This window comes from Pseudomonas sp. M47T1 (assembly GCF_000263855.1).
GTDB lineage: Bacteria > Pseudomonadota > Gammaproteobacteria > Pseudomonadales > Pseudomonadaceae > Aquipseudomonas.
Genome location: NZ_AJWX01000011.1, coordinates 114,502 through 166,970, shown reverse-complemented (window position 1 = coordinate 166,970; position 52,469 = coordinate 114,502). Strand labels below are relative to the sequence as shown.

Below are 52,469 nucleotides of genomic sequence, written 5' to 3'. Positions count from 1 at the left end.
GGGTGGGGTTGAGGCGCTTGAGCTCGTCGTCATAGTCATTCCAGCCTATGGCTAAGCCATCACAGAAATCGTTTCCGCCACGCTGTCTGCGCCCCGGCAGCACCACCCGCGCCTGGGCGGGCGGATGGCGGTAGAGCGGGATCCATTCGATATAGTCTTCTCGCGGCCAGATATAGCGCATGCCGTTGTCGTAGAATTTGCCAAGACGAATTCTTTTCAGGTCGTCGCTTTCCATCTGAACTAACTGACCTAGAAGTTCACCGCCTTCTCGCTTGTACATCCACGCCACCGGCTCAGGCGGATGCACCGGGCAAGGCCACCGCAGCGATCCGTCGCCGGAGGGGCAGGTGCACACTGGCTCAACGCTATGGCACGGCTCGCACTGGCCGCCGTCCTTGGTGCAGGTGTTTGGCTGGGCGCGGGCATTCCACTCTTTTGTTGCGGCTTCTTCCGATGAGAAGTGAGCCCTGGCTCCCCACAACTGGATTCCGCAACTACAGCTTATGTGGATTGCTGATCCTTCATGGTTCGATAGGCGCGGGATTGATCCGCAGCTGCACGGCTTCAGTTGTTCGCTCACGATCCCACCTCCGGGCTGTCTTTGGTCAGTTGATCCAGCGCCGCATCAAGCTCGGGGTATTCGGGGCGAGCTGGAGGGTACGCGTCCGCTGTCATCGCCTGGTCAATGGCCGCGCGCAGATTTTCGTTGTAGTTCTCGCCTATGACTCGCTCATGGGGTTTGTCCATCCAGCGGCCGATGATCTCGACGCCAGAGGTGTAATCGCCGGTATCAGCGAGGGCGCTGCTGTGGTGGCGCACGTCCCAGAAGTTGCCCTCCAGTGCATCTAGCCGCTGCTTGTCCCGCTCCAGCTCATCAATCCGCTGATCTGCCTCGTTCAGGCGCTGCTGGAGGGCGTCGCGCTCTCGGATTGCCTGCGTGTGCTTGCCGCGCCAGTGCAGCACCGCATCGAGGTCTTCCTTGGACTGCTTCAGGTTGGTCATCTATCTGTCCTCTGCGCCTGCCGCAGCAGGCTGTGATAGGGGTGGAGAACATTTGTACTCTTCGCGAGCTACTCGGCTTTCACTGAATTCCCGTGCGCGCCGGCGGCACATCCCGCTCCGACTCAATGAAGCCCGTGCTTTTCACGTCTCCGTCCATCGCATTGATGAACATCACCTCGACCTTCGCGGAGTCGACGAGCACCTTGCCGACTTCGGCAATGGCCTTGGCGCGGTCGATATCCATTGGCTTGTCCGGGTCCTGCAGAGCTTCGAGGGTGGCGAACAGGTGGTTACGCAGGTCTGTCATCTTGTTTTTCACTGGAGGCCTCGCTGATCGCTCGTTTGAGCTTGCTGAGTTGGCGGATGGTCGACTTGAGTTCTGGTGGGTACCGATGGATGGTATTGCGACGCATATTTTCGGCGCGGCTCACCAGTTCCAGATTGTCGAGTTCGATGTGCTTGGGGTTGCGGTCGCGGAACACCACCAGGTGGCCCGGCGGGATTTCTCCGTGTGCCTCCACCCAGATTAGGGAGTGAACCGATTTCCAGCGTCGGTGGGGCGGTCCGTCATCGCGGACCTTGCGCTGGCGGATGCCGTCTTCAGTGATCCGCTCGGTGCCGACTGGGACGTTGTTATGCGGCATCGTGCCTGGAGCGAACCGCGTTTCAACTGAGCGACCGCCGGAGTCGAAACTGATCCCCTTGTTCCAAGGCGAGTCACCTTTTTTAAATCGATTGCCGAGACCGGGATTGTTTTCTCGGCGTAGGCGGCAAGCGTGCTCGCTGGCCAAATAGGCATCACTTCGGGTTAGGCCCAGGGCGTGAGCCTTGTTGTAGATGGCATGGTCGGGACGCCTGAACGCAGCGATGAGCTGCGGCATCGGCGTGTCGGGGTAAAGCGCGCGTAGAAGCTCCACTTCATCGGCAGACCAGTGCCTCCGAGAGCGCGGCATCGAGGCATTCCCTATCCGGTGCCTGGCGCTTTGCAGTGCGTGCAGGGCAACTGGGTTCATGACGACTTTTCCTCTCCAGGGTGCACGAATCTGGTGACATCCTTGTCATCATCGGTGTTCTCGAGCAGCCGCGGCTCCAAACCGAGCTTTCGGCAGACTGCCCGCGCTGCGGCCTGTGCTCCCTCGGCGCTGCTGGCGGTCACTCCAAGGCCCATTGCTCGGGCATGGTACGAGCCGCTGCTGAGTCGGACGCTGATCGTTATGCTCATGGATACTCCAGGCAGCCGCCCGCCTGCCGATGGCTGGCCGAGGTGGCTATATAGGGAAGGGTGGGGTTATTTTTTTCTGGTAGGTTTTAGTTAGATCGCTATTCACCGTGTTGCCTCGCCTGAGGATCAGGTTGGCCAGCGCAGCGCGGTCTTTCTGGCTGTGGCTGGCCTGGCTAAGCAGGCCGAAGTAACTGTTTGCCGTCTCGCGCAGATCCTCGGCCGGGGCCGCAGTCGTACGCTTCATGGCCTGGGCCACGGATCTTTTGCGAGTGGTGCGCCGCCATGGCTTGATCACGTGCCCGACGAAGTCCACACCACGGTCGACGGGCTGCAGGATGGTCTTGGTCGGGTTCAGTTTGGCGCCCAGCTTCGGCAGGAAGGCCTCAATCTCTGCCAGCCAGACATTCAGCTGCTGCGGTGATTCGTGCAGCAGCACGAAGTCATCGACGTACCGGACGTAATGCTTCACGCCAAGGCGGTGCTTGCAGAACTGGTCCAGGGCGTCCAGGTAGACGTTGGCGAAGAACTGCGAGGACAGGTTGCCGATGGGCAGCCCGAGGTGCTCCGGCTGCGCGGCCAGGCGCTTGTGTTGCGGCACCCTGGCGAATAGGTGGCGTGGGCTGCGCACCTCGTAATCCCAGCGCGGATCGTGCATGAGGATCTGCTCGGCCAGGGCCAGCCACCACGGATCATCGATCTTGGCGGCAAGCTGCCGGCGTAGCACCTGCTTGTCGATAGCCACGAAGAAGTTAGCCAGGTCGCATTTCAGGTAGAAGACCGGCTTCGACCAGTTCTGGCTGGCGCTCCTGATCTTCGACTCAAGCCGGGTAGCGGCGTACAGCGTGCCGCGCCCCGGAATGCATGCGCAGCTGTCCGCTATGAAGCTGGCGTAGAAGCGCGGTGCCACATGGTTGTACAGCAGGTGGTGGACGATTCGGTCCCTGAAGTCCGCAGCCCAGACCTCTCGGGCTTTGGGCCGTGTAACCACGAAACAAATGGATCGGCCTGGCCGGTAAGTGCCGGCAGTCAGGTCGTCGTGCAGCCCGATCAGGTTCCGCTCCAGATTCGCTTCGAATGCCAGCGCGCTTTTGCTGTTGCGCTTGGAGCGTCGGCAGTCGTAGTAGGCCTGGACCAAATCGCTGAACGGATATGGGGTCGAATCTGCGGACGGGGCGGACGCGGAGCTCGTTGTTCTTGTCGTTGTTGTTCTGATTGCCATCATCGAAGTTCATGTTGAATGCGTTGTTGGCGGAGCGCTGCGACCTGTCGTGCTATCTACGTCGCCGCGCCGAAGGCCGAAGCCGATCAGCACGGAAACTGCGCGAGACCTACGCGGACGCTTTAGACCGGCGGTATCTCTGATGCGCATGGCGGTGGCCACTGGGCCAGCGGCACGACCAGATTCAAAGTCGCACAGACCAGAAAGCCTTGGCTTTCAGGTAGCGGGCGCGGCGGAGTATCGCTTCCAGGCGTTGGCCTGCTTGCCGACAGACGCGGTCAGCTCGATGGCCTTGGCGTGCTGCGGGATGCTGATGAAGCGTTTTTCTTTGAACAGCCTGAGCAGAAACTCAAGCACTTGGACGCGCTCGACCAGGGCTGACAGGTGAAGCACCTTGTCCCGTGCAGCATTGGCCCGCGCGATCAGCACCATGATCTCGATGCATTCGTCGCGCACCTTGGCACCGAGCCCAACCTTGAAGTCCCGAGGGATATTCCGGGTCAGGTCAGTTGCCAGGCTGAGCAGGTCAAAAGCGTCCTTGTGGATTCGCAAATCCGTATGCATTGCCATGCGGCGATATCTCCTTGAAGAGCGACCGGCCGCAAGCGGCCGGATCAAATAAACAAATTAATCAATAACTACGCTGCGGACGGGGCGGACGCGGAGCTCGTCGTACTTGACGTTGCGGAGCTGATAGCCAACATCGAAGTACATGGAGAATGCGAGGTAGGCGGAGCGCTGCGAACTCGACCAGTACCAGGTGTCGCGGAAGGCTTCGTTGCCGCCCTCCTTGAAGGCCTCAACGCTGGTCTGCGTCGGGGATTCCTTGGAGTACATCAGGCCGACCGGCTCGCTGTTCGGGTTGTCGCCGTCGCGGCCGTACGCCCAGTTGGCTTCGGTAGTGGGCTTCAGGTGACGGTACTGCAACTCCTGGGCATCGCGCGCCGGGATCGCCCAGTCGGTGAAGCCGCCGATATCCAGGGCCAGCACCTTCTGCGCCAGGTCGCTGCCAGAGGCGGCCATGGCTTCGGTGTTCGCGCGGCTGTCGGTGAAGCTGTCGGCGTCCTCGATCTTCGCGCCGTACTCGCCCCAGGCGCCGACCAGCTCGGCAGACGCCGGTGCGGTGACGATTGCGTAGCGCTTGCCATCCTGCAGCAGGATGCCGGTGAAGAAGCCGCCTTCAAAGGCCTCGCCAATGGCTGGGAGCTGAGCTTGTGGGGCTGCTTTCGCGGTTGCGGTCATGTGCTTTTACCTTTTCGTGGGCAACAAAAAAGGCGCCGTTGCGCCTGCTTATGAATGAATGAAGGATTAAATAAACAATCTGCGGACGGGGCGGACGCGGAGCTCGTCGCCCTTGTCGTAGTAGTACTGAGAGCCAACATCGAAGTACATGCCGAATGCGCCGTAGGCGGAGCGCTGCGAAGATGACCAATACCAGGTGTCTTTGGCGAACACCTCAGGGCAGGTCAGCCAGTAGTGGTACAGCTCAGCGGCGGCTGGCAGGTAGAAGTCGGCATGACCTTCAGCTTGGTGTTCCTGTGCTGCGACTGCTGCCGGGTGACCACCTTCCTCGATCAGTGCCAGGGCGTTCGCCAAGCCATCGGTCTTGCTGGTCGCCTTCGACTCTTTCTCTCGACCGCCCCAGGCGTGCTTGCCGACGTCCTTGGCTGCAACGATCAGATAGTGAGCCGGCACATCGCCGCGAGCAGCCACCAGGCCGCCATTGATGCCGCCCTGGCCTGGCCATTCGGTGCCGACTGCAGGTACAGCGCTTGGCACTGGCGATACCGGTGCGGTGTTGGCCGGCGGCAGCACCTGGGCGAACACGCTGGCCATGGCCAGTTGGGCGAGAGCAGAAGCGGGCATCTTGATGGTGGATTGTCCATGCTTCAGGGTGATCATTTCGGGTTTCATTGGTCATCCTCGATTGAGTCTTGCGGTTCGCGGCTGATACGCATAGCCTCGCGCTGATAGGCGAGTTCCAGCTTGCGCTCCACAGCGGGTGAGATAGTTATTTTGTGGAGCGGAGGAGTCAGGAAGCGCGTTGCGCCGCCCCGGCCAAGTTCGTGAAGTCGGTGAATCATCAGGGTCATGGCTTCGGCCTGCTCCTCAACTTCCGCCCAGTCCATGAGCTCAAGCAGCGCCTGCTTTGTGCCTGGTCGAAGTGGAAGCCGCACAATCACCTCTTGCAAGCGACCCGCCTTTTCCTGCCGGCGCTCATCGCGCTGTTTCTGGGTCAGAGCCATCACTCCATCTCCTGCACCAGAATTTCAACCAGCCGCATCGGGTCTTGGCTCTGCACGATCATCAGCAGGGCCTGCAGGCCGCTGGCCAGGTACATCTCCAGCGCCGCGCCCTGGACCTTCACAGGGTCGCGGTGAATTTCGGCAGCCAGTGCGACTACCAGCACCACATGGAGAGCGTCGCGACGGCGCTGCGGCACCGTGGTGTTGAACGCCGCTCCCAATACTGAGCGCGGGAATGGCATTGTCAGCTTCGGCTGAATAGGAACTGGTGTGTTCATCGCTTGCTCCACTGGGTGGGATGTCGAGCCAGGCTTGCCGGCGGCGCTGGCGAACTCGGGCGTTTACGCGGCGCATCGGCGTGGCTTCTGCGATGGGAAGGGGATTTCGTACGTCGTGAGCAGCCGCGTCATCACGGTTCCGGATATCCCCATCTGCTTGGCGGCGGCATGACGGCTCAGGCCGACATCGCGCAGCGCCTTGAGGCGATCGCACATCTTGGCGTCAGCTTCGGGGTCGATGTAGGTACGCTCACCCCGGCCCAGGCGCGGGTCAGGCTGGAATGAAAAGCCTCCGGCCTTGGCGATCCTGTACAGCGTTGGCTGAGACAAACCGGAGGCGGCAACGGCCTGGGCGTAGGTCATGGTGGCGGCCATGCTTCGCACCAGGTCCTCCTGCGCCTGGCGAGCCTCTATTGAGGCCCTGTTTCGCGCATACTCGGCCTGGGCGCGGGCTTGGCGTTGCAGCTTCAGCTCGCTGGGTTGGCCGGGAATGGCCGGCGGGCGCGGCACATAGCCGCCGGCCGCTGACTCGTTGATCTGGCCGCCCCGGGCGAAGAACTCGGCCTTCGCCGCTTCGATCTCCGCCATCCGGGTGCTGTAGGTTTGGGGGCTGTGTTCGCTCATGCAGATTTCTCCAATGGCGTCAGTTCGGCTTTGCGTTTGTCCTTGGCCGCCACGACCTGGGCGACCAGGTGATCAAACCCAATGGCGATTGCCTTGGCGGCATTGAAGGCCGACTGTAGGCCGGCCATATCGGGCGCTGAGGCGATATCGGCGATCGCGTCAACCAACAACTCTTTGGCCCGGGCCTCAGGACTGACTCCCGAGTTGAGCCAGGCCAGCAGCTTTCGCCCGGTTTCTTCGGTGATGAGCTCGGGAGCGGTGAACAGCTTCGTCCGGTCCTTGCTCGCCAGCGCGGTGTGCGCGTCATGGGTGATATCCAGCACCACGGTGAATTCGTAGTCGGTGCCGTCGCGCTGCTCGGATTTCATACCAAGCTTCACGATCTTCTTACCCTCGCCCTGGACGGTTTCCGTCTTGCTGCGCATCGTGCAGATAACGTGCAGCGTGCTGGTGAGGATCTTGTTGGTGAGTTGCCGGTGCCGCGGCGTGGTCTCGTTCCAGGCCGCCCAGGTGTTGCCCCGGAATTTCTGGTGGGCCAGCGCCTCGTTGGCCTCCAGGCAGCCGCCGGGGCCAGTCCATTCGTGCGAGTAGCTGTCGATGATCAGCACGTTGTACCCGGCCGCCTCGGCAGCGGCGATCGCCTCAACGTAGCGCTCGGGCGAGAAGGGGGCCTGCAACTCCAGCACGTCAAAGTCGGCAATGTCGGAGTAGAGGGAGGCGCTGCCCTGCTCGGTGTCGATTACCGCGATCCGGCCGCCCAGGCCCTTGGCCATGAGCAGGGCGGAGAAGGTTTTGCCAGAGCCTGATGGGCCTGCAAGTGCCAGCCGTAGCTTGGCCTGCTTGCGTTCGGCTTTCTTGAACATGGAGGTGTCCTCAGTTCGGTTGGTTGTCCCATTCCCGCTCAATCTTGCGGGCTTCGTCTTCATACTCTTTGCGCTCGTCGCCGGTGAATTGCTCAGGCGAAAAGGCGCCGACCTGCATCCAGTCGAGCTGGGCGGCCAAGCGTGGCGTCGCGTTCATGGCGACCTCAGTAGGTAATTGCGATGGCGGGAATCTTGCGCTGGGCGATCAGGGTAACGGCCTGCTTTGCGCAGGCTTCTGGCATGCCGCCGGCGACGAACGCGTCCAGAGCCGCACGGTTGATGTTGCGGCGGTGGGCTTCGTCGCGCTCGCGGGCCTGCTGTTGGCGCACAAGCTCATCGGCGGCCGCTTGCTGGCGGCGCTGCTCGTCCAGGCGGGCTTGCTCGGCGGCGCGTTCTGCATTCTTCTCGGCTTCGATCCGGGCGATTTCCGCTGCCTGAATAGCTGCCAGTCTGTCTGCTTCCGCCTGGGCGGCTTGGCGTTCGGCCTGCTCAGCCTGTAGCTGCAGTTGCAGGCGCTGGTTCTCAGCTTCGCGTTGCTGTGCGGCGGCCTGGTCCAGCAGATCCTGCTCACGCTTGGCGGCGGCAGCACGTTCAGCCGCAGCGCGCTCATCTGCTTCACGCTGTGCACGTTCGGCGGCTTCACGGGCGATGGCGGCTTCGTGGTCGGCCTTGGCCCGGGCCTCTGCTTCGGCACGGAGCCGGGCCAGTTCGGCTTGCTCGGCCTCGTAGACCTGTCGCGCTTTCAGGTGGTTGCGCAGAGCCAGCAGGCATTGGTCTTTGACCTGGGCAGCTTCGGTCACGAATTCCTCCCAGGATTCGTCGATTACCCGCGCTTCCATTTCTTCGATGGCGGCCTGGATTTGCGCCGCATCCAACGGCCCAGCCTCCTCGACGGCATCCCTCATCGCCTGAATCGCATCAACGTGCCGATCTTTGCGTGCCGTTTCGGCAGCCTCCCACTCATCCAGAGGCTTGCGCACCTCTTTTTGCCAAGACTCAAGGAGATCCCAAACGCGCTTGCGCTCAGCATCGATCTTCTTTGGGATCTCCTTCTGTTGCGCTGAGATCTCCTTGCCCACAGCTTCCAGTGCTGTCTTCGATTTCGCGATCTGATGCGCCATCGATGCGTAGGCGTCGCGGCCCTTTTTGGTTTTCAGGTCGGGGAGCACCTTCTGAAACTCATCGACCTTCAGGCGCACCTGCAGCAGCCAGGGCTCAAGGCCCTTGACGGTGCTGAATACGGTGAGCGCTGTTTCCTTCGGAGGCACGGCGGCCAGTTCAGTTTGTGCGGACACGGCACTATCCTCGCGCTCCATGCTGGGCGCCTTGGTGGTTGATGAGGTCGGTGGGCAGACAATTTCCATCTGGAGCATTGCGGCGCGGATCCGGGCAGGCCGACCGGCCAAGTGGCGATCACGCGTGGCGGCGTACTGCTGGGCTATTTCCTCGTTCGCGGCTTCGTCGAACCAGTTATCGCCCTTCGCGCCACCAACATTCTCCATCCGCCGGTCCAGCTCCATGGCCTGGAGCGTGTCGGCGTACTGTCCAATCTGGGACATGGCGAGTCTCCAAGCCGCTGTGGCGGCTGGTGTGTGGCAGGCAGGGTTATATGACGCGGTATGCGTAGCAGAACCAGACGAGAGCGATCATGGCGCGACTCCAGGTTGGTCGAGGCCCAGGAAGCGAGCGTCTATGTGGCGTATGCGTTCGCAGTACTGCTTGAACTCAGCGCTGTCGATGGCCCTGAGTTCGTGACTGACGTTCGCGGCTGTGTAGGCGGCGTTGGAATACACCAGGTGCAGATCAGGCTTCGCCGCAGCGAGCGTTTTGATCGCGGTGTCGATCAGGCAGACGGCCTTGTCGTGCGTGTTCATTGCGACGACCTCAACACTCTGTCGTCCAGAACCTTCGCCAGCTCGCAGGCAGCCTGATGCGTGAAACGGAAGCCCTTAACCTTGCCGGTGGCGCTGTCGGTGACGTGGTACGCCTTGCCCACCGGGATGACCTTGTGACGGCAGGACACAACCGGGAACACGATGCCAGCCAGCTCATAGAACTCGGCGGTGGCCAGCCGGGTGCGTTCGCGCAGCACCGCGAGCACTTCGCGGCGGCTTTGGATGCTTGGGTGCATGATCGCCTCCAGGGCGTGGACCGCATTGGTCAGATACCAGGCGCAGGGTGACCAAACCCACCGTGAATGGTGGCCTGGCACCTGCCGATGCGGTCTAGAAAGGGAAGGGGGTGTTACGCTGAAAACAGCTCATGCTGCTGCGGCTCAGGAAGCAGGAAGGCAAGCAACTTTTCGCTGGGCCAGTCCGTCACGTCGATCCAGTCGGCGTGCATCGCCTTCCGGACGGCGGGATGCAGCCACCGGGCATCCTGCTTGTTGGGGCTGACACAGAAGCGAAAGCCCTGATCCTTCAGGCTCATGCTGCCTCCGGGTATTTCTCGCCGCAGAACATGCAGTAGCTGCCGATCATCGACATGTCCTGTTTTTTAAGGATGAAGCCGCCTTTCTTTTTTGGCGCCTCGTACTCAATGTGCAGGTTCAGCTTGTTCTTCATGCTGACCGAACCGCCAAGCAGCCAGGCGAAGCCTTGAAGCTCAACCGACAAGCCTTTGGAACCCTCAGGGAGCTGGGCGAGGATCTTTTCTTTTGCTGACTCTTCAACAGTTTTTGCACAGTTGCACATCGCTGAATCCTCGTTATCAGAACCCTCAAGACAGCACCCTTCGTCCCGCTGGTTGCCGTTGGGCGCGGGGAGGGAGCTGTCTGGAGGATTCGGGGAAGGGTTGATGCAGGGGGCCGGCTGGGCCGGTGTGTTCTCATCCGCATCGGTGAGCGCTTTCACGACGGTGGCTGCCGTCCAACAAGCGTTGTGCGAAAGGGCTCACCGATACGGCCTGGCGATGGGGAAGCCAGGGATCGGGCAGTTAACGGCAGGCTGCCGTGGCGCTAGTTGTACTTGCTGGCCTACCGCTTGGCCCGCGCTTTGATCTCTTCTTTACGCTGCTGGTGCACTTCCAGGTCGGCAAGCGCCTGGGCGATCTCTTCTGGGGTCATGATGGTTCTCCGGTTGTTTTCCGAAAGCGCCCGATACAGGCGCTGACGTGAAAATTTCTGGTCTTTCTGGCCGGTGTTACTCGCCACCTCCGGCTGGGCTGAACGCAATCTCCGTTCGTTTCCGACCCATGCGCATCGCCGCGGTTTCCCCACCTGGCCGGCGTCTCACATTTCGTGATCGATGATCTTCCGGCTGGCTTGCATGGTTTGGCGTCCTCCCATTTGGGGAGTCCGGCAGCTTCCAGAGGCTGCATGGACGACGGTTTAGCTTTCTCGCCACCGGGTTGGCCGGTACGTCGTTGGGTCACGTCAGGTTGTGTAAAGAGCGGTTCGAGCTGCTTTCGCGTTTCGATGGGTCAACATTAGGCAATCCTTCTTTTTGAGTCAATAGGCATGCCTAACTTTTTTCGATCGGGCACAAAAAAGCCCGCTCAGTGGCGGGCCGGTCTTCACGGCGGATTCGGTTATGGGGCGGTGTTAGCTTGCCCTACTGTGACGTCGTCGACGGCAATCACATCCGTTCTCAGGATGCGGCCTTTTTGCTCCGACGAGTAGTGGAATAGGCGGATAGGGCTGGAATCACGGAGCGAGTCGAATAAGCGGTTAACCTTTGCCTGATCGAATTTAGATAGATCGACTCGACCGGGAAATGTGTAATCTGATCCCGGTAGCCGTAAAGTCAAAGATAGATAATCCGGGTGCCGTTTCACCATGTCGATGTAAACATCCTCTCTGCGCTCCTTTCGACTCTTGGGCAGAGGCTCCTGCGTCCTGATCTTTTCTAGCTCGTCAGCGTTGAAGTGCTCGCCCTGAATGTCCATCGATGTGGCATCAGGAGCTCCAGCGACAATAGATCGGTAGCCTTCGGCGGCTCTATCCTTGATAGCGACGGCTTCCGGCGGCAAATTCTTGGACGCGAGCGCATCGGCTAACTTGCCAATAAGCATTGCTTGTGTGCTCGACTGCCGCTCAACGCTGGCGATTTTAGCCTTCTCTAAGTCTGCCTGATTCCAGCCAGAAAAGACCATGTAACCAGCTAAACAAAGCACAGCGACGATCAGCAGGGCAGTGACATTCCCTCCGCTCATCTTATTCATGGGGAGCGCCGAAATAATCTTGTTGAGTACGCCATCAAGCGGACCTTGCCCATTGGTGCTTCCCTTCGTGATCGCTAGGACTATCTCAAGATCTGCCTTGTCGGCAGCGCTTAGCTTACCGATAGACGACGAGCCGTAGCGAATCTCTGCATAAGTGCGAAGCAGTTGGTCCTGAAACTCAACGAGACCAGACATTAGCTTCGGTGTCAGGGTGCCATTGTAGCGGTCGCCGTCAACCTTGACGTCGAATTTTGGCCAGCCATGGAAAACTGGAAGGGAGTCGCCGAGCAACTCTATTCGGTCCAGAGCCGCCAAAAAGGACTCAGGGCCATCAACGACAACTACATCACTCATCGAATGCATTCCGTGCTTGGTTGTTAGAAGCTGCGCCCAGTCCACCAGTAGATGATCTGAGCCAGGATCTGGATATCGCCTTCACGACCCGCTGGAACGTCGATCTCTCGGTACTGGTCGTTGTCCGAAATGATCGTCAATCCGTCCAGGTTGCGCTGGATGCGCTTCACATGCAGCCGGCCGCCCATCTGGAAGAAGTAGATAGCATCCGACTCCACGGTGGTGATGCCGGAGTCCACAAGCAGGGCATCCCCGTTGCGGATCGTGGGCGCCATGCTGTCACCTTTGCCTGAGATCAACTTCAGGTTATCCGTGGACGTGTACACCAGGTTCTGTCGCACCCAGGCCGCGTCGAGGCTCATTTGCTCGACAACCATGTTCATTTCTGGGGGCTCCGTGCCAGGGCCCATAGAGCCAGCTATGTCGAATCGTTCTACTGCGACCAATGGGCGATAGCTTTTGATCTTCTGAGCAAGGGCGGATGGCAACCCTTCAACGTCAATGACATCCGCATCCTTTCTCATTGGGCCTTTGCCTGTGGCCAACCACATAGGGATCACTTTTAGCGCCTCAGCGGCGTTCAGAAGATTTTCCCCTTCGATGGTTTTGGTCTTCCCCGAGAGCCAGTCATTTACGGATGGCGGCTTGATGCCGCAGGCACGCGCAAGCGCAGCTTGAGTCGTTTTTGGCGGCCCCGCCATTGCGGCCCGCAAGCGTTCTTGAAGATTTCTCATTAGGGCAGCCTAACATTGCGCATCTAAGGTATTCCTATTGACCTGAACAAAAGGTATGCCTAATATTCGTGCTTATGCGAATAGCCGGAGAAATCAGGCATGAACCCCAGAGAAATCATCGACGCCCTTGGCGGAACCTTCCGCGTAGCAGAGCTGTGCGAGGTTCGCCCTCCATCTGTGAGCGACTGGAAAAAAAACGGCATTCCGCGAGCGCGAATGATGTTCCTGCGGATTGCTCGCCCAGAAGTTTTCAGGACGCTGGATGAAGTAGCCGAAAAAAATTCGGCTCCATCCTGCGAACCGGCCAAAAAATCTGCCGCTTAACCACTTCAACAGCCGCAAGGAGCAACACCCATGAGCGAAGAACCACGCCCCAACCACAAGCACGTCAACCAGACCAAGGTGCTGCTGGACGACGAATTTGAGCAATGGCTCCAGTGCGCCGCCCGGATTCACCGCTGCAAGAAGTCAGTCCTCGCCAGGGAAATCCTGAAGTCCTGGCTTCTTGAATCTGTCGTTGATTTTAAACGCGACAGCCACGTGGCCTGAAGCGATTCCGTAGGGACTCAGTAGGGACCGCGTAGGGACCGGAGGGCATATGCCAGATGAAACAAGCGGCATAGACCTTGAGGAGTTGCTGGATGGTGATGAGTTGGAGTTGCTGAAGGAGGAGGCGGCAAGGAGGGGGACGACCCCTGCTGAATTGGCCAAATCTGGAATCCAGCAGCAGATCACCAAGCGGACAAAGCCCAAGGCTATGACCGGTGTGATTCAAGCGTTCCGCAGAAAAGATTGAGTGCCGAATTTTAGGCACAAAAAAGCCGACGTACGAGGTCGGCGTTTTCGTTACAGCAAGTTCTGGAGAAACTATGACAAATATTGCTCACATTGACAAGTCCAGGGGGTTCACCCGGATGGACAATCAGCTGATGGATGGCCTCATGGCCATTGACCTGTCAGCGCGCGAGATGAAGATCGTCCTGTACGTGGCGAAAGCCACGTTGAACTTCAATGAGGGCGCCCAGCGTATCCCGGCCACGGCAATCGCCAAGGCCACCCACATTCATCCTGACACCGTTTCCAAGGCTATCTCCGGACTGTTGCGCCGTCGTGTTCTGTTCCGTGATGGCGGTGCGCGTGGCGACATAGGCCTGCGAGACCCGAAAGACTGGGTTTTTGTCGAAGATCCGAAACAGACCAAACCGTCTGAATCGGCTCAAATCGTCCGAATCGGCTCAGCCGCGAAACAGACCAAATCAGACGACTCCCTTCTTTATACCAAGAAAGAACCCCTAGTAACTCTACCTGCGGTAGAGATTACTTCCCCCCAGGCTGATCCGGTCCCTGACGAGCAGGCCAAGCCGGAGCGCAAGAAGCCATTCGGGAAGGCCCAGATGCTAGCCAACAACCCGAACGCGATCCCTGAGCAGATCCTTGTTGACTGGCTGGCGCTTCGCAAAACCAAGCGCGCCGCCGTCTCCGAGACCGTGTGGGATTCGCTGAACGCCGAACTGGTCAAGTGCCAAGCCGAGTTCGGCATCGACGTCCAAACCGCGATGAGCGAGGCACTGGCCGCAGGCTGGCAAGGGTTCAAGGCTGTTTGGATCGCCAATCGCCTCGCCGATCAGCCCCCCAAACCGGCAGCCCCGGCGCTCACCAGCCGCCACACGGGCTTTGCCGAGCGTGACTACACCTCAGGCCTGAAGCAACGGGAGGACGGCAGCTATGCGCTCTGAAAAAGTTGTTTCGATACCGGACAACCTCTCCAACATGCGTCTTCAGCCTGCCGAGTGTGAGAAACACGGGCAGTTCGAGCAGAAAGTGACCGTCATCCTGAACCGCGAGCTGAAGGGCGGGTGCCCAGAGTGTCTGCGCATGGCGAACGAGGAGCGCGAGGCTGTAGCGGAGGCGGGCAGAGCATACGAACTGCGCCTTTCCCTGGCCCGCAAGCTCGGGGATGCCCTGATCCCCAAGCGCTTCACCACGCGCACCCTGGAGAACTACCAGGCGGAGAACGAGGGCCAGCGCCGGGCCTTGGCCTTCTGCCGCCACTACGTGAAGGTCTTCGACGAGATTCTTAAGACCGGCCGCTGCATGGTAATGATCGGCAAGCCCGGTACCGGCAAAACCCATCTGGGCGTGGCCATGGCCAACGATTTGCTGCACAACACCTCGCGCACGGCCGTCTACCGCACCGTGGGGGCGATTCTCCAGGCCATCCGGGCCACGTATGACCGGTACAGCGAACGTAGCGAGGCCGAGATCCTAGCCAGCCTGATCAGCCCAGACCTGCTGGTGCTGGACGAGGTGGGCGTAAGCAAGGAGCAGCCGAGCGACTTCGAGCTGACCACGCTGTTCGCAATCATCAACGGCCGGTACGAGCAGGAGCGGCCCACGGTGGTGATTTCCAACCTGGCTGCCGACCAGCTATCCCCAGCCATGGGCGAGCGCTGCGTAGACCGCCTACGCGAGGGCGGAATGATCGTGGTCCCTTTCGAGTGGGAATCCCAGCGCGGCAAGGAGGGCTTCTGATGACTACGACAAAAAGCGTTGAGCCTGATTTCGCGGCTGAAAAGGTTGAGTTCGAAGCGTTCGCGGACGAGCAGATCCTGAGGCTGGAAAAATTACCCGGCGGTTTCTACGTTGACCCGACCACGCAGTTCGCCTGGCTGAGCTGGGCTCGGCGCGCATCTCTGGAAAGTGGCGAGAGCCACCCCTTAATCGCGGAGAACGAGTGTCGAGAGGATCAATTCAAGGAGTGGCAGACAAGCCACCACCGCAATTACTGCCTGGTAGCGGATGAGCGCGACCAGCTCAAGGCCGAGGTCGAGGAGCTGCGCAAGGATGCCGAGCGGTATCGGTGGCTGCGCGGTGACACGTCAGCCGGCAAAGTCGACTTCTGCATCATGCGCAAGCATTTGCGTGAAGATGCGCTAAGCGAGGTCCTGGCCCTGGCTGAGGCCGACCAGCAGATCGACGTCGCCATGAGCAGGGAGTCCGGCCATGAGTGAGTTCGATAAGCGCGTCCTTGCCTATTACCAGGCCCGTACCGGCGCCTGCGCTTATTACTGCGCCACCGCTCTCAAGGTCGAGCGCAGCGAGGTCAGCAAGTCCTTACAGCGCTTGAAACGGCAGGGGCATGTTGTCGCGGAAGGCACGTACTGGAAGGTAAGGCCATGACTGACAAGATCAGCGTGAACAGCTCCACCAAGCTCTCCGAGGCCATCACCCGCCTGACCGCCATGTACCGCGAGAAGAAGTTCGTGGTGGTCTCCCTGCGCCCGGGCAAGGACCGCACCCTGGACCAGAACGCCCTGTGGTTCGCGTTCTACAAGCGGATCTCGGAAATGACCCAGCTTGGCGACCCCAGCGAATGCCGGAAGTACTGCAAGTTGCACCATGGCGTGCAGATCCTGCTCAACGAGGACGAGGACTACCGGGCCGCCTGGCACCGCACCACCAAGCACCTGACCTACGGGGAGAAGCTGGACCTGATGGGCGACTGCCCGCTGCTGGGACCGGATGGATTCCCTGTCACCAGCCTGTTCAACCGCGCCCAGGGCGTGGCCTACACCGACCGCATCGTGGCTGACTTCACGGCCAAGGGCGTTTTCTTCGGCGACCTCCTCGGGGAGCAAGCAGCATGAGCAAACTCAACCGCTTCATCGAATTCCTGTGCCTGGCCTACACCTCGACCTGGACGCCTGCGGATCTGCGGCAGGGGGTGGAGCTGTGAGCGATATCAAATTATTGGCTTACTGGCTTATTGCAACTGGGGTCGCGATGAATGTCCTCATCGTTTGGACATTGGCGCGCCTGTGTGGCCGGCTGGTCTACACGGCGGTGGCTGCCGCATCCTTCACCCGTTTCTGCTGGGCCTGTGGGCGCGTGCACGGTTTCAAGGAGAACAAATTCCCGTCCTGGGTATACGCCCCTTGGGTTTGGTATGGCTTCTTCTCAGTTTCGCTGTGGGACAAGCCTGGGTCGATTAACCATCTGGGTGGGGCTGGCGTCTGGAAGGGCGTAGGGAATTGGACGGTGTTTCCAGTCAAGGAGGCCGAACCATGCCTCTGACCCGGAAGGAGCCGAAGCCAAAGACCTGCATCAACCAGGCGTGCGGGGCCTCATTCGTCCCGGACCCGCGCCGCCTGGGACAGAAGGTGTGCAGCCCGGCCTGTGGCCTGGCCACCAAGGACGTGAGCATGCCGAAGGCCCGCAAGGCCATCGCCGACCGTGAGCGCCGCGAGATCAAGGTGCGCAAGGAGAAGCTGAAGAGCAGGGCGGAGCACATGCGTGATGCCCAGCAGGCGTTCAACGAATGGGTGCGGCTGCGTGACGCCGACCTTCCGTGCATCAGCTGCGATTCGCTGCCCAGCGACCACGACCTGATCACCGGCAGCCGCTGGGACGCTGGCCACTACCGATCGGTGGGCGCCTGCCCGGAACTGCGCTTCGAGCCACTGAACGTGCACCGTCAGTGCGTTAAGTGCAACCGGAATCTGTCCGGGAATGCCGTGGAGTACCGGATTCGCCTGGTGCTGCGCATCGGTGCTGACCGGGTGGAATGGCTCGAGGGCCCTCATCAGGCCTGCAAGCACACAGTCGAAGAACTGAAAGCAATTACGGCCGGCCACCGGGCGAAGATCCGCGAGCTGAAGCGTATGGCGGCTTGACGCCAAGGAAATACAGGGGGAATTGAGCCATGCACCAAACGCCAGTTCAGCTATCGATCGACTTCACGGCCACCATCATCCGGATACCACGGACGCCGATTCGCAGCACAATTTGTGCGGGCGCAACGATGGTGACGCTGGAAGGAAGGGCAATGCCAGCAATGGAGTGGGCGAGTCTGCGGGGGCTGAAGTGGCAAACCGTGAAGATGCGCCGGCTGCGAGGGGATAACTGGGCGGACGCGCTGGCCCCAGATTTGAGGCGCAGCACGTTCATGTCAGGCTGGAAGCTGCACGGTTAACGCCAGACGTGCAGCACCTTGTCACCGTCGCCTTCATTCGCTGCCCGGCGCTTCAGTTCGCCGAGCAGTGCCTCCACCCGGGCAATGGCCTGGGCGTTCACTTCGCCGCCGATGATAGCGGTCTCCGATGGGCCGGACAGAGTGATCACCAACAGGGTGTCGGTGTCGCTTTTGTCCATGGCATCTGCTGCCAGGCCCATCACTTCCGTGACGCTGAAGTACTTCGAATCCCGCGTCGAACCGATTGCTTTGCTCATGGTGGTGCCCCTATTTCAGTGAGCCCTCAGCTCATGTGACTGGCCCCGCAGCCGCAAGGGTTGTGCGCCGAATTCAGTCACATAGCCTCGCCGACATGAAGCATTCCAGACGAAGGCCCGGAGCATGAACCACACCACCGCCACATCGCAGCGAGGATTGTGAATGGATTTCCTCCATCGCCTTCTCGAGAAAATCGACTGGGTAATAGCCGGGGTGCTCGGCAGCATCGTCGCCAGCTGGTGGCACAAAGACGACCTGAAAAGCTGGCGTGCATGGGCGATTTTTCTCATCACCGGCGTTTCGTCTGCCCTCTACTTGACCGGCATGGTCAGCGCCAAGCTTGGCGTCACTGATCCTAGCAATGTCGCAGGCGTCGGCTTTCTGCTGGGTACGTTTGGCGGGTCATTGATGGCCGCCATCAACCGCGCGATCAATGCTGCTGACCTGTGGGCCCTGATCCGCCAGAAGTTCGGAGGTGGTGCCCCATGACCCTAGAAACCTTGAGCACGACCTTCATCGCGATCATTTCCGCCTGGGCGGTCTGGTGTGCCCTCAGCAGCAAGGTGCGCGACGGGGTACTAGGCAAGCTGATCTATGCGGTGATCGCCATCGCGGGCTACGCCATTGTGACCCGCACCGAATCCTTGTTTTTCACCCCAAGCGTTGCGGGTGTCACCTTTCACGGGGGGCTGGCAATGGCCGGGCTGCGTCACTTCTTCATGGTCACCTGGTGGCAGCAGGTCAAACAGTGGCTGTGCCGCAAGATGAACTGCGAGCACTGCATGCACCAGCTGCGCCGCAGTACTGATCGGGAGCCGCGCCCATGACCCTGCCAGCTGCAGCCTCCAGAGGCGTGCGCAACTTCAACCCGACCAACATCGATTTCAACAAGCGCAACGACTGGGTAGGCCAGCTTGGCCTGGAGCCCAAGACGGCGTCGGTACCCAATCCCCGGTTCGCCCTGTTCGACTGCGCCGAGAACGGTATCCGCGCCGCCGGCAAATTGATCCTCAACTACAGGGGCAAGGATGGCATGCCCGGCATTGGTAAGCCTGGCATCGACACGGTGACCGAGGTCATTACCCGCTGGGCGCCGGCCGTGGATAACAACAACACCGCCGCCTATATCGCCGCGGTGGCTAAGCGCATGGGCGTCGGCGCCACTCAGGCGCTGAACCTGGCTGATCCCGCCGCGCTGATCGGGATTCTGACCGGCATCATCATCCACGAGAACGGCTACATGCCGTACAGCACAGCCATCGTTGCCGAGGGCGTTCGGAGGGCTCTGGCATGACCTTCGATCTGCCGTACGTGGGCAATGGCCCTGGCCAGTTCTCGTCTATCCCGCCGCTCCTGCCGTACAAAGTGGGGGAGTGGGTTCTGCTGGACGACCTGATCTACACGGACAAGACCGGCAGACAACACAACGCGCCGAAGTACTTCATCACTGACCTGGCATCCATCCCCTGGATTACCCAGCCCATCTTCAACTCGGTCGACACACGCATCGAGGGGGTAGGGCATGACTGGCTCTACTGCTTCAACCAACTGCCACGCGCCCAGTGCGACGCGCTGCTGCGCGAAATGCTGCTGGTGACGGGATGCGACAGCGCCCGGGCTGAACTGATTTACGCCGGCGTGCGCGTGGGCGGCTCAAGTCGCTATACCGCCTGCACTGGTGGCCCCAAGCGCGAGGACTTCGCCTGGGAGTACATGACCCCCTCAGAGGTGAAGATCTATGAGTCTGCTTACAAGCTGGCTGGCCTTCACGTCTGAGAATGGCCTTCCGGATCTCTACTGCCGCTTCAACGTCGATGCCTGGGGCACGCCTGTAGCGGTAACCGGTAAGGCCTGGCTCACCACTGGGGCCAGCGAGCTGCTGATCTCCCTGAACTGGGCCTTTTGATTTCCCAACCGCTGTACCTACTGGAGTAACACCATGAGCTTGATCGCCAAAATTACCGAAGTCATTGAAGTCCTGAACCAACTGAAGGCGCTGAAGGTTGCCCTGGGCTTCGCTGAAGACGCCTCTGTCACCGACATCATCGCCGAGATCAAAAGCGCTGGTGAGTCGCTGACCGCTGCCACTACCGCGACTGTGACCGACGGCACCGCAGCATCCTGAACGCCCCGCGCCTCCTTCTGGGGGCGCATCTTCCGGGCACTGATGGCGCTCAGGTTTCCATGAGAGTGCCATCAACCACCATCCCCCGACTCTCGCAGGTATCGACATGACCCAAGAGTACATTGGCACCAAGCAGATTACGGCCTGGCCGGCGCCGAAGGATGGCGCGGACGGGTACAGCGTCAAATATTCCGACGGCTACACATCGTGGAGCCCCAAGGCAGTGTTCGAAGCTGCATATCTCCCCTTGGGCAACATCAGCCATCTCCCGGCCCACCAGCAGCGCGTCATCGGCGAGAAGGCCCAGCTCGACGACAACTTGGCCAAGCTGCGCGCCTTCCTCATGGGGCGTGCGCAGGCGTTGGTGAAAGCCGATGAGTTTCAGCGCTTGACGCTACAGGCGGACGCTATGGGTATCTACTCGGGCGTGCTGGCTGAGCGCATCGCTGCTTTCGGTGAGCCGGCTTAATGAGCGACAAGAAGGCACCCGACTGGGAACGGGTAGAGCTCGACTACCGCGCCGGCATCATGACCCTGCGCGAGATGGGCGCCCTGCACGGAGTATCCGAAGGCGCCATCCGCAAGCGGGCCAAGCGCGATAGCTGGAGCCGAGACCTCAACGCCAAGATCAAGCAGCGCGCTGATGAGCTGGTACGCAAGGAAGAGGTACGCAAGGTGGTACGCACGGAGGAGCGCGTATCCGAAGTGCGTCAGGTGGAGATCGGCGCCGAGCTGCTGAAGGGCGTGAAGCAGGGCCAGCGCAACCGGATCACCCGTGCCACAGCGCTGACCGAGAAGCTGACTGAGGAACTGGAGGCGATCACGGATAACCGCGAGCTGTTCGAGCAACTGGGCGAACTGCTCCACAACCCCGACGACGCCCGACTCAGTGAGGCATACCACAAGGTCATCGGCCTACAGGGGCGCGTCAAGATGAGCAAGGAGCTCGCCGAGACCATGAAGACGCTCATGGCCATGGAGTGCCAGGCCTTCGGTCTGACTGATGACCCGAGCGAAGAAAGTTATGAAGACCGCCTGGCGCGGTTGATGGGGGCCGGGTAATCAACTGGCTGCAAGATTGGCGAGGCTCGCTGCGACTATAAAAGTCGGCTACAACCCGCTGGGAGGAAAACTGGCGCCGCAGGTTATGGCCTCCAACTTGCGATAGTCGACACTAAATTCGCACTCATTAATTCGAATGCTATGAGCGGATGGCGCGGCGATAATTGCCTCTGCTGGTACAAGGCTGTCCAAGATTACTCCGCCGCGCCCCCGCGCGTTTAATCCTCGTGCGAACGTTCTGGCTGTGTCAATTTTATCGGTCCAGGCGCTTCCAATCTTTCCGAGTTCGAAGCGATCTATACTCTCGCCGCGGTACAGTCTCAATGCTGGCCCGCTGTACCGAGGAAGCCATGTCCAAAGCATGTCAGTTAGCGCATCGTCGTCATCGACAAGCTCCCGGATGAGATGGTGAGACTCATGCCATTTGGTGTGAAAGCTTTCTGCAAGAGTTCTAATCTTTGGGCCGCAAGCGGTTAGTTCTTTGATTAGCTGTCGCCACTCAGCTCGGTGCCTCGCCACATCCGGTTCCATCAATAGCGAGCGGTACCCCTGGTTGCCAAATACGTAGCCGAGCAGAGGCGGATAACCTTCTGCGGTGAGGTCATCAACATTCCAATCGCATCTTTTGGAAAACATATTCTTCGTGCCCCCCCCTCTAAAGCTCTCTACTGCTAGGTTTTGTATTTGCTTGCCGCGCGCCACGAAACGCCAGCCTCGAAATCGTGGCGCTCATTACCGAATTGCTCAGACCAACTTGATCGAGTCGACCTCCCGGCCTGTCTGTGGGTCATCCATCCGCGACCGCGCAAATAGCCCCGTCGCAACCAGGTCGTCGACAACCGCCTGAACAGCCTGCTTCGTGTCGCAGTTGCGGGCGTAGCGCGAGCGGAGCAGATAATCCAGCGAGTGCGGCTTCACACCGTCCAGCTTGCTAGCAACAGCACCGATCACAATCTCGCCTTTGTCCAGCTCGCGGAACGCATCCACCAGCCGGCGGGCGTAGAAGCCAGCCTCGGCACCACCGTAGGGCAGGGGAATCCAGCCCGGGTTGCGGGTAGCGGCCTTCACGGTCTGCCCGAGAGCGGCCAGTGCGCCTTCCACCTGTTCGATCTTCGAATTGTGCTCGAAGTCTACGAGGCGGTTTGCTACCGGATGAGACACGCCCAGCTTACGAGCCAGGTCCGCTACTTTCAGGCCCTGGGCGCGCATAGCGTTCCACAGGGCGATCTTCGCAACGGTCACGGCAGGCAGGGCAATGGGGTGCTGATCTTCAGCCGGATCGGATGCTGCAGGTATCTCGCGACCCTGGTCAACGTAGATGGTCAGGGCGAGCGTAATTCCAGCCACGGCGTTTTTCAGCAACTCCTCAAGAGAGTCACCGGTGCTGTGAGCCTCTGGAATGTCCGTGCAGGACGACCAGTAGTGATCCGCCTCTTGATGCGCGGTGATCGGGTATTCGTACATAGGCGCTTCCTTTGTGTCATTGATGAGGGCCGACAGTCAGGGTTCCGGGGTGGAGCCTCAATCCTTGAGGCTCAGTTGGTTGATGATTGCTTTTCTCAGTCCTTCGCCCATCTCCTTGGCGCCGTGATCTGAGAAAACTGTTTGTTTGCCGTTCGGGGCAGTGACTTTGAAGTGGCTACCGCCACCCTTCGCCGCTTTGAACTTCACCCCCCGGGCTTTCAGCCATCTCCGGAACTCGCTGTATTTCATCGACCCTCCTTTGTTGTGTCGATGGGGGTATCTTACAGCATAAATGATTAAATGCAACACATATGATCAATTTAATCATAAGTGATTTGTTTGTGAGGGGGGTTGCAGTCGGCTGCCAGTCACACAATCTGGCCATTCCATTGATGCTGTACCGAAACCCGAGGGCCCCACCATGATGAATCGACTGACCAAATGCCTGGGCCTGGCGCTGGCCGCCTGCCTGTCCTGTCTCGCCTTCACCGCGTCGGCGGGCGACTACATCGACCACTACTTGGTGGCTCGCGCATCGTTCGCGCAGGCCGAGCCGCAGGGTGTCGCATTCCAGCGCCTGACCCTGACTCTGGCTCAGTGGCGCGAGCAGTCTCAGGTCGCCGCCAGCGCGCCGCTGACTGACATGCGCAAGTCCGGCCATGGCTTCGTATTCAAGGGTGTCAGCGGCCCGTTTCCCGATGCGGGCGAACCGTTGGCGGGCTGACGGATCTCCTGGCACCTAAAGCCCGGCCATGTGCTGGGCTTTTTTCTGCCTGGCCAAAATGGCTTTTCAGGCTATGGTCTGAGGATGCAGTGGCATTGGGCTATCTGCCGATACATGAGACATGTAAATGGAATTCTCTAACGAGCAGAAGCTCATCGTCACATTGCTTACCGAAATTCACAGCAAGCTCGAGATTGAAGATGGGCTAGACCCTGACTTTGTCCAGCGTGCGGTCGTTAACAACCAAGGTTGGGCGCTGGAATGGAAATACCCCGGCGTGTTCGAGGAAACCCATTCCGATCCTCAGGAAGTTAGGTTCGTTGGTGACGTTCTTGAAATGTGGTCCCGCCTAGAGATGTCCTTCAACGCACTTGACGCAGCCGGGCGCGCAGATCTCGTAGCGGCAGTTCCGCACTTTGGCGGAAATGTGAGCTTCCCGGGCTTTGACGGAAATAACGAGCATGAGTATCTCGCAATCGCGAAAATTTTTGTCGATGACCTTGAAAGATGGACTGAGTTCTCAGGTCGCATCCTGAACTCTCACATGCGCACCGCCGATGCCTACCTTCGCATGCTGGGAGTTTTTGAGGACATCGTTAGCCGGAACAGCAGCAATGGTAACTATGGTCCGCTGAGCGTTGAGGAGTTGACGCAGGTGCTCAGGGAACGCACCCACCCAGAGAATCGTTGAAGCCAGTATTGCCTGTCCGATAACCGGCCTTCCCCAAGCCCACTTGCCCCGCCGATTCAGTCACATAGCCTCGCTCAGGTCATTTTGATAACCGAGCGGGGCGCCATCCATGAACGACAAAACGATTGAGCAGGAAATCCAAGCGAAGGGCCTGACCGCGCCGCGCGTCACTCCGGGCGACCTGCAAGCCAACATTGCAGCCGTACATTTCTTCACTGCCGCCAACGGCATCGCCGGTGCATGCGACGGTTACAAGCTGCTGGATACAGCCAATCACGGCATGCACCTGCTGACCTTCTGCGTGCTGGTCCTGCGCAACGGATTCACCGTTACCGGTGAGAGCGCTTGCGCCAGTCCAGAGAACTTTGATGCTGAGATCGGCCGCAAGATCGCCCGGCAGAACGCCGAGCAGAAGATCTGGCCGCTCATGGGCTATGCGCTGAAGCAGCAACTCTTCCAGGCTGCGTCCCTGTCTGATGAGCAGATTTGCGACGACCTCAATGCGGAGCTGGATCGCGGCACGGTCGCGGCCCAGGCTGTGGCCCGTCATGTGCTGTCGATGGGGGCAAATCAGGCAAGCCTCCCTGTTGAGGTAGACGGGCATGCTCTGACGGTCTCCGTTTCTCCCGGCGAAGCCAGCGAACAGGCGTAATCCATGTCCGCCGATGCCATGCTCTCCCAGCTCATGACCGACGATGAGCTTTACTGCGCTCGCAACCTCAAGATCCGCACGAAGGAAGGGGAAATCCTGCCTTTCGTCTGGAACGACGCCCAGCGGGCGCTGCACGCGCGCATTGAGCAGCAGAAGGTGGACAAGGGTTGGGTTCGCGCCATCGTTCTGAAGGGGCGGCAGCAGGGCATCAGCACCTACGTTGCCGGGCGCTTCTACAAGCGCACCAGCATGGGTTTCGGTAAGCGCACGATGATCCTGACCCACCTCGATTCGGCCACGCAGAACCTGTTCGGCATGGCCAAGACCTTTTTCGAGCTGAGCGACGACACGCTGCGCCCGACCATCAAGGCCAACTCAGGCACAGAGCTGTCGTTTGCCAAGCTGCGCAGCGGTTACAAGGTCGCCACGGCGGGCAGCCCCGGCGCGGGCCGGTCGGACACCATTCAATACCTGCACGCGTCCGAAATGGCGTTCTGGGCCAACGCGCAGAAGATCATGGCGGGCCTCGGGCAAACCGTGCCGCTGATCGATGGCAGCGAGGCCATCATCGAATCCACCGCGAACGGCATGGGCAACCTGTTCCATCAGTTCTGGGTGCTGGCCGTGGGCGGCAAGTCCGACTACATGGCCGTGTTCATCCCCTGGTTCGTCGAGCAGGGCTACCGCCGCGCGGTGCCGAAGGACTTTGAGCTGTCGGACGAAGACCTTGAGTACATGGAGGCTTACGACCTCGATGAGGAGCAAATGGCCTGGCGGGCCGGCAAGATCGCCACCGACTTTGCTGGCGACGTGGACTGGTTCAACCAAGAGTACCCGGCGACGCCTGACCTGGCGTTCCAGAAGGTTGGCCACAAGCCGCTGATCAAGACTACCAAGGTATCGCTGGCCCGCAAGAAGCTGGCCGCCCACATGCAGCGCATCGGCGCGCACGTCGTCGGCCTCGACCCAGCCCGTGGCGGCGACACATCGACGTTCATTCATCGCCAGGGCCGCGTCGCCTGGGGCATCGAGCGCAACAACGTACCCGACACCATGGCCGTTGCAGGTCAGGCCGTTCGCATGCTCAGGGATGACCCGAGCATTCGCATGATGTTCATCGATATCGGCGGGCTGGGCGCGGGCATTTACGACCGGCTGGTCGAACTGGGCTTTGGTGACCGCGTAACCGCCGTCAACTTCGGCGCCGCGGCGTCCGACTCCCGTAAATACGCCAACAAGCGCTGCGAGATGTGGGGCGAGATGGCCGACTGGGTGCATGACGACATCACCCCGTCGATCCCCGACGACGACCAGTTGCATGGCGATCTGACCTCTGCGTCCAAGGACAAATACACCAGCAATGGCCAGCTCAAGCTGAAGCCGAAGGAAGACGCCAAAAAGGAAATCGGCCGCTCGCCGGATGACGGCGACGCCCTGGCCCTGACGTTCGCCGAGCCCGTCTCCGCCGACGACCAATTCACCGAAGACTGGAAGGCCAAGATGATGCGCCGGAACGCCCGTAAATCAGCGATGAGTGCCTGACATGGCCGACCCGAAAGCGACAGAGAACTGGGACCGTTACGTGTACGGCCTGAACAAGGGGCATACCTGCTACATGGAGCAGGCGCGCTTGTGCGAGGACTTCTACCTGGGTGGTGGCAACCAGTGGGCGGAGCTTGATCGCCAGATCCTGGCCGCAGCAGGCCGCCCGGCGCTGGAATTCAACCAGATCAAGAACAAGATCAACGCAGCCGTGGGTTACCAGATCGGCAACCGCATGGATATTGGCTTTCGCCCGCGCTCTGGCCCGGCCGACGCCGAGACCGCCACCACGCTTTCCAAGTTGGCCATGCAGATCGCCGACAACAACCAGCTCCACTTCAAGGAGACCCAGGTGTTCGGTGACGGCTGCATCCAGCAGCGGGGGTTCTTCGATGTCCGCATGAACTACAGCGATACGATCCTGGGTGAGATCAAGATCGATGTACTCGATCCTATGGACGTGATCCCGGACCCGGATGCGAACAGCTACGACCCCGACGACTGGGCCGACGTCATCGTCAACCGGATGCTGACCCAGATCGAGATCGAGGCGCTGTATGGCTCGGCGGCGCAGCGCAGTGTCGAAGATGAAGAGTCAGGCGACACCATCTTCACCGCTGACGGCTACGAGGTGGAGCGCAGAACCTTTGGCGACGATGACCCGCTGTTCGCTGAAGCGTTGGAGAAGGATGACCCAGGCCGTCGGATCCGCGTCATTGATCGCCAGTTCTGGCAGATGGATAAGGCTGAAGTCATCATCACCGCGACCGGTGATATCCGCATTGTCGAGGACATGAAGCCCGAAGCCGTGGCTCAGATGGTGGCGGACGGGGGCATCAAGCAGAAGCGTCGCGTCAAGCGCGTGCGCTGGGTCGTTGCGACCAAAGAGACCGTGCTGCATGACGACTGGTCTCCGTTCAATCACTTTACCGTGGTGCCGTACTTCCCGACATTCCGCCGTGGCCACACTCGCGGCCTGGTAGACGACGCCATCGGCCCGCAGCAACTGCTCAACAAGTCGATGAGCCAGTTCCTGCACATCATCAACACCACAGCGAACAGCGGTTGGATCACGGTGGCCGGCACCCTGGCCAACATGAACGACGGCGAGCTGGCGGATCGCGGCGCCGAGACAGGGCTGCACTTGGTGATCAAGAAAGACACCGCCGTCGAGAACCGGCCGCAGAAGATCCAGCCCAATCAGGTGCCCACTGGTTTCGACCGGATCATCGACCGAGCCCAGGGCCTGCTTGAGGCAGCCACAGGCGTAAACGAGTCCATGTCAGGCAGCCAGGGCAACGAGGTGTCGGGCATTGCCATCCAGACCCGCCAGTTCGCCGCCCAGCAGCAACTGGCCGTGCCGCTCGACAACCTGGCGCGCACGCGCAGCATGCTGGCCACCCGGATGCTGGAGATGATCCAGATGTTCTACGACCAGCCACGGATCATCCGAATTACTGACGTGGATGCGACTGGCCGTGAGCAGACCCAGGAAATCCCGCTCAACTTCCCGCAGGCAGACCAGCGCATCCTGAATGACCTCACCATCGGCGAATACGACGTGGTGGTTACCGAGGCGCCGGCGCAGATCACGTTCGAGAACAGCCAGTTCCTCCAAGCCATCGAGCTGAACGAGAAGGGCGCCAACATCCCGTGGCCCTTCATCATTCGGTACTCGAACCTTGCCAACAAGCAAGAAATCATCGACGCGATGGAGAAGCAGCCGGCCGCGCCGGTCGATCCGACTTTGCAGGCCAAAGCCCAGCTCATGGCCGCCCAGAGCGCCAAAGTGCAGGCCGATACCGCGAAGACCCAGGCCGACACAACGCGCTCCCAGACCGATGCGGCGAAGTCTGCGGCCTCCCTGGACCTGCTCAAGGCCCAGACAGCAGACATCCAGGCGGACACCGTGGCGAAGGCCGTGGCGTCGCAATTCAGCGCGATTCAGACCGCTGCCGTCATCGCCCAGACCCCGGCCACTTCCAGCCTGGCCGACGTAATCCTGAGCTCGGCCGGCTATGTCGACCACGACGCGGCGCCCATCGTGCCCCAGTACCAAGGCCCAGCAGCGGCGCCGCTGAACATCCGCCACAACACCGATCCACTCAACCCAGCCAGCCCGGCCGTAGGCCTGCACTCAGGCATCGAAACCCCGCGCATTGAAGGAGCGCCCGCATGAAACCAGTGAACGTATCCGGTCCGGACAAGCAATGGCAGGCAGAGCAGGACCTGCGCACGCTGGCTGAGGCTATTGAGATCAACAAGGACTCCAAGCGCCTGGCCGCGGCGAAAGCCCTGGCCAAGGAAAAGATGGCCGACATGGCCAAGATCGCCAAGTAATTGAACTGACCAAAGGGGCAAACGATGAAACCTGAAGACCAGAACACTGATTTGAACGAACAGCAGATCGAGGACAACGGCGACGACTTCGTACCGACTGACGACGATGCCACCCTCGAAAGCATTGGCGAAGCGGGCAAGGGGGAAGGCGAGGGCGGTTCCGAAGCCAATGCCGACGCTGGTGCCGATGCTGGCGGTGCTGACCAAGGCCTGGATGCTGAAACCCTGGCCGCCATCGCTGGCGAGGACAAGCCGAAGATGGTCCCGCACTCTCGCTTCCAAGAGAAGAACGACGAGGCCAAGGCTCACCGCGCTCGGGTGCTGGAACTGGAAGAAGAACTGGCACGCGTGAAAGGCAGCGCGCCGGCGGCCAAGCCGAAGGAAGAGCCTGTGCCGGTCGAGTATGACTACGACGCCGCCGAAGACCGCTACAACGCGGCAATTTTGGACGGTGACTCGACCCTGGCCAAGCAGATCCGCGCCGAAATCCGAAAGGCTGAGCGCGTTGAGGCAGAGGCCAAAGCAGAAGCGGCCGCCGACCGTCGCTATAAGGCGAACAAGGAACGGGATGACCTGGCCCGGGCCAATGGCGAGCGAGACCTTGCGATTGCCAAGGCCTACGAAGCGTACCCATTCCTCGACTCTGCCGGCAGCGAGCCGAACCAAGATGCCATTGAGGAAGTGCTGGCGCTGGCCAACTTCTATACCGGCAAAGGCAAAAGCGTGGGCGATTCCATCACCGCTGCAGTGGCCAAGGTAGGCCCGCGCTACGCACCGGTTCAGGCTGAGGCGACTCCGGCGAAAGTCGATGCCGCACCGAAGGCCGACTTGCAGAAGGGGATTGAGCGCGCCGCCAAGATCCCGGCCAAGCCAGAGGGTATCGGTGCTCGGGCGGCGAAGCTGGACGTGAGCAAGATGACCTCGAAGGAATTGAAGGCTCTGTCCCCCGAGGATGAAGCCCGCCTGGCCGGTGACATCCTGTAGTTGACCGGCTGATTCAGTCACATAAGTTTGAACCGTAGGCCATCAGGCGCAAGGAAGCGCACCCCTTAACGGGGATTGATGGACAAGCCCGCATCGGCCAGATGCTCGCTCACCGAGACACGGTGTCTTCGCCGCCAGGGCGTAAAGCTGATCCGTTTCGAGCGCCCCAGGAGCGCCTAAATCCTGTCCTCGCTTGGGTGGCGACATACCCGCAAACGAATCAAGCCACCTATACAGGGAATGCCCAATGGCACTTACCAACTTCGCGGCCCTTCAGCCGCAGCAAAAGGTTTACTGGTCGAAAAAGACCTGGGAAGCCGCGCGCGACGACATGTTCGTCAACAAATTCCTGGGCGACGGCGAGTCGGCCATCATCCAGCACATCACCGAGCTGACCCAGACCGAAAAGGGCACCCAGGTCATCATGAACCTGGTAGCTGACCTCGTCGGCGACGGCGTGACCGGTGACAACTGGCGCGAAGGCAACGAAGAGGAGATGGAAGCTTACTTCCAAGAGGTCAACATTGACCTGATCTCCAACGCCGTTCGCAGCAAAGGCAAGCTGGCCGAGCAGAAGTCCGTGATCGACTTCCGCCGCCTGGCCAAAGGCCGTCTTTCCAACTGGCTGGCCCAGCGTGTTGATGAACTGGCGATCCTGACCCTGTCCGGCATCGCCTACACCTTCAACACCGACGGTTCGGCCCGTGTCGGTTCCGCCTTCCCAGGTCTGTCTTTTGCCGCCGACGTGAGTGCCCCCTCATCGAAGCGGTATTTGACCTGGGACGGCTCTAATCTGGTGGCTGGCAGCACCGCCACCGTCACCACCTCGGGCACCCCGAAGTACAAGATGATCGTGGACCTGATCGCTTACGCCAAGTCGAAGCGCATCCGCCCGGTCATCTCCGGCGGCAAGCAGTACTACGTGCTGCTGGTTCAACCAGGCACCCTGGCGGCCCTGAAAATGGACCCGCTGTGGCAGAACGGCCTGACCAACGCCGGCGCTCGCGGCGACAACAACCCATGGTTCACCGGTGCCACCGTGACCGTGGACGGCGCGATCATCCACGAGTCCAACAAGGTGTACACCACCTGGGGCGCCGCATCGGGCAGCAAGTGGGGCGCCGACGGTACCGTCGAAGGTACGCGCACCCTGCTGCTGGGCTCTCAGGCCCTGGGCTTCGCCGATATCGAGCAAGGCGGCGCCGGCTGGGTTGAGAAGCTGTTCAACTACGACACCCAAATGGGCGTCTCCCTGGACCGCTTCATCGGCTTCAAGAAACCGAAGTTCTACAGCATCTACGACAAGTCCGTTGAGGACTTCGGCGTGGTTGCGGTGGACCACTACCTGCCGAAAGCCGGCGTGTAAGGAGCCCTCATGAACTACTTCCACTATGAGCACCAATGGCCGCTGGTTGGCTACAACGAAATGCTGGCAGCGGACTTCGCTGATGCAGCCACCCAGAAAATCATCGTTCTGCCGGAAGGCGCCTTGGTCACCCGCGCATTCGTGCTGGTGACCACAGCCTACAACTCCGGCACCACTGCCACCCTGTCCGTGGGTGACGGCGCTGATGCAGACCGTTACGGCTCAGCCATCGACCTGGCCACCGTAGGTATCAAGGAACTGACGCCATCGGGCTTCATCACCACCGCCGCTGGCGCCGTGACGGCCACCTTCGCACAAACCGGCACCGCCGCTACTGCCGGTGCTGCGCGGGTTTACGTCGAGTACGTCGTTGAACGCAAATCGGACGAAGTGTCCGAGTAATCCAAGCGCCCCGGTTCGCCGGGGCTGTTTGAACATGAGAAGGGGCAATTACCATGTCTGAACCACTACGCATCCTCCCGCCGAAAGGCCAAGAATCTTTCCCAGTTTTTCTGGCTTCGGGTCACAGCGTGCGGGTACACCGCATCGATCCGACCGATGCAAGGCCTGGCAGCATCATCCCGAGCAAATTCCACAAGAGCGCCCTCAAAGAAGGCTGCATCTACGTGGGCACCGAATACGAAGGCGAAGAAGAGGGCGACGACGCCGGTAATCTCACGCTGATCGTGGCCGGCATCGAAGCCATCATTGAGCGCGACGCCGCTGAGGACATGGACAACACCGGTCGACCAACCCTCAAGGCCATCAAGGTCCAGGTTGGGTTCAACGTCACCCGTGCGCAGCTCAACGCCGCTTGGGACAGCTTCCAAGAGTCGCTGGCATAACCCATGGCCTACGAAACCGTTGGCGACCTCATCAAGGCCTTCCGTGACGACGAGCGCGACACGGTGCAACCGTATTTCTGGACTGACGGCCAGTTGGTGCGCTGGGCCAATGAGGCGCTGACGGAGTTCGCTGAGCGCACTGAGTCCTTCTACGACACAGAAAGCTCGGTCACCCAGATTGATTACGCGGCCGGGCAGGCTGAATTTCCTCTCGACCCGTGCATCCTGGACGTTGTGGAGGCCTGGGTTGACGGCCACCGCCGCACTCACCTGGTGCGCGGGCCATTCCGGCACGATTGGTTCTGCCGCAGCTTCGGTACCCAGTTGCACTTCGATCAGGTCGGCACTTTGCGGCTTCATCCCGCTCCCGCCTTACCGGGCACCCTGAAACTGCAGGTGATCCGACGGCCGTTGCGTGAACTGGACAAGTGCGACCGTATCCCGGACATCCTGCCGACGGATCGCCGCCACCTGTTGAGCTGGATGGCCTACAAGGCCTACCGCGTCAACGAGGGCGATACCTACAACCGCGGCAGCTCCGATGAGCACCTTCAGCGATTTGAGGATGTCTGCCAGGCTGCCAGGGAGCGCGGGATCCTGCGTCGCGGGGACTGCTCCAAGCCGATCAGGAGTCATTGGTAATGGCTCAACCTACCCCAATCAACCGCGGCCCTTGGCCGAACGGCATCGACAACCGCTCCAACTGGCGGGCGGTGCCTGGCGGTTCGCTGCGTGATTCGGTGAACGTCGACCCATTGCCCACTGGCCACCTCAATCTTCGAAGCGGGTACGAACTGGCCGTGGAAGGCACCGCGCTACGGGGCGCATTGGCGGTGGGGCGCTTCATCCTGCTGGCCGACGGCACCAGTTTGCGAGCATTTAACGTGGACACCAACACCACGACCACGCTGGCAACCATTGCCGGTGCCGGCCGGTTCGTCGGTGATCTGTTCAACGACGAGCTGTTTTTTTGCACTGAGAACCAGACGCTGCGGTTCAAGGACGGCGTATTGCGGGACTGGGGCGTCACGACCGTGTCGAATCAGCCCGTACCTACCATCGGGACTGGCGGCCTGTTGGCCGGCGAATATCAGTGCGCAGTCACCTTCGTGGATGCCTATGGTGACGAGGGCGGCACAGTGAATCCGCTGGTCATCACAGTGACCGACGGCGCTTCGCTGGATTTCACGCTTCCCACACCGCCATCCGGCGGGGCAGTGCGCCTTTATGTCGGTCCGCCCCAAGCATCGACACTGTTCCTGCAGTACGAAGGCTCGGGCACGTTCAGTTGCTCGACTGTCGCCCAGGACACCGCCAGGCTGGAAACCGATCTGATGCGCTCGCCAGTTGTCGCTGACTTCGTGGCGCGCCTTAACGGCGTGATTGCCCAGGCGGAAGGAAAGGTGCTGTGGCTTTCTGCACCACTGCGACCTCACTTGAGAGAAGCGGGCCGCCGGTTCTTCCAATTCGCCGCCGACATCGATGGCGTGGTCGCGGCCGAAAACGGCCTGTTCGTTTTGGCCGATCAAACCTATTTCATCAGTGGCGTGGAAACCGACGATCCGAGCCAGGTGACTGTTTTCCCCCATGGCGGTGTACGCGGCTCGATGGTTGAGACCCCCGACAATCATGCCGCCTGGATGACCCCATATGGACTGGCCAAGACAACCGGCCAGCGCCTGGCCCCAGGTAGCGGCACCGGGATGGCCGCACTCATCAGCGCTGCGCGATTCCTCCCTGAGCCTGCCACAAGCGGCGCATCGGGCGTCCTCGAGCTAAACGGCAACCAGTTGGTCGTCAGCACCATGCATCGCGCCGAGGGCGATAACCCGCTGCGCACCAGTGACTATTACGAAGCGGAGATTGTGACCCCATGACCACCAAAGAGACCGCGGGCAAATGCAAGCTGGGGTTCGTCTACACGGCCAGCATCGAACTGCCCGACGGCACCATCATTGACCTCGGCGAGCATGAAAACCTCATCCCGCAGGCTGGCATTGACCAACTGGCGGGACTGATCACGGGTGACGCGTCTGCAATCAGCTCCTGGTACGTCGGCTTGTTCGCTGGTAACTACGTGCCCACCAGCGCGACAACGTCGGCAGATCTGCCCACCAATGCCGGGGAGTCGACCGCGTACAGTGAGACCACCCGGCAGGCCTGGACCAAGGCTTACGACGGCGTGAGCTTGATCACCAGTTCGGCTAACCGAGCATCGTTCACGTTCACCGCCGACACCACGCTCTACGGTGGCTTCCTGGTGTCGAACTCCACCAAAGGCGGTGCCAATGGCGTGCTGTTGTCCATTGCACGCTTCGCCACGCCTTACACCGTGCCTTCCGGCTCCTTATTCAAGCTGGGTGTTGCCATTAGCCTGGCTGCATAACGTCGGGACAGACGCATGACGAATAAACTGGTCAAGCAGTCTTCTGCCGCAACCGCTTGGACTGGGGGGGCTGAGAGCGTTACATCGCTATCAGGGGACTTCCAGGCTCAATTCACACTGGTGTCTGGTAGTGCCGGACTGATTGTCGGCTTAGCAGCCGCCGGCGTGGCGCCTGCTTTCGCTGCGGCTGAGCATGGGATCTTGGCCCAGGCCGGCCAGTACCTTCAGGTCATCGAGTCCGGTGCGGTCGTTGCTACCTCGGATGTGATATTTGACGCCGACACCGTAGCCGTAATCCAGCGTGTTGGCACATCGGTGGGCTACATCATTGGCGACTGGGTCTACAGCAGCACTACCGTCTCCAGTGGGGCAAAAGACCTGCTAGCCGTCCTCTATGCTCCGGGCGATGCAATCGACTCACCTAGTTTTTCAGCCTATACGCCGGACCTCAGTACGGCGCAAGTCACAAGCAAGCTGACTACGGCAGACAGTTACCTTACGGACGCAGTGGTCTACGGCCTGCTGACCAACGTGCTCACGGTGTCGTCTGCCGTGGACGGTGGAATAGAGGTGACGGGAGCATACACCGAATACCTGGCAGTACTGGACAGCTACGGTACGGCAGCAGAATTTCAGGCCTTACTCGCCAGCGCCTTGACCTTGCGAGACTCGGCCTCTATTAGCGCCCAAGGATTGCTGCAGTACGCCACCAACATAGCCAGCGGGGCGGTAGGACGGTACCAAGGCTTCGACTTCAGCGGATTTTGCCGGGTTGGCATGTTCACCTACGGATTCCGAAGTGACGGGCTTTACCTGCTGCGCCTCGGCGACGACAACGGCGCACCGATTTCCGCAATGGTTGATATGGCTGCCGAAGCACTCGCCGCCACGATGCAGTCGCGCCTGGAGATGCTGTATTTCGGCCTGGACACTGACGGCGAGGTGCTGGTGCGGATGGTCTCCGACGATGACCGCGAGCAATTTTACCGCGCGCAGCCTGTACAGCCAGCCGTGTGGCGCGCCAAGCCGGCACTCGGCGTGAACTCCCGTCACTGGCGCATGCGCCTTGAAATCACCGATGCCACTGCCGCTCAGCTCGAAAACGTCGAGTGGCTTGCCATCCCCACCGGCCGCCGGGCGAACAGATAAGGAATCAACATGGCAGGCGAATACAGCAGTACTACGACCCAGCTTTTCCAGAACGCCAGCCTTGCCACCAGCAACGCGAGCTCCGCCTTGGCCAGCATGGGCTCCACGGTTAAACCCACGTTGCTGAACCCAACTTTTAGCTACAGCGTCGCGGCAAAAAATTTCGGTGATGGGCCGGTCTTCAGCGATCTGTTCGATGGTGCCGACAGCACGGATTCGGACATAGCAGCACTCAACGAACAGGTAGACGAATGGCTGGCAAAACGATTCCCAGCCATCAATGCGGGATTTGCGAATGTGCCAGAGGATTACCTGGTCAATGTTATCGCCGGGACTAAACCGCTTGGAATCGACAGGACGGTGTTTGATTTGGTGTGGTCGCAGAACCGCGATCGGGCGTACCAAACGGTTAGGAGCGAGCGTGCGAACCTCGAGGCGACGTTTTCTAGTCGTGGCTTCAGTATCCCTCCCGGCGCGCTGATAGATCAGCTAGCAGCATCTGAGCGAAAGGCGACTGACGCAACCTTGGATGTGCTCCGCGAGCAAGCCATCAAGGAAGCCGACATCAAAGTTCAGATACTCCAGCAGGCGGTGGAAATTGCTGCCCAGCTCAAGCAAGGAATTCTGAATCTTAGCGCCGAGTATTTTAAGGCCTTCTACAGCGTCTACACGCTCAGCAACGAGACAGCGCGGATCAAGGCTGAGGCCTACCAATCTTACTACCAGGCCCTGTCGACCTTCTACAACGTAGAAGTCAACTGGGAGAGTTTGCGCCTGCAGGCTGCGAAGGAAAGCGCTGAAGTAGGGGTCGATACTGACCGCAATCGCATCGGGCTGTACTCTGCCAGCGGACAGGTCAACTCCGCTCTAGCCGAGGCTGTTAAGGGCTTCGCTAACTTGGCAGGTATGGCCAACAACGCAGCAGGTTCGCTTGTTGCCCACATTGAAAACGCGACGAGCACTTAATGGCAACCGACGATCAGGATGAATACGGCTTCGTGCCGATTTCTTTCAAGCCAGCGTGTCGGCTGGGAAGCCAGGTCATGCCGTCCGCCAAGAGTCTGGCGAACAACATGGGCTTAATGGGCCAGCAATCTGCGAGTCGAATCCGAAATGGATTCCTAATTCGGGCGGTGCGCCTGCCGCAAGTCACCAACGTACATATCATCGATCCGCCGGCCATGCTGATGTTCGCCGGTTGGTGCGCCTACGCTACCACCTCGGCGCCCTACACCATCAACAATGGATTGGCGCCGGTAGGGAACCGGGACGACTTCACCCCACCCGGGTACACCGGAGAAGTTCGGTCAGTGTACGACTACAAATGGCTACAGCTAGGCGCGCCCGGAGACCCGCCGGACACCGACCGAAGCGAGCCATACCTGTACTACAACCACATGCAGCCGGTGCTGTCCGGTGGCTACGTGGTGCTTGGCTACATGCGCATACCCAACAACTTCCAGACGCAGTATATCAACGACACGCCCATGAACCATTTCACCGACGCCAACACCGTGCGGGTGGGGTGCGCCTACCGCTACCCGCAGCTGGCGATTGGCAACCCTACCGATAGCGCGCACGGGAGCCAGTACACGTCATTGAACTCGTTCTGGGTCAGCGAGGGGGAGCTGCCGACGGGTTGGAAGCTCCTGCCCAGACGGTACTCCGATGCTGCTGACAGCCGCGGCGTTATCCAGACGGCGGCGGATTGGGCGGCCTGGACCCCCGGCGCGAACGTTATCCAGGCTACTGGCGAAAGCGGCGACACCACCGACCAGTTCCTGATGGCCGTTCAAGTGGTTAACCAGATCGAGGATACCTGGACCAACAGCGCGGGATACGCCGTGTTCGACCAGCAGGGGCAGCACGCCCTGGCACTGATGCGTGGCACGCTGGACAGGACATTGGTCAACCCCAACGACCCCCAACAGATCTACGCAACGCTGGCCTCTACCCAGCTGATCCTGGCGACCGACGTTTCCCTGGACGGCATCAAGCCTACGCCCGCAACGGTGTACGCCAGCCAGGCGTGGGCCTGGTACGGTACTGCATCCGGCGTGGACAGCGATGGGGCGCCGGAACGGCCCAGTGTGGCGTACTTCCTGCAGCCACAGGTACAGCGGTGCACTGACGGCTTTGTGACCTTCTGCACCTACTGGGCCCCGTACTATGCCAGCAACCCCACGACCGGCTACGGCACTGCGACGGGCTACGCGCCCACGGGTGTAACGTTGTACTCGGTGCTTACCGTTATGCCCAGCGGTGACTGTATCGCACTCAAGGGCGACGCCTGGACGCCTCAGATCGGAACCTTCAGCTACCCCGAGTACCAGATTCCGCTGCCTGACATCCCCGACACCGACTCGGCGTACTCCGTTGTCCCGTGGATAGTGGGCAGCGAGAGCATCGAGCGCACCAGCAGCGCTGGCGAAGTAACCCGCACGGCCTACGCTCTGGTATGGGAGGAACACCGTGACCGCCTGAACGCCACGATCATACCTGGTGAAGTGTCCGTCCCGGGCAAGACGTTCCAGGTCTCCTACACCAAGGGCGGGGACTGGGTGCTCTACTCTGTCGAGAGCGGCACGACTCCGACCCGCACTGTGCTGACAACTGCAGACAACGTGGCCCCCGTATTCTCGCTGCTGATGACCGACGACAACTGGATGCCCGGGGCGCCGCTGACCTTGTTGGTTAATACCCGACCGACGATCCGTGGGTCGCACCTGCACATGACATACGCCTCGTGCTACCACATGGGCGAAAACCTGCTGGTCACGGCAGGCCTGGACGCCGATCTTTGCATCAACACGGGGATATGGGTCACGGGGAGCGACCCTGCAGACATCGCCCGATCAGACGAGCACAACATCTATTGCGTGGTGGTAGACACGGTAACGGGGGTGGTCACCAAGCGCGGCGTCATCACCACGCGCATGCAGACCAACTACAACTTCCACGTGACCGTCGCGCAGCCAGAGGTCGTAGCGACCGACACCGCTGCGGCGAAGCCGGCCGCCCTGCTGGCTACCCAGTTCTCCTCGGAGACTTCAAACAACGGTCTTGAGAATAGCGTGGAAGGGGTGACTCAGGTGTTCCTCTCTGTTGATGGCGGGTACACCTGGACGGTCTACGTTAATGACATGGCCGCCCCCAACGGCGCGTTCCTAATCGGGAACCAGTTGTGGAATAACGATGTGACCAGCCGATACGATGAGGGCTTAGCGGGATGAAGAATTACCTATGCGCACTGGCCACCGGAGCCAGTGCCCAAAAGCTGCTGCTGATCGACATCCAGAATCAGCGCTTGGCGGCCAGCGTGGACCTGACGCTGACGGCATTCCAAGATGCCGTCACGCCGCTGATGGCTAACATGCTGGGGATCTATCCATCGCCGACCCAGCTTGAGGCGCCTACGTACCAGCAGGTCGGCCTGACGGCTGACTATAACCCGATATATTTGAGCTGTTTGCTGCTTACGGCAAGCGGTGCCACAACAACCACAATGGGCATCACACTGTATGAGCTGACGCCCAACGGGTACACGGCGCTGGTGACGTACACGAAGACGTTCACGACGCCTACCGCCGTGGCCAATCAGGCGATGTTTTTGGGTACCGACGGCAAAATCGCCTATGTGTCGTTTCCCAGCGACGATGGCACTACGCACCGGATCCTGGCCGTGGGTGTGGATGGAACAACCACCGAGCAGACCAGCCCGCTTACGACGCTGCCTGTCGTCGTGGCCGGTATGCTCGGCGACGCCACACGCAGTTACCTGGCGTTCGGTACAGTAAACGGCACCACCACGGGCGCTGAGCTATGGACCCTCAGCGGCACGACGTGGGCGCGCACGCAGCACAGCCTCACCGCATGGGACAGCAATTCTGTCTATCCGCAGTCGGTACCTTTGGCTATGGCAGCAGCGGCCGGCATTACCCCAGCGTGGTTTAACGGTCGTGTGCAGCCGGGCACGGTGGGAAGCTCAACAGGTAGTCAGCAGCCTCAGTGCTACGACAGCAATGGGGCCTATAAGCAAAAAAACGACAATATTCAGGACGCCAACACCAGCGCAATCCTCTACGATCTGTCATCCGTCATCGCTACCGCCATAAGCGATGCAGGCGCCCTAGATTCCATGTATCAGGGGTTCGCCTATCTCGCCGAGATCGCTACCGCGTTTTGGGAGAACCTGGTGGAATGCGAGGAGATTGTCGCCTAATCGCGCGCCATTGCGGGGGCAATCCAGTCACATAGGCTGAAGGCCACAGTGATTTGCGGGAGCCTCCTCAAAATGGCAATTGGCGATATCGACGGCGACCTGCCGGCTACTTACAAGACCCGGCAGACGTCGTTCGATCAAACGAATCTGCCGGCCCAGTACCAAACAAATGGCCCCGTGGCTCGAGCAAGCCAGCAGCTTGCCGGGCAACCTGCTTCTCTGAGCCAGGTTGGTGCCGCTCCGCAACCGGCATCAGCTTCGACTGCGGCCGCGCCAGTTTCGCCTGCTCCTGCATCGTTGAGCCAGGTGGGCGCATCTGCGCAGACGCCTCCCAGTACGCTCACGCAACCAAACTTGACTCAACCGGCCACGCCATCGTTTCCCGGGCAGCCTCAGCAACCTGGGCAGTCGCCATCCTTGTTTGATGCGCAATCCAACGCTGCGGCCCTTGCTCAGCCATTGGTCAGCCTGCCACCGTCTCCATCAAACTATACGGCTCCGACAACCCCGGCTACACCGGCAACCCAACCAGCCTCGCAAGCCAGCGCCGCGCCGACCCTTAACGGGTACCAGCCAACCGGAATCGGGGCGGATCGCCAGGGTGGCCAGATCGTGGGGCGTGTGGGCGCTGATGGCGTGCCAGAGTTCACCAACAGCCAGAGCGCCCAACAACAAGCTGCCGGCCAGCCAACACTGAATGGCTTTGGCTCGGGCGGTAATTTCAGCGTCGGCGCGCCAGGTGATGCCGCCAGGGCCATGGCCGGCTATCAGCAACTGCATGACATGCGACAGCAGTGGGCGAACGAAGATCGCCTAAACACTGCGCTGGCAGAAAATGCGCGCAACAACAGCTTCAACGTGATTCACGACAGCAGCCGGCCGCTTTCGCTGCAGGATCGCCAGACCGACGCATCTCTGGATCAAATGCGCGCGAACAGCCTTCAGAATGTCCAGATGGCTCAGGGTGTTTATGACGACTCTGTGCAGCGCCAGGGGGCTCAGCAACAACAGCGCCAGGCGAGCCGATTGGAAAACCTGCAAGCAGCAGCGCTTGCGCCTGGCGCGTCTGCAGCTGATCGGGCGGCGTACCAGCAGGCTGTCGATCCGACCGGAGAGAAAGCCCTGTCTCGGCAGCTGACCCAGGCCAAAATTGATCAAACGAATGCCGAAGCGAACAAAACACGGGCGGATGCCAGTGGCACGTCGCCAGCGGCGCAGCTTACCCAGATGAAGCTCGACACCGCCAAGCAGCAGCAAGCACAGGCCGCACAGGATCGGCAGAAAGCTCAAGCAGGGCAGGTTGCCACGATCGATCAGGCGCTTGGGTCAGTGGACTCACTGCTGGGAACGAAGGTTGATCCAAACAACCCCAACGGGCCTCGTCTTGATGAGGATCCAGGGCTTTCTTCTGCGGTTGGGCTTCAATCGTTGATTCCTACAAGGCCCGGATCAAAGTCAGCTGACTTTGAGTCTCGTCTCGACACGCTCAAGGCGCAGACTTTCCTTCCCCAGGTGGCGCTCTTGAAAGGGCAGGGCGCCCTTTCTGATGCGGAGGGCAAAAAGCTGTCGGATTCGGTTGGTGCTCTGTCGACAAAAATGAGCCCAGAGGCCTTCAGAAAGTCCCTTTTAGATATCCGGTCTTCTTTCGCGGCAGCTCGGGCGCGCGCTGCTGCCAACGGTGCCGCTCCAGCGGCTGGTGCGACACAAGCAAGCTCCGGTCCAGCGCAGGTTTCATCTGAGGCCGCCTATGCAGCGCTCCCACCTGGCGCGGAATACCTTGATCCTCAGGGCAATCACCGGAGAAAACCATAATGGCATCCTGGGATAACGACCCGATCATCAACCCCGCACCTGTATCTCCTGAGCAGGATCAGAACCAAGCGACCGCGCCACTGCCGCCTGTGGCCTATGCACAGCCTATTGGTGGCATTGCTGCGCAGCCGATTAATTCCTCGCCGCAGGCCTCGGTGCAGGCGCCTCCGGCAGCCAATCCTTGGGATAGCGACCCAATTATCACGCCGGCACCGGTCGCTAAGCAGCCATCGGCTGGGGTGCCGGCCGCAGCCCCGAGTCAATCTGCCGCGGTGAAGGAGTCGCCTGGCCTCCTGAGCCGCATAGGTAACTTCTTTACGGGGGCGGACAGACAGACGCGTGCCACCAATGAGCTTCCAGAGCTTCAGAATTCTGGGATTCTTGCCGGGGCAGGGGTTTCTCCAGAGAAAGCAGCACAGATCAGCGCCACGCTGCTGACCACCTACGACCCAGCAGAAGCAGCCAAAATTCTGCAGGCCGCTTCGCCTGATATTGGGGTTGAGACGGACGAGAAGGGCAACTACATCGTCGCCAATAACAAAACTGGCGCCCGAGCTGTTGTTAACAAGCCCGGCGCCTCCGGCATCGATGCTTTGCAGGCAGCCGGCACCGCAGCGCTGTTCACTCCTGCGGGGAGAGCTGCTGGCCTGGTTGGGGGAGGCTTGCTGAAAGGCGCAGCTGCCGCAGCTGGCGCTTCCGCCGCGACTGAAGCTGGCGCACAGCTTGCTCAGGCGGCCGCAGGTGGCGACTTCGACCCAGCGGATGTTGCTTTGGCCGGTGTGGCTGGCGCTGGAGGCGAGGCAGTTGCTCGTGGCATTGGTGCGCTTGGGGATGCCGCTCGCAGCGCCATTGCTGGGCGGCAGACCCAGGCCTCGCAGCTTCGCTCGGACTTTGATGCGGCACTTGCAGGTGGTGAAGCCCCGGATGCGGCCGCGCAGCGTCTTCTGTCGCAATTCCCGGATGCTCCACCGCTTCCCGTGCCAACTGCAGATACCGCAGCTAATGCTGTGGTTGACGCCTCGCAGGCTGGTAAGCGGCGGCAACTGCCCACGATAGATCAGTTGTCGGCCGAGGCCGCGCCAGATCCGAATATTTTGGCAGCTGCGCAGCGCCTGGGTATTGATGATCAGCTCATCCCCTCGCAGTACTCCTCCAGCCAGCCTTACAGGGAAATTGAGCAGGGTCTGGCCTCAATACCTGGTAGTCAGCTGAACGCACAGCAGAGGCAGGCGTATACCTCGCTGGCTCAAAAAGCAGACGACCTGATCACCCAGTACGGCGGCACTCTTGATAAGGGGGCGCTATCTGACGAATTCAAGGGCGTAGCTCGCACTACTTTAGATGATCTGGGGAGTTCCTCGGAGGCGCTGCATGGCCAGGTAGCCCGGACCATTCCTCGCGATACAGCAGCCAGCACAGATAACTCACTCGCGTACCTAAACAACCAGCTGAGCGGAATAAACGGCGACACTTCCATGCTTGATCCTGCGCTGAGACGTGCGCACAAAATACTTACTGCCGACCCTGACAGCGGAAAGCCGCTTGTTCCTGTGGCTGGACTGAAGCTCCCCGACCGATATGCGGCGCCGGCACGAAACCTATCCGCTGAGGCAGACCAGGTTATTACTGATCTTGGCGGCAGCTACGACAAAGCTGCGTTTTCCGACCAGTACAAGCGCCAAGCGCTTGGGGCAGTCAAAGACCTCGAGGATCAATCGAACGGCCTCTATGATCAGGTCAACAAGGCTATTCCGGGAACATCCCAAGTACCGGCATCAAAAACGATTGCCTACATCCAGGGGCGACAAGCTCAACTCGGCGAGTCTCAGCTTTTAAATAGAGATCAACGTCGGGCCTTGAGCATATTGGCCCCGAAAACAATAACAGTGCCAAAGGGCTCGCTTTTCCCAGGGCAGGTAGAAAACCGGGTAATCAACCCGAACTACGCAGCCCTTGATCTTCTGCGAAAGCAAATCGGGCAAGGTTACAAAAAAAGCGGACCGTTTGCCGATATGGACAGCCGTGACTTGGACGCTCTGTATGGCTCCCTGAGCAAGGATCAGGAGGCTTATCTGGGATCCGTAAGCCCTGATGTTCTCCAAAGTTACAACACGGCGAAGTCTTTGGTTGCGCAAAGAAAAGGTCTTGAGGAGGGAGTTACGGCGGCAATCGGCAAGGATCAGACCGGCGCGATTGCGAACACTGTTAGCTCGGCGGTGAGAAAGCTGGCTGATGGTGATTTTCAAGCCTATGACCAGGTTTTGAGCCGCATACCTCCCCAGATGCAACAGCAAGCCGTCTCGACAGCCCTTGGCGATGTGTTGAGCGGCGGAAAAGGGAATGGGCTCAATGTTCCGGCATTCACTGGTTGGTTCGACAAGATCAACTCCAACCCAGAGGCGATGGCACGTATTGCCCAGGTGATACCCCAGGACGCCATGGACCGGCTTTCCGTGCTGGCCACCAGCGGAAAAACCCTCCAAGGCCTTGCATCTGGAGATGTGGTCGATCCGTTTGTACGCGCGCCAAGTTATGGCACGCTGGACAAGCTGCGGTCGGAGCTCGCTGCAAAATTGAGATCGGGAAATCTGCCGGAGGATCAGCAAAGCGCTTTGCAGGGACTACACAGTGCCCTGCTCACTGATCAAGGGAAAATTGCTGCAAATCATGGACTGCAGGGGACATTCTTGTCTGCGGTCCAGGCAGACGAGAAGCGCGCGCTGATGAGTCGCAGCTTTTCGGATCTGATCGGTAAGGATCTTGATGGAGCGATCACGGCGAAGCTGGGACCCGCAGTAAGGCAGCTTGCGACCGGGGATTTTAAGGGGTTCGACAGTGCTATACAGAAAATTCCCGATGCTCAGCGGCAGCGGGCCGTACTGACCTCGCTGAATGATGCGTTCACATCTGGCAGTCGAGCCGAAAAACAATTGAGCGCGCCAGGCTTTGTGGATTGGTATGCCAGCCTGGGGCGGAATCAGGCAGCCAAAGACCGCCTGTTGAAGTACTTGCCGGCGGATGCCGCTACACGCCTGGATGATATTTACACAGTTGCGAAAGGGATGCGTGACGCTTCGAAAGAGCGCATCACCACTGGGCGGATCAACGCGCTGCTCGATAACTTCGCCAACGATGGTGGGATGTTGGGCAAGTTGTGGGACGTGGGGAAGAAAGCAGCCGCAGCGGAAGGGGTGACGAGTAGCCTGGGCATTCCTGGCACTGGTACGGTCGGTGTACTGGTGTCGACCTTGAACAAGCAGAAGACGCCCATCGCAGAGGCGGCCGGCAATCTGCTGTCGAGCCAGCGATTCCGGGACGCCCTCAACACCTATGCTCGCTCAGGCGGCAACGCCAATGCGGCGGTCTCGGCGCAGGAGAAGCGTCTAATGCGAACATTCGCCTACAAGAGATGGGCTGCCGCTCTGGGGGATACAGCAAAGTCTCGCGTTGCCACTGTCGGCCCGCTCAACTATCTCACCGAAAAGTCGGCGAGCGATTGAATTGTGTTCTCGTTATACTGGGATCCACTAGCCAGGGACCCGGAGGGCGGCATGCAGCACGTAAAAATCAGATTCGCCCGAAAGACTGGGTTTCGCCGGCTCTGGATTGTTGCATCAATCATCTGGGTGATTGCCAGCAGCCTGTTCCTCTGGGGCCTGAATCAGTCGGCTTCAATGATTGCCACTATCGTTGCCGTTCCGCCTGTCGCGGTTTACGCCCTAGCCGCAGCCCTCGTTTGGGTGATTGAGGGATTTGCCCGGGCCGAGCGGTGATCCCGCAGCCATAATTACGATTTTTTATCCCAGCCGACAACAAATCCATTTTCGAGCGTAACCCGCAGGCGATAGCGATTAGTGCCTTGGCTATCGTATTTCCATATCTCCCGTGATACTTGCTTAAGGTATTTTTGGTCGATCGCCGCCGGTTCACCCACTGAGTCGAATAGCTGAGCAGCGGTCATCCCCTCCCAAATCAAGCTTTTCATGATGTTTTTTACGACGGTATCGTCGTTGTACTTCTCAAGCAGGTAAGAAAGACGCAGGGCGGTTTCTTCGTTCTTTTTTTGAAGAAGAATCTCAGCCTTTGTGGGGCGCATTCGGCACTCTTGGCGCTCAGCTACCGTGAGTACTCGTCGAGATCCAGAGGACATTTGCGAAACGACGCAGTCATCCTCAAGTGCTTCAATTAAAGCAGCTGTTCTGTTGTATCCAATTTTCAGATGGCGTTGTAGTGCTGTCAGGCTGCAACTACCTGAGGAGACAACGAACTCTGCCGCCAATCGATATAGCTCATCTTCGTTCGCCGATAACTCAGGTAGTTGAAGTGGCGGCAACTCTTCCAGTCCCAATAGCTTTTTCCACCAAGACATCTGGACCTCCTTGTTAAAGGCGTGGCAACCGCCTCTCTGGTATACATTCCGATGTTCGGCCTATGCGTTTGGCATGAGTTTATGCGGTCGGCGCTCCAATGACGAGCTTCTAACGCGGGTTGCAGACCAGATCCAGTCACATACGCTCGCCGGAAATCGCAGGAGATTTCCATGGGCGCGCCCGTCATCGACATCACCATCACCAAGGGCAAGACCTTTGAGTTCGCGTATCGCTACGCCGATGAGGCCTTGGTGTACAAGGCGATTTCGGCAATGCCCAGCGCAACACCGGTCCGCCTCACTGTGGTGGGGCACGGCATCCCTGATGGCTGGCCCCTACGCATTGAGGGCGTCAAGCAGCCATTCGAGCTGAACTCTGACCCGGACGACTGCGCCGGCTTCCAGATTGCCACGGTGATCGACTCCAACACCATCGAGCTCAACCGCCTCAGTGCCGATGGTTGGCGAGCCTACACCTCTGGCGGATTCGTCGTTTTCAATGCGCCATACGACCTGGCAGGCCATTCGGCTCGCATGCAGGTTCGCGACCGCATCGGCGGGACTGTGTTGCTGACCTTGGACTCCGATAGCACCGCAGATCGTGACGGGACACTCACCCTGGATGCCGATCTGTCCGCCATCGTCGCCAAGCTCGACCCGGCCGTTACCTCAGAAATCGACTGGAAGACCGTTGTATATGACCTGGAACTGAAGACGGCTGCCGGCGACATCTATCCTGTCACTGGCGTCAGCGCCGTGCGCGTCACCCCCGAGGTGACCCAGTGAATTCCGCCTTTGTAATCCGTGGAGCAGGGCAGGGCCAGTGCCGCCAAGGCGGCCCCTTCACAATCATGGCTGGCCAGCGTGGCGCCCAAGGCGTGCCCGGCGAGTCTACCCCCACGGTGACCCGCCAGGCCGCTGCGGACACGAGCGCTCTGCGACTTGTTTACGAAAGCCAGGCGCTGGCATACCTCGTCGATCCAGCCGCTGAAACCATCTTCCAGGTCGTCGGTATTTCGCTTAACGGAGCGGCCTTGGGCGCTGACCTGGCCATCCAGACGGAAGGTTTCATCGACGACTCTGGCTGTTCTTGGACGGAAGGCCTGGTCTTTGCCGGTCCTAACGGCACCCTCACACAAACACCGCCCACCTCAGGCTATGAGCTTGTCGTCGGCACCGCTTCAAGCCCAACCCGCCTCAACATCCACCTCGAAGAGCCAGTCCTGCTGGCGTAGGAGATTCAAATGGTAGACAAAGTCCTCCAGCGGGTAGCTGGCAAGACTCAGCAGTACACTCCCGTGATCACCTCGGCGGGAGCAGCTTCGGCCGGGAAGATCCCGGCCCTGGGTTCGGACGGCAAGCTGGACAGCTCGATGTACAACTCGGGTAGCGGTACCACCACCCAGTCGATCGTGGCCAGCGAGGCGCTGTCGGCCGGTGCGTTCGTGAACAAGTACTCGAACGGTGGGACGATCAACGTCCGCCTGGCGGACAACAGCAACTCTCGCCCTGCCCATGGGTTCGTGCTGACCGCCGTTGCCTCGGCAGCCAACGCCACGGTGTACCCGCTGGACGGGATCAACACCGCGCTGACCGGCCTGACCCCAGGGACCGATTACTACCTGGGCACCGCGGGCGGCGTCGTGACTGCGCTCGACGCCACCGCCGCGACCGCCGGCACCCTCGACCAGAAACTGGGCGTGGCGTACAGCGCGACTGAGCTGGATACTGAAGACTACGACTACGTGGTGCTGTAATGGCGAACCGTCTCCCGCTGGTCCGCGACACGGGCAAATCCCGGCAGATGGCCTCGGGGGATGCATTGCTGCTGCCAGGCGCGCTATACGGCCCGGCACCGGTAGCCGTTGCTAGTGAGGCATTCCCATCGCTGTACGCAGCGAACAGCAACACCGTGACGGTCACTGGGACAACGACGATCACTGGTTTCTACCTAGGCGCCGGAAGCGTTCCAGCGGGTACTGAGTGGACAGTGACGTTTTCCGGAAGCCTGACGCTAACCCACAACGACGCAAACGGTTACCACATTCTGTGCCTTTCTGGTGCTGATGTAGTAACCCAACCGGGTGACGTAGCAGTATTTCAAAAAACTGGTTCTAGCAACGAAGCCAAAATGGTCTCATACAGTCGGTACGACGGCACAGCGCTGGTAGCTGGGTCTGTATCTGGCGTTCTGAAATTGGACGGCAGCACCACCATGACCGGCGCCGTAAACGAGGCGCCGACGGTCTCCATGACAGCTGCTGCGACGACCGACATTGGGGCGGCAGCGGGCAACACTATTTCTCTGGGCGGCGTCGCGACCATCACCAGACTCGGCACACCCGCGTCTGCAGGTTTGCGCCGGACGTTGCTGCTGACGGCCCAGACCTTGGTCCACGACGCCACCTACCTAGTGCTCCCAGGCTCAGCCAACATAACGGCGCAGAGCGGCGACAGTGCCGACTTCGTTTCGACGGCGGCCGGCGGCTGGAAGTGCACACGGTACACCCGCAACGACGGTACGCCCTTGGTACCTTACTGGCCCGGCGGGACTGTAACTACAGCGATCAACGACGCGGCCGAAGTGAGCATTGCGTCTGCGGCAACTTGCGCCGTTGGTGCTGCTGCTTCGAGCAACGTGGTGATCGGTGGCAATGCCGCCATCAGCGCCTTCGACACCATGGGCGTCGGCGGCGCACGCCGTGTTCTGCGGTTCGTCACTGCGCTGACTCTGACACACGACGCGACCAAGCTGATCCTGCCCGGTGGCGCAAACATCACCACGGCAGCCGGCGACTTCGCCGAGTTCGAGTGCATGGACGGAACCAACTGGCGCTGCCTGTGGTACAGCCGCGCGGACGGCACCCCGCTGGTAGGTGGGTCCGACAGCACCAAACTGCCGTTGGCGGGCGGGCGGATGACGGGCCCCATTAACGAGGCCGCGCTGGCTTACGTTACCGGCTCTGGCACCACTATCGACCTAGCCACCTCGACTTCAAACACCGTTCTTGTCAACGGCACCGGGGCGTACGGTAGCCTGGGTTCGGTGGTATCGGGAGCAGTGCGCCGCCTTTACTTCCAGCAATCCTGCACGCTGACCAACAACAGCGCTTTGGTTCTGCCGGGAGGCGCCGACATCGCGGTGGCGTACGGGGATTGTGGCGAGTTCGTTTCTCAGGGCAGCGGGTATTGGGTGTGCTCGAACTACCAACGGGCCAGCGGTGCGCCTGTCGCACCCGCCGCGGACGCCACCAAGCTGCCTCTGGCCGGCGGCAAGATGACCGGCGCCTTGAACTTGGCCACGGCCGTCACTCTGGCCTCAGCCGCAACAGTGGCTATCGGCGCTGCCGCAGCGAACACGATCAACATCAGCGGTACCACCACGATCACTGCGTTCGACACCATCGCCGCCGGTGCGCGCCGGGTCGTTGTTTTTGCAGGCGTCCTGACCCTGACTTACAGCGCCACCGCGCTGATCCTGCCGACGGCCGCCAGTATCACGACGGCCGCGGGCGACACGGCCGAGTTTGAGAGCCTGGGCAGCGGGAACTGGAAATGCTTGTGGTATCAGCGCGCCACCGGCCTTGATCTGACTCTAGGAACAGCGTCGCAATTACTCGCCAGCACCAGTAACGCCACAGCCGGCGTACCCGCGCTGACAGCCGCCGGCGGGCAGGTGACGCTATCATTGACGGGCACCACCGCCCGGGGGAACTTGGCAATGGCGACCCCTGCGGCCGATGGCGCTGGGGTTGTGGCTGGTACCGTAACTGCTTCGGGTGGGCCTAGCACTGCTGGGGCTACAGAGACCAGGGTAGGGTTGTTCTACTTCGCAACAGACGGCTCAACAGCGACAGCTCGTGGCGGGGCGTTCAACGTGAGCCTGAAAGCAGACGGAGCATCGGGGGCTTTTACCCCTAGGCTCTCTATCAATAACGCAGGTGTAGTGACTCCTGGCGCAGACAACTCACAGTCCCTGGGCAGTTCCAGTCTCCGTTGGTCGGTGGTCTACGCTGGCACTGGTACTATCAGCACCTCCGACGCCCGCGACAAAACGGCAGTGGCGGCGCTAACCGACTCCGAATTAGCCGCTGCGAAGGCGCTGTCAGCGGAGATCGGCACGTATAAATTCCTGGCAGCGGTTGCCGCCAAGGGTGACGACGCTCGCCTACACGCCGGCATGACTGTGCAGCGTGCCATGGAAATCATGACTGCCAACGGCTTGGAACCGCTCGACTACGGTTTCATTTGCCACGACACTTGGGAGGCTGTTGACGAAGTGCTGGATGAGGATGGAACAATAATCGTGGCAGCTAAAGAGGCCGGGGATAAGTACTCGTTTCGGCCTGACGAATTGCTGGTGTTCATGGCGCGCGGTTTCGATGCGCGATTGGCTGCGCTCGAAGCCGCGCCCGTTACGTCTTGACCGGAACGCTTAGCCTGTAGACGGCCGAGCAGACTGAATGGCGAGCATGCCTTCCACTTCGTGCAGGCATGCTACGCCCGAGAGGCCGTTCTGATAGAAGCGGTGTCTGCCGGTACCTACACCGCCGATCTGCTGGATGCTCAGGTCAGCGCTACCGTGACAGACGGGTGGCCAGCGCAAACTTGAAAAATGATGCGGACTGGGTGTTCGAATTTAGCTTGGGAATCCACGAGGTGGTTTGCCAGTTTTTGAGAAAAACATATAGTTATGCAAGTCTGCACTATATGGTGCGCTAGCAACACCAAAAAATACAAAGTTTGGTAGCTCGCCATCGAAAACTATGTAGGCAGATCTGGATGGGGTTAATGGACCCTCTTGGCCAAAATAAGAGTAGTCATCATCGAGGATTTTAATGCTGCTCTCTATAGCGGTGAGTTTAGTGAGGCTATGCGCTCCGCCATTAGAAGGACCTTGCCCATATGATAAAAACTTTCCTTCTTTGGTGGCTCCAACTCGCCAGTAACTTAGCTCCCCAAACCTGGGGCGAAACTCTATGGCGTTCCTACCAATTACGCCACAGTAATTTTCATGGACCTTGAAGACGTAAGGTGCTTGCTGGCTCGCTGAGCGAGGAGGAGGCACTTGATTAATGCCTGATTTAATTGCCTCCTTCCAGTTTGGGTCATTAAGACTTACCAATAGTCGGGTTGACAATGATTTTGGGAGGTCCGAAACCGAAACATTATGTAGTAAACCAATTATTGGAAGGTTGGAGCCTTCTTTGCTTAATGCTTCTTGGAGCGCATAGGCTAACTCTTCTTGGCAAGCTTTACTTGCTAAGCTGGCTGGTGTGATTAAATAAGCCCATCCTGAAATTATCGAAGCGTCAATGTGTTTGTCAATCTGGCTCCAGATGTGTTGGCCGGGAACTATTGCTATTTTATCGTATTTTGTGGGGATTCCATGTGCTTCTATTTCTTGGATTAAATAATCGAAGTCATTCTCCGTGTTGTCTGCCCACGCGTAAGTCACCCATAGAGGCTTGTCCATAAAAAGTTCCATTTACTAGCCAAAGGAGGAAGGAATATAGCCTAAGCCTTGAAAAAAATGCGATGTCTCAGAAATTTTTCACGACGAATTGCGCATCGCAATAAATTATTGCGCGCCAACCAACATTGACCGGCCAAAGCAGCTCTCGGATACTGTTTGTATATACAGTATTTCGAGCGCTGGAAATGAACGACCTCATCGACGACGAAGCCTTCTCCTTTGGCTCGCCCACGCCACTGGAGATGTACCAGCACCAGTGCAGGCTGCTGGAGGCTGAATTGAACGAGGGGCGCCGGGAACTGCTCGCGGCCCGGCAGCGAATCGCCAGGCTGGTGGCGATGGCCGATGAGCTGGTGCGCGAGCGGGATTCTCTCCGAGTCGCGCTGCGCCTGCGGGACATTGGCTGATGTACGTGCTTGTGACGCGCCGCAGGCACCTAGGCGTTGGCCTGGATCAGGCGGCCGTGCGTAGCGCGGAGGCGATCAAGGGCGATATCGAGGTCAGGCTGGACAAGGCCCCATGCCTGGGCAGGGAGGCGAACATCGCTCAAATGCGACCGGTCGACCCCATGTGTGCGTCACCCTTGCCGCTGCTGTACGACGCGACCATGACCTGGATGTCGACCAACGGTTTCGTGCTCAGCGGCGTGGAGGAGGTCGACGGCGTGATGTACGCCCAGTCGTGGTGGTGCAGGGAGACGTAATCTCTTTCCGAAACGTTGTTTGGTCGCGAACGGACGTAAGGGGGGGCATGGTGTCGACACGGATGGGGGAATGCTAGAAAAGAAAAAGCCCGGCAGGTGCCGGGCTTTTTCTTCACTGATTAGGCTAAAGATGCCTGCAGTGTAACTTCACCATTTCGAATGACAGCTCTAGCCACCACTCGCTCTGCAGCCACCGGGCGGTCCTCCCGTCGAGAGGAGGATTGAGACATGATCTTTCCGCTTCGCTCGTGATCCTGCGGGGCGGTAGGTGCTCCTGCATGACTTGGAAGGCTGCCGACGTTCATCAGATTGTCATAGATCATGTGCGTACCCTGTGTGGTTGTGAGTGAGCTCAGGCTCATTAAGCATCTTGAAGCCCTCACCGCGGCGCAGCACCCCAATATGGGTTCTACCGCCAACTGTAGGAATGCCACGGCCGAAGCGCTGCATTCCAGATTGTGTATTTACGAGCAGCTCTACGAAATCGATTGCGTACTGCGTAGAGAGGTCTTGGAATTGGACGTCTGTTTGTGCGCCATCCCAAAGCGGTGCCCTAGGCGTGTCCATGAAATCTACCGCCAGACCCTCGGGTATCTGGACCCCGCTTGCTGTCAAAGATTCAAC

72 protein-coding genes (2 of these 72 only partly in view) are annotated in these 52,469 nt (G+C 60.0%); 44 read left to right on the top strand and 28 right to left on the bottom strand.

Going from position 1 to position 52,469, the window contains the following annotated elements; genetic code table 11:
• The 21 genes from PMM47T1_RS29840 to PMM47T1_RS13945 form a co-directional block, all read right to left on the bottom strand.
• A protein-coding gene (locus PMM47T1_RS29840; protein WP_157213010.1) for a hypothetical protein crosses the window boundary here: on the bottom strand, positions 1 to 580 show its 5' portion. It extends 5 nt beyond the left edge of the window; the window shows 580 of its 585 coding nt (coding positions 1-580); its start codon is at positions 578 to 580; its stop codon lies beyond the left edge, outside the window.
• Positions 577 to 1,002 carry a hypothetical protein gene (locus tag PMM47T1_RS14035; RefSeq protein WP_008369871.1) on the bottom strand — a complete coding sequence of 142 codons (426 nt, stop codon included), beginning with the start codon at positions 1,000 to 1,002 and terminating at the stop codon, positions 577 to 579. The genes PMM47T1_RS29840 and PMM47T1_RS14035 overlap by 4 nt, the downstream gene beginning before the upstream one ends.
• Before the next feature lie 79 nt (positions 1,003 to 1,081).
• A complete protein-coding gene (locus PMM47T1_RS14030) occupies positions 1,082 to 1,321 on the bottom strand; it encodes a hypothetical protein (RefSeq protein WP_050990418.1) in 240 nt (79 codons plus the stop codon).
• Positions 1,293 to 2,015 (bottom strand): HNH endonuclease signature motif containing protein, encoded by a 723-nt coding sequence (locus PMM47T1_RS14025; protein ID WP_008369869.1) that lies wholly within the window; start codon positions 2,013 to 2,015, stop codon positions 1,293 to 1,295. Before PMM47T1_RS14025 ends, PMM47T1_RS14030 begins: the two co-directional genes overlap by 29 nt.
• A gap of 255 nt (positions 2,016 to 2,270) precedes the next feature.
• Complete coding sequence (locus PMM47T1_RS14015; protein ID WP_043301015.1) at positions 2,271 to 3,446, bottom strand: RNA-directed DNA polymerase; 1,176 nt, start codon at positions 3,444 to 3,446, stop codon at positions 2,271 to 2,273.
• 213 nt (positions 3,447 to 3,659) lie between these two features.
• The gene (locus tag PMM47T1_RS14010; protein WP_008369864.1) at positions 3,660 to 4,013 is read right to left on the bottom strand and encodes a four helix bundle protein; all 354 of its coding nucleotides are present in this window, start codon (positions 4,011 to 4,013) and stop codon (positions 3,660 to 3,662) included.
• A 57-nt stretch (positions 4,014 to 4,070) separates the two neighbouring features.
• Positions 4,071 to 4,685: a DUF1566 domain-containing protein gene (locus tag PMM47T1_RS14005; protein WP_008369862.1), complete on the bottom strand. Its 615-nt coding sequence runs from the start codon at positions 4,683 to 4,685 to the stop codon at positions 4,071 to 4,073.
• A 66-nt stretch (positions 4,686 to 4,751) separates the two neighbouring features.
• The gene (locus PMM47T1_RS14000) at positions 4,752 to 5,357 is read right to left on the bottom strand and encodes a DUF1566 domain-containing protein (protein ID WP_008369860.1); all 606 of its coding nucleotides are present in this window, start codon (positions 5,355 to 5,357) and stop codon (positions 4,752 to 4,754) included.
• Positions 5,354 to 5,689 carry a hypothetical protein gene (locus PMM47T1_RS13995; protein ID WP_008369858.1) on the bottom strand — a complete coding sequence of 112 codons (336 nt, stop codon included), beginning with the start codon at positions 5,687 to 5,689 and terminating at the stop codon, positions 5,354 to 5,356. Before PMM47T1_RS13995 ends, PMM47T1_RS14000 begins: the two co-directional genes overlap by 4 nt.
• Entirely contained in the window at positions 5,689 to 5,967 is a 279-nt protein-coding gene (locus PMM47T1_RS13990; RefSeq protein WP_008369857.1) for a DUF7740 domain-containing protein, read from the bottom strand. Before PMM47T1_RS13990 ends, PMM47T1_RS13995 begins: the two co-directional genes overlap by 1 nt.
• A gap of 63 nt (positions 5,968 to 6,030) precedes the next feature.
• Positions 6,031 to 6,591 carry a hypothetical protein gene (locus tag PMM47T1_RS28675; RefSeq protein WP_008369855.1) on the bottom strand — a complete coding sequence of 187 codons (561 nt, stop codon included), beginning with the start codon at positions 6,589 to 6,591 and terminating at the stop codon, positions 6,031 to 6,033.
• Positions 6,588 to 7,454, bottom strand: coding sequence for an ATP-binding protein (locus PMM47T1_RS13980; protein WP_008369854.1), 867 nt, complete (start codon positions 7,452 to 7,454; stop codon positions 6,588 to 6,590). Before PMM47T1_RS13980 ends, PMM47T1_RS28675 begins: the two co-directional genes overlap by 4 nt.
• 10 nt (positions 7,455 to 7,464) lie before the next feature.
• Positions 7,465 to 7,611: a hypothetical protein gene (locus PMM47T1_RS30105; protein ID WP_177323380.1), complete on the bottom strand. Its 147-nt coding sequence runs from the start codon at positions 7,609 to 7,611 to the stop codon at positions 7,465 to 7,467.
• Between the two features lie 7 nt (positions 7,612 to 7,618).
• The gene (locus PMM47T1_RS13975) at positions 7,619 to 8,749 is read right to left on the bottom strand and encodes a hypothetical protein (protein ID WP_043301045.1); all 1,131 of its coding nucleotides are present in this window, start codon (positions 8,747 to 8,749) and stop codon (positions 7,619 to 7,621) included.
• A gap of 351 nt (positions 8,750 to 9,100) precedes the next feature.
• The gene (locus PMM47T1_RS13970) at positions 9,101 to 9,328 is read right to left on the bottom strand and encodes a hypothetical protein (RefSeq protein ID WP_008369851.1); all 228 of its coding nucleotides are present in this window, start codon (positions 9,326 to 9,328) and stop codon (positions 9,101 to 9,103) included.
• Positions 9,325 to 9,585 carry a hypothetical protein gene (locus PMM47T1_RS13965; protein WP_008369850.1) on the bottom strand — a complete coding sequence of 87 codons (261 nt, stop codon included), beginning with the start codon at positions 9,583 to 9,585 and terminating at the stop codon, positions 9,325 to 9,327. Before PMM47T1_RS13965 ends, PMM47T1_RS13970 begins: the two co-directional genes overlap by 4 nt.
• A gap of 113 nt (positions 9,586 to 9,698) precedes the next feature.
• Positions 9,699 to 9,884, bottom strand: a complete 186-nt coding sequence (locus tag PMM47T1_RS13960) for a hypothetical protein (RefSeq protein WP_008369849.1) — start codon at positions 9,882 to 9,884, stop codon at positions 9,699 to 9,701.
• Positions 9,881 to 10,306 carry a hypothetical protein gene (locus PMM47T1_RS29835; RefSeq protein WP_157213009.1) on the bottom strand — a complete coding sequence of 142 codons (426 nt, stop codon included), beginning with the start codon at positions 10,304 to 10,306 and terminating at the stop codon, positions 9,881 to 9,883. Before PMM47T1_RS29835 ends, PMM47T1_RS13960 begins: the two co-directional genes overlap by 4 nt.
• Before the next feature lie 122 nt (positions 10,307 to 10,428).
• Positions 10,429 to 10,626 (bottom strand): hypothetical protein, encoded by a 198-nt coding sequence (locus PMM47T1_RS29830; protein ID WP_157213008.1) that lies wholly within the window; start codon positions 10,624 to 10,626, stop codon positions 10,429 to 10,431.
• A 356-nt stretch (positions 10,627 to 10,982) separates the two neighbouring features.
• Entirely contained in the window at positions 10,983 to 11,969 is a 987-nt protein-coding gene (locus PMM47T1_RS13950) for a hypothetical protein (protein ID WP_008369845.1), read from the bottom strand.
• 23 nt (positions 11,970 to 11,992) lie between these two features.
• The gene (locus tag PMM47T1_RS13945) at positions 11,993 to 12,703 is read right to left on the bottom strand and encodes a S24 family peptidase (RefSeq protein ID WP_157213007.1); all 711 of its coding nucleotides are present in this window, start codon (positions 12,701 to 12,703) and stop codon (positions 11,993 to 11,995) included.
• A gap of 99 nt (positions 12,704 to 12,802) precedes the next feature.
• Between PMM47T1_RS13945 and PMM47T1_RS29100 the strand changes: the two genes are divergently transcribed.
• From PMM47T1_RS29100 to PMM47T1_RS13905, 10 genes are all read left to right on the top strand, one after another.
• On the top strand, positions 12,803 to 13,027 hold the full coding sequence (locus PMM47T1_RS29100) for a hypothetical protein (protein WP_081492650.1): 225 nt from the start codon (positions 12,803 to 12,805) through the stop codon (positions 13,025 to 13,027).
• 30 nt (positions 13,028 to 13,057) lie between these two features.
• On the top strand, positions 13,058 to 13,252 hold the full coding sequence (locus PMM47T1_RS13940; protein ID WP_008369842.1) for a hypothetical protein: 195 nt from the start codon (positions 13,058 to 13,060) through the stop codon (positions 13,250 to 13,252).
• A 49-nt stretch (positions 13,253 to 13,301) separates the two neighbouring features.
• A complete protein-coding gene (locus PMM47T1_RS13935; protein WP_008369841.1) occupies positions 13,302 to 13,499 on the top strand; it encodes a hypothetical protein in 198 nt (65 codons plus the stop codon).
• Positions 13,500 to 13,572: 73 nt separating this feature from the next.
• On the top strand, positions 13,573 to 14,439 hold the full coding sequence (locus PMM47T1_RS13930) for a replication protein (protein ID WP_008369840.1): 867 nt from the start codon (positions 13,573 to 13,575) through the stop codon (positions 14,437 to 14,439).
• On the top strand, positions 14,429 to 15,235 hold the full coding sequence (locus tag PMM47T1_RS13925; protein ID WP_008369839.1) for an ATP-binding protein: 807 nt from the start codon (positions 14,429 to 14,431) through the stop codon (positions 15,233 to 15,235). The genes PMM47T1_RS13930 and PMM47T1_RS13925 overlap by 11 nt, the downstream gene beginning before the upstream one ends.
• On the top strand, positions 15,235 to 15,714 hold the full coding sequence (locus tag PMM47T1_RS13920) for a hypothetical protein (protein WP_008369838.1): 480 nt from the start codon (positions 15,235 to 15,237) through the stop codon (positions 15,712 to 15,714). Before PMM47T1_RS13925 ends, PMM47T1_RS13920 begins: the two co-directional genes overlap by 1 nt.
• Positions 15,707 to 15,883, top strand: coding sequence for a hypothetical protein (locus tag PMM47T1_RS29825; protein ID WP_157213006.1), 177 nt, complete (start codon positions 15,707 to 15,709; stop codon positions 15,881 to 15,883). The genes PMM47T1_RS13920 and PMM47T1_RS29825 overlap by 8 nt, the downstream gene beginning before the upstream one ends.
• Entirely contained in the window at positions 15,880 to 16,350 is a 471-nt protein-coding gene (locus tag PMM47T1_RS13915; protein ID WP_008369837.1) for a hypothetical protein, read from the top strand. The genes PMM47T1_RS29825 and PMM47T1_RS13915 overlap by 4 nt, the downstream gene beginning before the upstream one ends.
• Before the next feature lie 85 nt (positions 16,351 to 16,435).
• A complete protein-coding gene (locus PMM47T1_RS13910; RefSeq protein WP_008369836.1) occupies positions 16,436 to 16,777 on the top strand; it encodes a hypothetical protein in 342 nt (113 codons plus the stop codon).
• The gene (locus PMM47T1_RS13905) at positions 16,768 to 17,376 is read left to right on the top strand and encodes a recombination protein NinG (RefSeq protein ID WP_008369834.1); all 609 of its coding nucleotides are present in this window, start codon (positions 16,768 to 16,770) and stop codon (positions 17,374 to 17,376) included. The genes PMM47T1_RS13910 and PMM47T1_RS13905 overlap by 10 nt, the downstream gene beginning before the upstream one ends.
• A gap of 46 nt (positions 17,377 to 17,422) precedes the next feature.
• Here the strand turns inward: PMM47T1_RS13905 and PMM47T1_RS29820 are convergent, their stop codons facing one another.
• Entirely contained in the window at positions 17,423 to 17,650 is a 228-nt protein-coding gene (locus tag PMM47T1_RS29820; protein ID WP_157213005.1) for a hypothetical protein, read from the bottom strand.
• A gap of 21 nt (positions 17,651 to 17,671) precedes the next feature.
• Positions 17,672 to 17,932: a hypothetical protein gene (locus tag PMM47T1_RS13895; RefSeq protein ID WP_008369830.1), complete on the bottom strand. Its 261-nt coding sequence runs from the start codon at positions 17,930 to 17,932 to the stop codon at positions 17,672 to 17,674.
• 163 nt (positions 17,933 to 18,095) lie between these two features.
• On the opposite strand from PMM47T1_RS13895, the gene PMM47T1_RS13890 reads away from it, so the two are divergent.
• From PMM47T1_RS13890 to PMM47T1_RS13860, 8 genes are all read left to right on the top strand, one after another.
• Positions 18,096 to 18,422 (top strand): hypothetical protein, encoded by a 327-nt coding sequence (locus PMM47T1_RS13890; protein ID WP_008369828.1) that lies wholly within the window; start codon positions 18,096 to 18,098, stop codon positions 18,420 to 18,422.
• Entirely contained in the window at positions 18,419 to 18,760 is a 342-nt protein-coding gene (locus tag PMM47T1_RS13885; RefSeq protein ID WP_008369825.1) for a hypothetical protein, read from the top strand. Before PMM47T1_RS13890 ends, PMM47T1_RS13885 begins: the two co-directional genes overlap by 4 nt.
• A complete protein-coding gene (locus PMM47T1_RS13880; protein WP_008369821.1) occupies positions 18,757 to 19,227 on the top strand; it encodes a hypothetical protein in 471 nt (156 codons plus the stop codon). Before PMM47T1_RS13885 ends, PMM47T1_RS13880 begins: the two co-directional genes overlap by 4 nt.
• Positions 19,224 to 19,709, top strand: coding sequence for a DUF1353 domain-containing protein (locus PMM47T1_RS28670; RefSeq protein ID WP_008369819.1), 486 nt, complete (start codon positions 19,224 to 19,226; stop codon positions 19,707 to 19,709). Before PMM47T1_RS13880 ends, PMM47T1_RS28670 begins: the two co-directional genes overlap by 4 nt.
• Entirely contained in the window at positions 19,672 to 19,839 is a 168-nt protein-coding gene (locus tag PMM47T1_RS29815) for a hypothetical protein (protein WP_157213004.1), read from the top strand. Before PMM47T1_RS28670 ends, PMM47T1_RS29815 begins: the two co-directional genes overlap by 38 nt.
• Before the next feature lie 33 nt (positions 19,840 to 19,872).
• Positions 19,873 to 20,058 (top strand): hypothetical protein, encoded by a 186-nt coding sequence (locus PMM47T1_RS13870; protein ID WP_008369818.1) that lies wholly within the window; start codon positions 19,873 to 19,875, stop codon positions 20,056 to 20,058.
• Positions 20,059 to 20,164: 106 nt separating this feature from the next.
• The gene (locus tag PMM47T1_RS13865) at positions 20,165 to 20,527 is read left to right on the top strand and encodes a crAss001_48 related protein (protein ID WP_008369815.1); all 363 of its coding nucleotides are present in this window, start codon (positions 20,165 to 20,167) and stop codon (positions 20,525 to 20,527) included.
• Complete coding sequence (locus PMM47T1_RS13860; RefSeq protein ID WP_008369813.1) at positions 20,527 to 21,120, top strand: hypothetical protein; 594 nt, start codon at positions 20,527 to 20,529, stop codon at positions 21,118 to 21,120. Before PMM47T1_RS13865 ends, PMM47T1_RS13860 begins: the two co-directional genes overlap by 1 nt.
• A gap of 744 nt (positions 21,121 to 21,864) precedes the next feature.
• Here PMM47T1_RS13860 and PMM47T1_RS30685 read toward each other — a convergent pair.
• Both PMM47T1_RS30685 and PMM47T1_RS13850 read right to left on the bottom strand, forming a co-directional pair.
• A complete protein-coding gene (locus PMM47T1_RS30685; RefSeq protein ID WP_008369809.1) occupies positions 21,865 to 22,584 on the bottom strand; it encodes a type II toxin-antitoxin system HicB family antitoxin in 720 nt (239 codons plus the stop codon).
• 57 nt (positions 22,585 to 22,641) lie between these two features.
• Positions 22,642 to 22,833 (bottom strand): type II toxin-antitoxin system HicA family toxin, encoded by a 192-nt coding sequence (locus tag PMM47T1_RS13850; RefSeq protein ID WP_008369807.1) that lies wholly within the window; start codon positions 22,831 to 22,833, stop codon positions 22,642 to 22,644.
• Positions 22,834 to 23,005: 172 nt separating this feature from the next.
• On the opposite strand from PMM47T1_RS13850, the gene PMM47T1_RS13845 reads away from it, so the two are divergent.
• From PMM47T1_RS13845 to PMM47T1_RS13755, 20 genes are all read left to right on the top strand, one after another.
• Complete coding sequence (locus tag PMM47T1_RS13845) at positions 23,006 to 23,308, top strand: hypothetical protein (protein ID WP_008369805.1); 303 nt, start codon at positions 23,006 to 23,008, stop codon at positions 23,306 to 23,308.
• Between the two features lie 127 nt (positions 23,309 to 23,435).
• Positions 23,436 to 23,999 (top strand): YfbU family protein, encoded by a 564-nt coding sequence (locus PMM47T1_RS13840; protein ID WP_008369802.1) that lies wholly within the window; start codon positions 23,436 to 23,438, stop codon positions 23,997 to 23,999.
• A gap of 109 nt (positions 24,000 to 24,108) precedes the next feature.
• Complete coding sequence (locus PMM47T1_RS30875) at positions 24,109 to 24,651, top strand: Gp49 family protein (protein WP_008369801.1); 543 nt, start codon at positions 24,109 to 24,111, stop codon at positions 24,649 to 24,651.
• A 3-nt stretch (positions 24,652 to 24,654) separates the two neighbouring features.
• Entirely contained in the window at positions 24,655 to 26,193 is a 1,539-nt protein-coding gene (locus PMM47T1_RS13830; protein ID WP_008369799.1) for a hypothetical protein, read from the top strand.
• Between the two features lies 1 nt (position 26,194).
• The gene (locus tag PMM47T1_RS13825) at positions 26,195 to 28,372 is read left to right on the top strand and encodes a portal protein (protein WP_008369796.1); all 2,178 of its coding nucleotides are present in this window, start codon (positions 26,195 to 26,197) and stop codon (positions 28,370 to 28,372) included.
• Positions 28,369 to 28,533 (top strand): hypothetical protein, encoded by a 165-nt coding sequence (locus PMM47T1_RS29805; RefSeq protein ID WP_157213003.1) that lies wholly within the window; start codon positions 28,369 to 28,371, stop codon positions 28,531 to 28,533. Before PMM47T1_RS13825 ends, PMM47T1_RS29805 begins: the two co-directional genes overlap by 4 nt.
• 24 nt (positions 28,534 to 28,557) lie before the next feature.
• A complete protein-coding gene (locus tag PMM47T1_RS13820; RefSeq protein WP_008369794.1) occupies positions 28,558 to 29,517 on the top strand; it encodes a hypothetical protein in 960 nt (319 codons plus the stop codon).
• A gap of 247 nt (positions 29,518 to 29,764) precedes the next feature.
• Positions 29,765 to 30,883 carry a N4-gp56 family major capsid protein gene (locus PMM47T1_RS13815; RefSeq protein ID WP_008369792.1) on the top strand — a complete coding sequence of 373 codons (1,119 nt, stop codon included), beginning with the start codon at positions 29,765 to 29,767 and terminating at the stop codon, positions 30,881 to 30,883.
• Between the two features lie 9 nt (positions 30,884 to 30,892).
• Positions 30,893 to 31,285: a hypothetical protein gene (locus tag PMM47T1_RS13810; protein ID WP_008369790.1), complete on the top strand. Its 393-nt coding sequence runs from the start codon at positions 30,893 to 30,895 to the stop codon at positions 31,283 to 31,285.
• A 53-nt stretch (positions 31,286 to 31,338) separates the two neighbouring features.
• Positions 31,339 to 31,728, top strand: a complete 390-nt coding sequence (locus PMM47T1_RS13805; RefSeq protein WP_008369788.1) for a hypothetical protein — start codon at positions 31,339 to 31,341, stop codon at positions 31,726 to 31,728.
• 3 nt (positions 31,729 to 31,731) lie between these two features.
• Positions 31,732 to 32,370, top strand: coding sequence for a phage adaptor protein (locus tag PMM47T1_RS13800; protein WP_008369787.1), 639 nt, complete (start codon positions 31,732 to 31,734; stop codon positions 32,368 to 32,370).
• Positions 32,370 to 33,605: a hypothetical protein gene (locus PMM47T1_RS13795; protein WP_008369785.1), complete on the top strand. Its 1,236-nt coding sequence runs from the start codon at positions 32,370 to 32,372 to the stop codon at positions 33,603 to 33,605. Before PMM47T1_RS13800 ends, PMM47T1_RS13795 begins: the two co-directional genes overlap by 1 nt.
• Complete coding sequence (locus PMM47T1_RS13790; protein WP_008369782.1) at positions 33,602 to 34,114, top strand: hypothetical protein; 513 nt, start codon at positions 33,602 to 33,604, stop codon at positions 34,112 to 34,114. Before PMM47T1_RS13795 ends, PMM47T1_RS13790 begins: the two co-directional genes overlap by 4 nt.
• 15 nt (positions 34,115 to 34,129) lie before the next feature.
• A complete protein-coding gene (locus PMM47T1_RS13785) occupies positions 34,130 to 35,263 on the top strand; it encodes a hypothetical protein (RefSeq protein WP_008369780.1) in 1,134 nt (377 codons plus the stop codon).
• Positions 35,264 to 35,272: 9 nt separating this feature from the next.
• Positions 35,273 to 36,229 (top strand): hypothetical protein, encoded by a 957-nt coding sequence (locus tag PMM47T1_RS13780; RefSeq protein ID WP_008369776.1) that lies wholly within the window; start codon positions 35,273 to 35,275, stop codon positions 36,227 to 36,229.
• A complete protein-coding gene (locus tag PMM47T1_RS13775) occupies positions 36,229 to 38,496 on the top strand; it encodes a hypothetical protein (RefSeq protein ID WP_008369774.1) in 2,268 nt (755 codons plus the stop codon). Before PMM47T1_RS13780 ends, PMM47T1_RS13775 begins: the two co-directional genes overlap by 1 nt.
• Complete coding sequence (locus tag PMM47T1_RS13770; protein WP_008369772.1) at positions 38,493 to 39,485, top strand: hypothetical protein; 993 nt, start codon at positions 38,493 to 38,495, stop codon at positions 39,483 to 39,485. The genes PMM47T1_RS13775 and PMM47T1_RS13770 overlap by 4 nt, the downstream gene beginning before the upstream one ends.
• Positions 39,486 to 39,557: 72 nt before the next feature.
• Positions 39,558 to 41,297, top strand: a complete 1,740-nt coding sequence (locus tag PMM47T1_RS29800) for a hypothetical protein (protein WP_157213002.1) — start codon at positions 39,558 to 39,560, stop codon at positions 41,295 to 41,297.
• Positions 41,297 to 44,797: a hypothetical protein gene (locus PMM47T1_RS13760; RefSeq protein ID WP_008369767.1), complete on the top strand. Its 3,501-nt coding sequence runs from the start codon at positions 41,297 to 41,299 to the stop codon at positions 44,795 to 44,797. The genes PMM47T1_RS29800 and PMM47T1_RS13760 overlap by 1 nt, the downstream gene beginning before the upstream one ends.
• Positions 44,798 to 44,848: 51 nt before the next feature.
• Positions 44,849 to 45,070, top strand: a complete 222-nt coding sequence (locus tag PMM47T1_RS13755; protein ID WP_008369766.1) for a hypothetical protein — start codon at positions 44,849 to 44,851, stop codon at positions 45,068 to 45,070.
• A gap of 14 nt (positions 45,071 to 45,084) precedes the next feature.
• On the opposite strand, the gene PMM47T1_RS29085 is transcribed toward PMM47T1_RS13755, so the two are convergent.
• Entirely contained in the window at positions 45,085 to 45,666 is a 582-nt protein-coding gene (locus PMM47T1_RS29085) for a DNA translocase FtsK (RefSeq protein WP_081492649.1), read from the bottom strand.
• Between the two features lie 171 nt (positions 45,667 to 45,837).
• Between PMM47T1_RS29085 and PMM47T1_RS13745 the strand changes: the two genes are divergently transcribed.
• The 4 genes from PMM47T1_RS13745 to PMM47T1_RS28660 all read left to right on the top strand — a co-directional run bounded on the left by PMM47T1_RS13745 (position 45,838) and on the right by PMM47T1_RS28660 (position 50,092).
• Positions 45,838 to 46,452, top strand: a complete 615-nt coding sequence (locus PMM47T1_RS13745) for a hypothetical protein (RefSeq protein ID WP_008369762.1) — start codon at positions 45,838 to 45,840, stop codon at positions 46,450 to 46,452.
• A gap of 65 nt (positions 46,453 to 46,517) precedes the next feature.
• On the top strand, positions 46,518 to 46,901 hold the full coding sequence (locus PMM47T1_RS13740) for a hypothetical protein (protein ID WP_008369759.1): 384 nt from the start codon (positions 46,518 to 46,520) through the stop codon (positions 46,899 to 46,901).
• Between the two features lie 9 nt (positions 46,902 to 46,910).
• Positions 46,911 to 47,423: a hypothetical protein gene (locus tag PMM47T1_RS13735; RefSeq protein WP_008369757.1), complete on the top strand. Its 513-nt coding sequence runs from the start codon at positions 46,911 to 46,913 to the stop codon at positions 47,421 to 47,423.
• Between the two features lie 233 nt (positions 47,424 to 47,656).
• A complete protein-coding gene (locus tag PMM47T1_RS28660; protein ID WP_157213001.1) occupies positions 47,657 to 50,092 on the top strand; it encodes a tail fiber domain-containing protein in 2,436 nt (811 codons plus the stop codon).
• 213 nt (positions 50,093 to 50,305) lie between these two features.
• Here the strand turns inward: PMM47T1_RS28660 and PMM47T1_RS29795 are convergent, their stop codons facing one another.
• On the bottom strand, positions 50,306 to 51,142 hold the full coding sequence (locus PMM47T1_RS29795) for a toll/interleukin-1 receptor domain-containing protein (RefSeq protein ID WP_157213000.1): 837 nt from the start codon (positions 51,140 to 51,142) through the stop codon (positions 50,306 to 50,308).
• 185 nt (positions 51,143 to 51,327) lie between these two features.
• On the opposite strand from PMM47T1_RS29795, the gene PMM47T1_RS13725 reads away from it, so the two are divergent.
• A complete protein-coding gene (locus PMM47T1_RS13725) occupies positions 51,328 to 51,549 on the top strand; it encodes a hypothetical protein (RefSeq protein WP_008369754.1) in 222 nt (73 codons plus the stop codon).
• A complete protein-coding gene (locus PMM47T1_RS13720) occupies positions 51,549 to 51,845 on the top strand; it encodes a hypothetical protein (RefSeq protein ID WP_008369752.1) in 297 nt (98 codons plus the stop codon). The genes PMM47T1_RS13725 and PMM47T1_RS13720 overlap by 1 nt, the downstream gene beginning before the upstream one ends.
• A gap of 312 nt (positions 51,846 to 52,157) precedes the next feature.
• Here PMM47T1_RS13720 and PMM47T1_RS13715 read toward each other — a convergent pair whose 3' ends face one another.
• Positions 52,158 to 52,469 carry the 3' portion of a hypothetical protein gene (locus PMM47T1_RS13715; RefSeq protein ID WP_008369750.1) on the bottom strand. The gene runs 711 nt beyond the window's last position, so the window shows 312 of its 1,023 coding nt (coding positions 712-1,023); its start codon lies beyond the right edge, outside the window; the stop codon is at positions 52,158 to 52,160.

Coding starts and splice junctions, on each gene's coding strand:
- PMM47T1_RS14035 (WP_008369871.1), bottom strand. CDS start 1,002: ATGACCAACCTGAAGCAGTCCAAGGAAGACCTCGATGCGGTGCTGCAC.
- PMM47T1_RS14025 (WP_008369869.1), bottom strand. CDS start 2,015: ATGAACCCAGTTGCCCTGCACGCACTGCAAAGCGCCAGGCACCGGATA.
- PMM47T1_RS14015 (WP_043301015.1), bottom strand. CDS start 3,446: ATGATGGCAATCAGAACAACAACGACAAGAACAACGAGCTCCGCGTCC.
- PMM47T1_RS14010 (WP_008369864.1), bottom strand. CDS start 4,013: ATGGCAATGCATACGGATTTGCGAATCCACAAGGACGCTTTTGACCTG.
- PMM47T1_RS14005 (WP_008369862.1), bottom strand. CDS start 4,685: ATGACCGCAACCGCGAAAGCAGCCCCACAAGCTCAGCTCCCAGCCATT.
- PMM47T1_RS14000 (WP_008369860.1), bottom strand. CDS start 5,357: ATGAAACCCGAAATGATCACCCTGAAGCATGGACAATCCACCATCAAG.
- PMM47T1_RS13995 (WP_008369858.1), bottom strand. CDS start 5,689: ATGGCTCTGACCCAGAAACAGCGCGATGAGCGCCGGCAGGAAAAGGCG.
- PMM47T1_RS13990 (WP_008369857.1), bottom strand. CDS start 5,967: ATGAACACACCAGTTCCTATTCAGCCGAAGCTGACAATGCCATTCCCG.
- PMM47T1_RS28675 (WP_008369855.1), bottom strand. CDS start 6,591: ATGAGCGAACACAGCCCCCAAACCTACAGCACCCGGATGGCGGAGATC.
- PMM47T1_RS13980 (WP_008369854.1), bottom strand. CDS start 7,454: ATGTTCAAGAAAGCCGAACGCAAGCAGGCCAAGCTACGGCTGGCACTT.
- PMM47T1_RS30105 (WP_177323380.1), bottom strand. CDS start 7,611: ATGAACGCGACGCCACGCTTGGCCGCCCAGCTCGACTGGATGCAGGTC.
- PMM47T1_RS13970 (WP_008369851.1), bottom strand. CDS start 9,328: ATGAACACGCACGACAAGGCCGTCTGCCTGATCGACACCGCGATCAAA.
- PMM47T1_RS13965 (WP_008369850.1), bottom strand. CDS start 9,585: ATGCACCCAAGCATCCAAAGCCGCCGCGAAGTGCTCGCGGTGCTGCGC.
- PMM47T1_RS13960 (WP_008369849.1), bottom strand. CDS start 9,884: ATGAGCCTGAAGGATCAGGGCTTTCGCTTCTGTGTCAGCCCCAACAAG.
- PMM47T1_RS13950 (WP_008369845.1), bottom strand. CDS start 11,969: ATGAGTGATGTAGTTGTCGTTGATGGCCCTGAGTCCTTTTTGGCGGCT.
- PMM47T1_RS13945 (WP_157213007.1), bottom strand. CDS start 12,703: ATGAGAAATCTTCAAGAACGCTTGCGGGCCGCAATGGCGGGGCCGCCA.
- PMM47T1_RS29100 (WP_081492650.1), top strand. CDS start 12,803: ATGAACCCCAGAGAAATCATCGACGCCCTTGGCGGAACCTTCCGCGTA.
- PMM47T1_RS13940 (WP_008369842.1), top strand. CDS start 13,058: ATGAGCGAAGAACCACGCCCCAACCACAAGCACGTCAACCAGACCAAG.
- PMM47T1_RS13935 (WP_008369841.1), top strand. CDS start 13,302: ATGCCAGATGAAACAAGCGGCATAGACCTTGAGGAGTTGCTGGATGGT.
- PMM47T1_RS13930 (WP_008369840.1), top strand. CDS start 13,573: ATGACAAATATTGCTCACATTGACAAGTCCAGGGGGTTCACCCGGATG.
- PMM47T1_RS13925 (WP_008369839.1), top strand. CDS start 14,429: ATGCGCTCTGAAAAAGTTGTTTCGATACCGGACAACCTCTCCAACATG.
- PMM47T1_RS13920 (WP_008369838.1), top strand. CDS start 15,235: ATGACTACGACAAAAAGCGTTGAGCCTGATTTCGCGGCTGAAAAGGTT.
- PMM47T1_RS29825 (WP_157213006.1), top strand. CDS start 15,707: ATGAGTGAGTTCGATAAGCGCGTCCTTGCCTATTACCAGGCCCGTACC.
- PMM47T1_RS13915 (WP_008369837.1), top strand. CDS start 15,880: ATGACTGACAAGATCAGCGTGAACAGCTCCACCAAGCTCTCCGAGGCC.
- PMM47T1_RS13905 (WP_008369834.1), top strand. CDS start 16,768: ATGCCTCTGACCCGGAAGGAGCCGAAGCCAAAGACCTGCATCAACCAG.
- PMM47T1_RS29820 (WP_157213005.1), bottom strand. CDS start 17,650: ATGAACGTGCTGCGCCTCAAATCTGGGGCCAGCGCGTCCGCCCAGTTA.
- PMM47T1_RS13895 (WP_008369830.1), bottom strand. CDS start 17,932: ATGAGCAAAGCAATCGGTTCGACGCGGGATTCGAAGTACTTCAGCGTC.
- PMM47T1_RS13890 (WP_008369828.1), top strand. CDS start 18,096: ATGGATTTCCTCCATCGCCTTCTCGAGAAAATCGACTGGGTAATAGCC.
- PMM47T1_RS13885 (WP_008369825.1), top strand. CDS start 18,419: ATGACCCTAGAAACCTTGAGCACGACCTTCATCGCGATCATTTCCGCC.
- PMM47T1_RS13880 (WP_008369821.1), top strand. CDS start 18,757: ATGACCCTGCCAGCTGCAGCCTCCAGAGGCGTGCGCAACTTCAACCCG.
- PMM47T1_RS28670 (WP_008369819.1), top strand. CDS start 19,224: ATGACCTTCGATCTGCCGTACGTGGGCAATGGCCCTGGCCAGTTCTCG.
- PMM47T1_RS29815 (WP_157213004.1), top strand. CDS start 19,672: ATGAGTCTGCTTACAAGCTGGCTGGCCTTCACGTCTGAGAATGGCCTT.
- PMM47T1_RS13870 (WP_008369818.1), top strand. CDS start 19,873: ATGAGCTTGATCGCCAAAATTACCGAAGTCATTGAAGTCCTGAACCAA.
- PMM47T1_RS13865 (WP_008369815.1), top strand. CDS start 20,165: ATGACCCAAGAGTACATTGGCACCAAGCAGATTACGGCCTGGCCGGCG.
- PMM47T1_RS13860 (WP_008369813.1), top strand. CDS start 20,527: ATGAGCGACAAGAAGGCACCCGACTGGGAACGGGTAGAGCTCGACTAC.
- PMM47T1_RS30685 (WP_008369809.1), bottom strand. CDS start 22,584: ATGTACGAATACCCGATCACCGCGCATCAAGAGGCGGATCACTACTGG.
- PMM47T1_RS13850 (WP_008369807.1), bottom strand. CDS start 22,833: ATGAAATACAGCGAGTTCCGGAGATGGCTGAAAGCCCGGGGGGTGAAG.
- PMM47T1_RS13845 (WP_008369805.1), top strand. CDS start 23,006: ATGATGAATCGACTGACCAAATGCCTGGGCCTGGCGCTGGCCGCCTGC.
- PMM47T1_RS13840 (WP_008369802.1), top strand. CDS start 23,436: ATGGAATTCTCTAACGAGCAGAAGCTCATCGTCACATTGCTTACCGAA.
- PMM47T1_RS30875 (WP_008369801.1), top strand. CDS start 24,109: ATGAACGACAAAACGATTGAGCAGGAAATCCAAGCGAAGGGCCTGACC.
- PMM47T1_RS13830 (WP_008369799.1), top strand. CDS start 24,655: ATGTCCGCCGATGCCATGCTCTCCCAGCTCATGACCGACGATGAGCTT.
- PMM47T1_RS13825 (WP_008369796.1), top strand. CDS start 26,195: ATGGCCGACCCGAAAGCGACAGAGAACTGGGACCGTTACGTGTACGGC.
- PMM47T1_RS29805 (WP_157213003.1), top strand. CDS start 28,369: ATGAAACCAGTGAACGTATCCGGTCCGGACAAGCAATGGCAGGCAGAG.
- PMM47T1_RS13820 (WP_008369794.1), top strand. CDS start 28,558: ATGAAACCTGAAGACCAGAACACTGATTTGAACGAACAGCAGATCGAG.
- PMM47T1_RS13815 (WP_008369792.1), top strand. CDS start 29,765: ATGGCACTTACCAACTTCGCGGCCCTTCAGCCGCAGCAAAAGGTTTAC.
- PMM47T1_RS13810 (WP_008369790.1), top strand. CDS start 30,893: ATGAACTACTTCCACTATGAGCACCAATGGCCGCTGGTTGGCTACAAC.
- PMM47T1_RS13805 (WP_008369788.1), top strand. CDS start 31,339: ATGTCTGAACCACTACGCATCCTCCCGCCGAAAGGCCAAGAATCTTTC.
- PMM47T1_RS13800 (WP_008369787.1), top strand. CDS start 31,732: ATGGCCTACGAAACCGTTGGCGACCTCATCAAGGCCTTCCGTGACGAC.
- PMM47T1_RS13795 (WP_008369785.1), top strand. CDS start 32,370: ATGGCTCAACCTACCCCAATCAACCGCGGCCCTTGGCCGAACGGCATC.
- PMM47T1_RS13790 (WP_008369782.1), top strand. CDS start 33,602: ATGACCACCAAAGAGACCGCGGGCAAATGCAAGCTGGGGTTCGTCTAC.
- PMM47T1_RS13785 (WP_008369780.1), top strand. CDS start 34,130: ATGACGAATAAACTGGTCAAGCAGTCTTCTGCCGCAACCGCTTGGACT.
- PMM47T1_RS13780 (WP_008369776.1), top strand. CDS start 35,273: ATGGCAGGCGAATACAGCAGTACTACGACCCAGCTTTTCCAGAACGCC.
- PMM47T1_RS13775 (WP_008369774.1), top strand. CDS start 36,229: ATGGCAACCGACGATCAGGATGAATACGGCTTCGTGCCGATTTCTTTC.
- PMM47T1_RS13770 (WP_008369772.1), top strand. CDS start 38,493: ATGAAGAATTACCTATGCGCACTGGCCACCGGAGCCAGTGCCCAAAAG.
- PMM47T1_RS29800 (WP_157213002.1), top strand. CDS start 39,558: ATGGCAATTGGCGATATCGACGGCGACCTGCCGGCTACTTACAAGACC.
- PMM47T1_RS13760 (WP_008369767.1), top strand. CDS start 41,297: ATGGCATCCTGGGATAACGACCCGATCATCAACCCCGCACCTGTATCT.
- PMM47T1_RS13755 (WP_008369766.1), top strand. CDS start 44,849: ATGCAGCACGTAAAAATCAGATTCGCCCGAAAGACTGGGTTTCGCCGG.
- PMM47T1_RS29085 (WP_081492649.1), bottom strand. CDS start 45,666: ATGTCTTGGTGGAAAAAGCTATTGGGACTGGAAGAGTTGCCGCCACTT.
- PMM47T1_RS13745 (WP_008369762.1), top strand. CDS start 45,838: ATGGGCGCGCCCGTCATCGACATCACCATCACCAAGGGCAAGACCTTT.
- PMM47T1_RS13740 (WP_008369759.1), top strand. CDS start 46,518: ATGGCTGGCCAGCGTGGCGCCCAAGGCGTGCCCGGCGAGTCTACCCCC.
- PMM47T1_RS13735 (WP_008369757.1), top strand. CDS start 46,911: ATGGTAGACAAAGTCCTCCAGCGGGTAGCTGGCAAGACTCAGCAGTAC.
- PMM47T1_RS29795 (WP_157213000.1), bottom strand. CDS start 51,142: ATGGACAAGCCTCTATGGGTGACTTACGCGTGGGCAGACAACACGGAG.
- PMM47T1_RS13725 (WP_008369754.1), top strand. CDS start 51,328: ATGAACGACCTCATCGACGACGAAGCCTTCTCCTTTGGCTCGCCCACG.
- PMM47T1_RS13720 (WP_008369752.1), top strand. CDS start 51,549: ATGTACGTGCTTGTGACGCGCCGCAGGCACCTAGGCGTTGGCCTGGAT.